This window comes from Pseudomonas sp. ES1, from assembly GCF_050586605.1.
GTDB classification, from domain to species: Bacteria; Pseudomonadota; Gammaproteobacteria; order Pseudomonadales; family Pseudomonadaceae; genus Aquipseudomonas; species Aquipseudomonas sichuanensis.
Genome location: NZ_JBOBDM010000019.1, coordinates 1 through 54,842, shown reverse-complemented (window position 1 = coordinate 54,842; position 54,842 = coordinate 1). Strand labels below are relative to the sequence as shown.

Genomic DNA, 54,842 nt, shown 5'->3' with positions numbered 1-54,842 from the left:
ACGATTATCACCTGGCTCCAGATGCAGTGCTTCGAGCACCTGACTGAGTGCCCGGTCTGTAGAGATCGGTAAATACGTATCTCGACGCGGCGCCAGGCTTATCTGGTCTACCAGCACCTGCATCAACCGTACGTCGTCATCGTTTCGAGGGTAATCAACCTGGCGCTCGACCAAATCCGCAAGGATTGCCTTGGTAATGGGGCCGACCGCCAGCGTGCAGACCTCGGTGGGCAGCCTGACACAGCGTTCCGGGGCAATGTCCAGCACGCAGTAACACACGTGGGGCCGAGTACTGGCGCCATGCTCCGCTCGGGGCGGAAGCCACAAGCCGTAATGCGGCGGTGTCAGGTACTCACGGTTGTCCACAGTCAACTCGATCACGCCGCTGAACGAGTAGACGAATTCGCCCCAGTCATGGCGCTCGGTCGGGTAGGACGTTACTTCCGTCAGACGCATGGTCCTTAACAGAACGGAATGCGGTAGCGGCGAGCTAATGGCAGGTGAGACAGGTGCAGCGGCCATGTTGTCGGGAACCTTGTATGCGTTGTCTGGTTTTCGTTATTTCAGCATATAGCGCCAACCTCATACTTGCACCGTCGACAGGAAGTATGGGCTTGGGTCGGGCGGCTCCTCCTCAGGCCATTCTCCTGTTACGTACGATGCTCATCACGAGGATAACCCCGATGAATGCTCTCGATACACTTGAAAAATTACCTCGGCTGAATCTGCGGGGCTTCACTTCACCGGTGCAATACCTGAAGCGGTTCAGTGCTGAAATTGGCGTCGAGGTCTGGTGCAAGCGCGACGATATCGGAACGGTCGGTCTTGCCGGTAACAAGGTGCGCAAGCTCGAAGTAGAACTGGCTTATGCGATCGCCCAGGGCGCCAAGCATCTGGTTGCCGAAGGCTCACGTCTTTCCAATGCCGCGCGGGCGGTGGCGGCGGCAGCGGCGCAGACAGGGCTGAAATGCACCCTGGTACTCTGCCATGACGCGCCACGGGAGCCGGTTGGCAACCTGCTATTGGACGGACTCTTTGGCGCCAACTTGCGCTTAGTGGGCAATGCAACCTGGGCTGAACTCGCCGATCATGCTCAGGCCGTGGTCAATGAGCTGGAAAATAATGGGGAGCGTGTCTATCGACTACCCATCGGCTGTGCCTCCGAGAGGAGCTCGCTCGGGTTTGCCCTGGCCTACTCCGAGCTTCACGGACAGATGGCCGCGCATGAGCGTTCGATCGGCACCATTGTGCATGCCAGCTCATCGGGAGGCACTCACTCCGGACTGGTGCTGGGCAATACCTTGCACGGTTCGCCAAGCAACATCCGCGGTATCGTCGTTGCCGAGGATGTCTATGATGACGTACCCGGCCAGTACCTCGCTTATGCCCAAGGTGGTGCCCACCTCATCGGCGCAGAAGTGGAACTGACACGCAACGACATCAACCTCACCGAGGACTATCTGGGCGACGGCTACGGCCTGCCTGCACCGGGCGTGATAGAAGCGATCGACCTGCTTGCCACCACCGAAGGGATACTCGTAGACCCCGTCTATAGCGCCAAGGCAGTCGCGGCGTTGATCGATCTCGCGAAAAAGGGGGAGTTGGAAGGCCCAGTGGTCTTCTGGCACACGGGGGGCTATCACTCACTCTTCGATCCTCACTACGCGCAACGCACTTGGTCCGAAATCAAGCGGCTTTCCACTGTGCAGCTGTAGGCCTCGCGAACTGGCTTTCATTGACGATGAAAACGCCGGTCCTATTCCCGCAGATTACTTGACCACTACAGGTGCCGATGGCCGGCCTGGGGACTTGTCTGGCCTGAAAACCAGACGCCCGCGCGACGCCTCGGCATTCAAACAAAAATAATGTGGAGACTACCTGGAATGAGCGATAACGCACCTTCCATGCGGCGAGGCCTGAGTGCTCGCCATATTCGCTTCATGGCGCTCGGTTCTGCTATTGGCACCGGATTGTTCTATGGGTCCGCCTCAGCAATCAAGCTGGCTGGCCCCTCGGTACTGCTGGCCTACATCATCGGTGGCATGGCCATCTACATGATGATGCGTGCCTTGGGTGAAATGGCCGTGCGCAATCCTGTATCGGGTTCTTTTGCCCACTACGCAACCCAGTACTTGGGGAGCTTTCCAGGTTTTCTGACTGGCTGGAGCTACGCATTTTCCATGCTGGTGGTATGTCTGGCAGATGTGACCGCCTTTGGTGTTTACATGAGTTACTGGTTTCCCGACACACCACGATGGATCTGGGTCCTGGGCATCGTATTTTTCATCGGGGCTCTGAACCTGTGCAGCGTCAAGGTATTTGGCGAGTTGGAGTTCTGGTTGTCGTTGCTGAAAGTCACGGCTATTGCGTCGATGATCGTTGCCGGGTTGGCAGTTCTAGTTTTCGGTATTAAGTTGGGCTCTGCCAATGAAGTAACGAGCGGCTTAAGCAATTTGTGGCAGCACGGTGGCTTTTTCCCCAATGGCGTGAGTGGAATGATCGCCTCTTTCGCCGTCGTAATGTTTGCCTTTGGCGGAATCGAAATGATTGGTATCACTGCGGGAGAAGCCAAAAACCCGCAACAGGTCCTGCCACGCGCGATCAACTCCGTGCCACTGCGAATATTGATGTTCTACGTGCTTACACTATTCGTTCTGATGGCCATCTATCCCTGGCCTAAGATTGGCAGTGAGGGCAGCCCTTTCGTACAGATATTCAGCGGCTTAGGTATAAAGTCGGCTGCTACAGTGCTGAACATCGTCGTCATTTCTGCCGCACTATCGGCCATTAACAGCGATATTTTCGCCGCAGGGAGAATCATGTACGGCATGGCTCAGAGCGGCCAGGCACCCGCCAGTTTTTCCCGCCTGTCCCGATTCGGTGTACCTTGGATGACTGTAATCGTTATGGCGACGGCCCTGCTTTTGGGTGTTCTGCTTAATTACCTGTTCCCGGACAATCTCTTCATGATTTTGGCGTCGGTGGTGACGTTTTCGATTGTATGGGTGTGGCTGATGATTCTTTTGTCCCAAGTCGCCATGCGCCGGCACATGACTCGAACTGAGGTTGAGGCCCTGCATTTCCCCGTGCCTTTCTGGCCTGTAGGCCCCGCCTGCGCAATTGTTTTCATGCTGTTCATTTTCTGCGTACTGGGTTGGTACTCAGAAACTCGCATGGCGCTCTATGTAGGTATCGGGTGGCTGGCATTGCTGTCGGTAGGCTATAAATTATGGATAGTCCGCCAGAAAGCAACGCTGTTTGAATCGTTCAAACTAAAGCGTTCTTGAGCCCTACGAGCCAGTAACTTGAATGCTCAGATACCAGTCATTAATGTCCAGAGTCTGAGCTTTTCTGCTTATTATCGGGATGGGTTGTGAGGTAATAGTGGGCCGCCCCGCCTTGAGGTGCCGCGCCAGGCGGGGAGCTATGGGTCGTTAGTCGCTGGTCGTGAATGGCTGCTTTCGACCCGAAGCGGACGCTGAGCCCATCAGCAATTTTTGTGGGAGCGGGTTTTTCGAGGCGTCGAACTGCCGCGAACACCGGCACCGCCGGTGCCATCCATTGCGGCGCTTGCTTCGCGGGTGAACCCGCTCCCACAGGATGCGCGTCGCGCTCACGAAGCCAGTTAACTTTCAGCGGCTGCTATGGGTCGCAAGCGCTCGCTCTCACACGCATGTCTTGAGCCATCAAGACTGGCCTGCCTCAGTGGAGATAGTGATCCTTGACGTAGCGCACCGTCTTTTCCAGAGCGCGCGCCATATCGGGATGTGTGAACTGATACTTGCGCTCTAATTGCTCGCTATTACTGATATCGAAGCGCTGCGTCTGGATAAAGTCCAATGACTCGGCGCTGATCGCAAATCGTGCTGCCAGCCCGGGAATCATCAAAAGCCACCTGAGCAACCTTATCGGTACATGCCGACGGGGCGCCTTGACCTCCAGCGGTTTTGCGATCTGCTCAAGCATGCCCTGCAGGCTCGATGTGTGCTCATAGAGCGCCAGAACCTGCCGGTTGGCCATTGAGGGATCGAACGCCACACAGGTCATCATCGCTACCAGGTAGTCGACGCTGACTAATGGCAACCAGTGCCTGGGGGAACCGGGGACCGCCTTGAACCGACCTTGTGCCAGATTTCGAATGAGTTCGGCCAGAGGCTGTCCTTCCAGAATGTGCCCACTCTCGCTGTGGCCACACACCGTAGCAGGATGAACGATGGTGTAGTCCGCGCCCGCATCCTGCATATAACGGATGACGGCAAAATGGGACTCGATCTTGCTGCCTTCGTAGCCACCTACACGGCGGTAGACTGCGGGCCAGTTTGTGTTTTCAGGGCACTCATCATCAACACCGATACTGGCCAGGTGGTTAAGGTTTTGCAGCATGAAGCCGCCCACCATCAGCATTCGGATACGCTGGCTCGCCGCAAGCTTGGCGACCCTCAGCGCCCCTTGCACATTGACTGCTCGGGCGCGCTCCATCGACAGCCCCCAGGAAAACTCCGCCGCGAGGTGGAAGATCACCGAGGCCGAAGACACGCACTGCATGTCCGCCTCGCTGAGCCCAAGCCCCTCTCTGCTGATATCGCCCTCAACGGCATGGATATACGCAGGATTACCGCCCAGTTGACCTACCTGTTTTCTGAGACGCTCAATGTTCCCTGGAGTGCGCATAAGCACCCGAGTCTTGTACCCTGTCGCAGTAAGTCGGGCCAATAAATGTTGCCCCACAAACCCACTGCCGCCGGTGACGAAGCATTCCACGCTCATGCCTGATTCCTGGTTTGGATAATGGGTGCAGGCTAAGGTGTAGAGTGCGCTCTACAGTCAAGGAGTTTTTAGTGTGAACGTTGGAGAGTTGGAGCGCCGCAGTGGCGTCGGCCGGCATGCATTGCGCTATTACGAACAGCTCGGGCTTATCGTGGCACAACGACAAGCCAACAATTACCGCAGTTACAGCGATCAAACGGTTGTTGACCTGGCCTTTATTCAGAGCGCCCAGAGTGGCGGTTTTTCCCTCGCTGAGATTGGAGAAATACTTGCAGCCAAGCGAGGCAACAAGATCGACTGCGCACAAGGCGCAGCCTTGGTCGCCAGCAAGATGGCCGAAATTCAAGCGAAGATCACCACGCTGCAGGCTGCTTATGTCCTGCTGAGCACGGAGCATGCGAAGCTTGAAGCCAGTGCCATTGCCAACGGCCTGATCACTCCCCACTTACCTGCCCATCTGCATGCCTCGACGCCCTAGCCTCCTGGCAAGGCCATTCGCGTGGCCTAGTGAACAGGGCCGAAGTCGAAGGGTTGGTTCGAGTAGCCTTCCCACGAGCGACCTTCCCGTAAATGGACTTGCTTGATTACGAAATCTTCAAGATGGCCTCAAAACGCGACTGATCTACGATGCTCAGCCGTTGCCACCACCTTGCCGCGCTTGAGCACCATCAGCCGTGTCGGCAGGTCGAGAATGACATCGGCCACAGCACGGCAATCGACCAGCACCAGGTCGGCATCATTGCCCACCGCCAAACCGTGGTGTTTCAACCCCAAGGCTTTGGCAGGGTTTGTCGTGAGCATCGACAACACGGTGGCCTGATCATCCGCGCCGCCCAAGTGGCACGCAGGAATGGCCAGTTGTGCAATGTGCAACAGGTCGCCAGTGCCATAGGGTGTGAATGCGTTTCGAATGTTGTTGGTGGCCAGGCAAACCGTGACACCGCCGTCGCGCAGCGCACGCACAGGTGTCAGGGTGCGTCTTACATTGTGACTGTCACCCCGAGCCCCCAGGTGCAGGTCGGTGGCGGGCAGGCACATCACGCTGATGTCGGCCTCACGTAGCAACGCGATGACCTGTGCCTGCCGCGCTGGCGAGACGGCGGCCAGGCTGGTCAGGTGCCCAACGCAGACCCGCCCTTGGTAGCCTTCGGCAATGGTTCGACGTGCCACGTACTCGATGGTCATGTGCTCGGCGTCATCGGCGAAGTCCTGGTGCAGGTCGATGTCTTTGTCGTAGCGCTTGGCCAGGTCAAAGACGAAATCAATGTGCTCCTGCGGCGACACATCGTTGTAGGGTATGCCGCCCACCACATCGGCCCCCATCTCCATTGCCTGGACCATCATGGCCTGCATGCCAGGCAGCTTGAGAATGCCTTCTTGCGGAAAGGCCACGACCTGGATGTCGATCACCTCGCGAAACTCCTCGCGCAACTCCAGCACCACTTCAAGCCCGGTGAAGCCTTGAGCGGGGTCGAACTCGGCATGGGCGCGCACATGCGTGGTACCGGCTTGTACCAATGCGCGCAGCACCTGGATCGAACGTTCGCGGATATCCTCACGGGTCAGTGTGGGCTTCAGTTCGGCGGTGACGGCGATCGCTTCCTTCAAGGTGCCGGAACGATTGGCCTTGCGCTGCATGACGTTGGCTTTTTCCAGGTGCAGGTGGCCTTCGACAAACCCAGCGACAAGCACATTGCCGTCGCCTTGGATTTCGCGCCCTGCCGTGGTGGCGATGTGTGGCGCGATTTCGGCGATTTTGCCTGCTCGCACAGCCACATCTACCCGTGGCTGGGCGTCGTCAATGCGTACATTTCGAAAGATTAGGTCCATCAACTTCAGTCCTCATGAAGAGTGCTGTAGCGCTGCGAAGGCCGGGCTCAGTTATTCGAGCAACCATTGCCCATCACGCGGTACTCAAGCACATGCTTATTGCCTTGGGAGTCTTCGTACGTCATGCGAGCGGGCACGACCTGACAGACATCGGGGACCTCGCTCATGGAAATGACGCGAGCAATATCGAGGTGCTGGGAGTAGCTGTACTGTTCAACCGGCGTCTGCTCGACCTGTTGCTCAACGTCAGCAGCCATCGCCACGTTGCACAGCGCGCCGAGTATCAATGCGAACAACGCTTTCAATTTTGATCACCTTCAGGTTGTGGCTGGGCCGCGAAGTTGCGGCCCAGCCCATGTGTTGCAGCCAAATCAGAACGGTTTGGTGGGCAGGTATTTGCCATCCAGGGTGATCACTGCGCGCGAGCCGCCCTCGGGGTCTTCGACTTTCTTGATGTCCAGCTTGAAATTGATGGCACTGATGATGCCGTCGCCGAACTTTTCATGAACCAGCGCCTTCAAGGTGGTGCCGTACACCTGCAACATCTCGTAAAAGCGGTAGATGGTCGGGTCGGTCGGGATACCATTTTGAATGCTGCCGCGCAGTGGCACGGTCTGCAGCAGTGCGATGCCGTCCGCGTCGAGGCCGAGCTTGTCACCCACGACCTGGGCGGCGCTCGCCGGCAATGGGTGCTGGCCCAGCAGTGCCGCGGTGACGAAGGCTTCGGACAAACCGGTGCCTTCGGTGATCTGCGAGAACGAGAGGTCTTTGCGGGCTTTGGCCAGAAGGATGACTTCGCTCAGGGCAAGGCGGGCGTTCTGGCTGATTTGCGATTGGATCATGGTGTTTCTCCTTGGTTGAAAGATGTTCAGGCAACGCGCTTGGGTTGATGGGAAACGGCGTGCACTTCGGGGTTGTGGGCGAGGGACACGAATGTGCCGGTGCTGCCATCGAAGGCCTCGATCAGCCCGCTTTCGATGTCGTAGATCCAGCCATGCAAGGTCACGCGGCCCTCTTCCAGGGCCAGGCGCACCGAGGGGTGGGTCTGGATGTTGGCAAGCTGGGCGATCACGTTTTCGCGCACCATGGCTTCGACCTTGGCCTGCGGGCCGAAATGGCTGCGGGCTTCGTTAACCACTCGGGCGGAATCGGCGTAGCGCAGCCAACCGGCCACTGCGGGCATGTGGTCCAGGCATTTGCAGGTGGCGATGGCCGTCATGGCGCCGCAATCGGAGTGGCCGCAGATGACGATGTCGGAAACCTGCAAGGCCGCCACGGCGTATTCGACCGAAGCCGATACGCCTCCAGGCTCGGGCCCGTAGGACGGCACGATGTTGCCTGCATTGCGAATGACGAACAGGTCCCCGGGTTCGCGCTGGGTGACCAGCTCCGGCACCAGGCGGCTGTCGGAGCATGAGATGAACAGGGCACGTGGGCTCTGCTGGCTGGCCAGATCCTTGAACAGTTTGACGCGCTCGGGATAGGCGTCTTTCTGGAACTTCAGAAACCCGTCGATGATGTCTTTCATGGCTGACTCCTTGAGTGACGCGATGTGTTGAAGCAAAGGTTACGCAGCACCTTCAATAAGGTAAAAGTCTGATTTATGATCAGGTAGATCAGATAATCTTATAGGTGCACCCATGCTTGCCCGGCACATCCAGTACTTCATCGCAGTGGCAAACCACCTCAGTTTCACGCGCGCCGCAGCGGCCTTGCATGTGTCGCAACCGGCCTTGTCGCAGCAGGTCCGGCAGCTGGAAGAGAGCCTCGGCACCCCGTTGTTCGATCGTTCCGGCCGGACCACGCGATTGACTGATGCCGGCGAGGTGTACCTGCGCTATGCCAAGCGAGCCGCGCAGGAACTGCAGGAGGCAAAACGAGCCATTGATGACCTCGGCGATCTGAGCCGCGGATCACTTCGGGTGGGGGTAACACCGACATTCACCAGCTACCTCGTTGGCCCGCTGGTTGAGGCGTTCCATAGCCGGTACCCGAACATCACGCTGGTGCTGCGAGAGATCGCTCAAGAAGCGCTGGAAGAACTGTTGTTGGCCGACGAGGTGGATGTGGGCATTGCGTTCGACAACGGCCATCATCTGGACCTGGAGGCCCAGGCGCTACTGGTCGAAACCCTCGCGCTGGTGGTGGGCAAGCATCATCCTCTCGCCACCACGGGCAGTATTGGCCTGGAGAGGTTGAACTCAGAATCGTTGATACTCTTGAGCGCCGAATTCGCCACGCGTGAGCAGATCGACAGCTACTGCCGCCAGCACGACATTCGCCCTCACGTACAAGTGGAGGCCAATACCATCAGTGCGCTTATCGAGGTGGTCAGCAGGACCACGCTCGCGACCTTGTTGCCGGCCAACATCGCCCTGGCTCACGAGCAGTTGGTTGCTATCGAGTTGGACCAGCAGCGCTTGCAACGCACTGCTGTTCTGATGCAACGGAAAGGGGTTTATCAAACGGCCGCAGCGAGGGCCTTCGTTGAACTGGCAATGAAAGTGGCCAAGCAACTTGAGGAGCCAGGCTGCTCCGATCGGCTGATTTAGAAGGGAGCCAAAATCATTAAGCCAGTTCAGTTGTGGCCTGCCGAAGAACATCCGAGCGCCGCCAGCAGGCAAGCATGCAAACTGTCCTTGCGCTGCGCTCGATGAAACGCGACCCAGCGCCTAGTTCGCGGGCAAGAGGATCACAAAGTTCTTTTTCATGTCTTCCAGCACGGTCCATTTGCCCTTGGCGCCCGGTTCGATAATGAAGGTGTCGCCAGCGGCCAGTGTGATGGGCGCGCAACCCTCAAGCTCAATGACGCAGCATCCACTCAGTACATGGCAGAACTCCCAAACTTTGTAGTCGATGCGCCACGCTCCGGTGCTGGCTTGCCATTCTCCGGAAATGCGACCCTGCTGTTCATCGTGATAGTACTTGGACGTCAGCGTATGAGGGGTGCCTTCCAAGACCTCTTCAAAAAAAGGAAGGTCGCGCACCGGTTGGATATCCAGTTCGCGGAACACGGTCAGTTTATTGTTCATGGCTTTTCTCGAGCACGTTGTGGGTAGGGCGATACATCAAATAGGCTTCACCGGTCACGGCCAGCATCGGATGCGGAACGATCTGGCAGGCTTTTACAATTTGAAAGCCGTGACGCTCGTAGAAGCGGCGTGCACCGTGGTTTTCTGCATAATCGATCAGGCATAGCCCATCCAGGCCAGAGTCCTCAGCGCGCTGCTGGGCGTGGCGAAGAAACTCGACACCCAGCCCCTGGCTGCGCCAGGCCTCATCCAGGGCCAGGCTGGATATGTACAAGGTGTCGGGTATTTCCATGTCGGCGTAAGGCGCGAGGACCGGGTCTGTCTCGACAGGCCTGTCAGGGGCCTCGCGCAAGGCATAGCTATGCATCATGCCGATGACGCGCCCTTCGAAAGTGGCCATAAGGCAGTTCTTGTAGGAGAAGTCGCCCTGCTCCCTGGCATAGCGAGACGCACCGACACTCAGCAACGCTTCTCCAGGTGCGGCAAGCTTGCTCCATATGTAATCGGCCATGCCCTCCGATGTCAGTTGAAAGAAGCGCGCAATATCATGCGCGTCCGAGGCTTGAGCAGGTCTGAAGTCGATAGACATGAACAGTGCTCCCATGGGATCGGGTGGTTGGCTTTCAAGGATTACGCCCTGGGCATGGTGGCAGGGTAGGCAGGTTGCACGGTTCCCATCATGCTCTGGGCGAACACCGTCAGCACGGCGTGCGACACTGCACCATGCACAAAGGCACGTGGCCGTCCAATGGCTCAGGCCTGGGGGGCGATCGGGCATCTGCCGGAGGTAGTGAGACGAGATGCGGGGCGACCTGTACTTCAATGGCGGGATGGCCAGAATCAGAGCAGGGTTGCCTGCGTAGGGAATCGTATTTCACGAAAAGCAACTACCGACCCTAAGCTGACAGTCATGCCAGAGGTGATCTCTGTGGGAGCAGGTTTATCGAGGCGTCGAACCGCCGCGAACACGGGCGAAGCCCGTGCCACCCTCCGCGTCGCCTGCTTCGCGGGTAAACCCGCTCCCACAAGGTTCGCGCCAGCCTCGAAAAATGAGCAAGAGCAGCACCATCGCAATGGCAGCTTTGGGTCGAAAGCTGCCATTCGAGCCATTCAGACCTGGTCTAGCCTGGCTGGCGTAAGGTGAATTGGGCAGGGAATCGCATAAGCGACACTAATCGGTAATGAGCAGTATTGATTAAACTAATGCCCCACTGAAATGCACACTGCCGTCTTTCAAACGGGAGTAACCCTATGTCAGGCGAAAAATCGATCTCAGCTCTGCTCCGCGGCATGAGCCCAGTCCTCAATGAAGGCGACTTTGTGTTCTGCACAGTGGCGCACGCTACCGCGCTCCAGGGTACCGATGTGCTGGGTACATTCCGCGAAAAAGAAGGCCTCACTGCAATCATTGAGCGCGAACGCGCTGATGCACTGGGCCTTGAGTACAGTTTTGTGGCAGCTTGGATCACGCTCACCATCCACTCCGCTCTTGATGCGGTAGGTTTGACGGCCGCATTCGCGACCGCGCTCGGCAAGGCTGGCATCAGTTGCAACGTGATCGCAGCCTTCTACCATGACCACATTTTCGTAGCCAAGGATGATGCCGCTAAAGCCATGGATGTCCTCCAAGCCTTATCTCGCACAGGCGAACCCAGTTAGCCCCCGGCCTTGATGATTGCGGTTTACCTGTTGGCATTGGCTGCCTGGTTTCTCACCTTCCCTGCCAAGCCATTGCGCATACGCCTGAAGGTGCCATAGGCTGCCACCTCATCAATCAATGCCACTGACGCTGGATAAACGATGATCGAACTACAAGGATGTACAGCGTTCTCCGGTCTGGTGTGCCAGCCCGTTGGCCCCTCTGACGCAGAAATGATCTGCGCCCATCGCCAGGACATGTTTCTTGAGGCAGGCGGGGATCCTAAACAACTACGGGTCATGACCCAGCACTTTCGCCCATGGCTGGAAGAGCGACTCGGTGACGGTCGGTATTACGGGTTCAAACTCCTGGATGGCGAGCAACCGGTCGCAGCCATTGGCCTGATGAGCATCGATTGGCCGCCGCATCCATCCCACCCAACCCTGGACAAGCGTGGCTACGTGTTGAACGTGTACGTCCAGCCGGCTTACCGCCGCCGCGGCCTGGCTTCGGCCTTGATGCAAGCTGCCGAAGCCGAGTTCGCTCGCCGAGGCATCAGCTTCGCAGTCCTGCACGCCACCGAGACGGGCAAACCGGTCTATGAGCAGATCGGTTGGGCTGGCACGTCGGAAATGGCCAAAGCCATTACTGGGTAGTGACTGCCCTCGACCCAAAGCCGCCCTTGGCGGCACCTGCACCTGTCACAACAGCTCGGGGAAGGCAGCGCCAAGCAGGCCGGGGTCCTTCAGGATCGATGCACTGCTGGCGATATCCGGGGCCAGCCAACGGTCCTGGGCATAGGCCGGGACCCGTTCGCGCAGCAACCGCCAGGCAACCTGGGTACCTGCGCCAAAGCGCTGCTCCTTGAGGAACTCGAATGCCTGAGCCGCCAACAGGTATTCGATGGCAAGGATCTGCGTACAGTTCTCCAGGGCGCGGTGCAGCTTCAACCCGGCATTGGTGCCCATGCTCAGATGATCCTCCTGCAGGCCGGAGGTGACGTAGTTGTCGATGACGGCCGGTTGGGCCAACTGACGGTTTTCGGCACAGAGTGATGCGGCCACGTACTGGACAATCATCATGCCCGAGTTCACACCCGGTTGACTGACCAGGAAGGCCGGCAAGCCGCTGACCAACGGGTTGATCAGGCGATCGAGACGACGCTCGGCAATCGCCCCGATTTCGGCCACCGCGATGGCCAGCAAGTCGGCCGCCATGGCCACGGACTGGCCGTGGGGATTGGCCTGGGAAACCACCCGATAGGACTCGGGCGTACCCAGCAACATCGGGTTGTCGGTGGTGGAGTTGAGTTCGGTTTCGATCTGCCTTGCGGCGTGTTCCAACTGATCGCGCGCGGCGCCATGAACCTGCGGGATCGAGCGAATGCTCAAGGCGTCCTGGGTGCGAATGCCATGGCTGCTGGCAATGATTTCGCTACCCTCGAGCAGGCGCCGCAAATTGCGGCCCACGCACTGCATGCCGGGGTGGGGTTTGAGCGCGATGATTTCAGGGTCGAAGGCATCGAGTTGGCCGCGCAGGGCCTCGAAGCTCATGGCGCCGATAACGTCCGCCCATTGGCTCAAACGCGTGGCGTCATCCAGAGACAGGCAGCTCAGGCCGGTCATGCACGGGGTACCGTTGACCAGGCACAGACCATCCTTGGCCCCCAGTTTGACCGGCGCCAGGCCGACCTCGGCCAAGGCCTGCTGCGCCGGCACGATCTGCCCGCGATAGCTGACCTGGCCGACGCCCAGCAAGCTGATGCTGATATGGGCCATGTGGGTCAGGTACCCCACCGACCCCTGTTTCGGCACCTGCGGGGTGATGTGCTGGTTGAGCAGGGTCAGCAACGCCTCGACCACCTTGCGCTGCAGGCCGGAACGGCCCTGGCAGAAGTTGATGATCGCCGCGCACATGATCGCCCGGGTCTGTTCGTCCGACAGCGCGCTACCCACGCCACAGGCATGGCTGAGCAAGGTGTTGTGCGACAGCTGGCTGAGCTGTTCGTCCTGCAACGAGACATTGCACAAGGCGCCAAGCCCGGTGTTGACGCCATAGGCGCGGTCACCGCTGGAAACGATGCGCTGGACAATCGCCTGGGCGTTGTCGATCCGCGCCCAGGCCGATGGGGCCAGCTCAAGCTGCGCTCCATGCCGGGCCACAGCCACCACGTCCTGCCAGCGAACGGGCGCTTCGGCGATGATGATTTTTTTGGCAAACGACATACACGCGGTTCCTTATAGCGAAGCTACGCGACGCTGCACGAAACGATCTACGTATTCGTCCGCAGGCTGGTAGAGGATTTCCTTCGGCGTGCCGACCTGGATCAGGCGGCCGTCCTTGAGAATGGCAATTCGGTTGCCGATGCGCACCGCTTCGTCCAGGTCATGGGTGATGAAGACGATGGTCTTGTGCAGGGTCTTTTGCAGTTCCAGCAACTGGTCCTGCATTTCGGCGCGAATCAGCGGGTCGAGCGCACTGAAGGCTTCGTCCATCAGGATGATGTCGGTGTCGGCAGCCAACGCACGCGCCAGGCCCACGCGCTGGCGCATGCCGCCCGACAACTGGTGCGGGTACGAGCGTTCGTAACCTTTGAGGCCCACGGTGTTGATCCAGTGCAGGGCGCGCTCTGTGCACAGGGCTTTGCTCTCGCCACGGACCTTCAGGCCGTAGGCGACGTTGTCCAGCACGGTGCGGTGCGGCAACAGGCCGAAGCTCTGGAACACCATGCTGATCTTGCGCCGGCGGAATTCGCGCAGGGCTTGCATGTCGTATTGCAGAATGTCCTCGCCGTCCACCAGGATCTGGCCGCTGGTGGGGTCGATCAGGCGGTTGAAGTGACGCACCAGGGTCGACTTGCCCGAGCCCGACAGCCCCATGATCACGAAGATCTCACCGCTGCCGATGGACAACGACAGATCGTTGACCCCGACCACGCAGCCGGTATCGGCCAGCACCTGCTCTTTGCTCTTGTTCTGGCGGATCAGTTTCAGGGCATCTTCGGCACGCGCACCGAAGATCTTGAAGACCTGTTTGACTTCGATCTTGTTCATCGTCTGCTTGGCGCTCATTTGCCCACCCCATGCCGTGGCCGGCCATAGGCCTGAGTAATGCGGTCGATCACGACCGCCAGGATCACAATGGCCAGGCCCGCTTCGAGGCCGCGGCCCACATTGAGGGTCTGGATGCCGACCAGGACGTCTTCACCCAAGCCACGGGCACCGATCATCGAGGCGATGACCACCATCGACAGGGCCATCATGGTGGTCTGGTTGATACCGGCCATGATGCTCGGCAACGCCAGTGGCAACTGCACGCCGAACAGTTGTTGCAGGCGATTGGCACCGAACGCGTTGATCGCCTCCGTGACCTCGCCGTCCACCTGGCGAATGCCCAGGTCGGTCAGGCGAATCAGCGGCGGGGCGGCATAGATGACGGTGGCAAAGATCGCCGGCACCTTGCCCAGGCCGAACAGCATCAATACCGGGATCAGGTACACGAAGCTGGGCATGGTTTGCATGATGTCGAGCAGCGGCATCAACACCGCCCGCAAGCGATCGTTGCGCGCCGACAGGATACCCAGCGGAATGCCGACCAGGACCGAGATCAGCGTTGCCACCAGCATCAGCGCCAGGGTCTGCATCAGCTTGTCCCAGAGGCCGACCGCACCGACCAGGAACAGCAAGCCGACGATCACCGCCGTGGGTAAGACTCTACGGGTGGCGTGCCAGGCAATAGCGCCGACGATGGCCAGCATCAGCCACCAGGGTGTTGCGCGCAGCAGGCCTTCGAGGTTGACGATGGCCCACAGCAGGGTGTCGGAAATGTGCCGGAACAGGTCACCGTAGTTGGTGACCAGCGCATCGACCCAGCCATTGACCCAGTCGGCAATGGAAAACGTGAAGTTCTTGGGGAACATGGATTTCTCTCGAGCAAATGCTTGAAGCGGACTGCTATGCGGCAAGCCCGGCAGGCGCCGGACCGGCCCACACCCTCAGAGTGCCGCATCTACCTTTTTGGCTGCGTCTTCGCTGACCCAGCTGTGCCAAACTTCGGGGTGCTCCTTGAGGAACGACTTGGCCAATTCCGCCGACTCGATGCGATCTCTGGTCATGCGCGCCAGGTTCTGGTTCAGCAGATCGATCGGCAGATTGACCTTTTCCAGCACAGCCACCAGTTCCGGCGCCTGTTCGTGGAAGGTCTTCGACACGCCCACCTTGATGGTCACGGATTTATCCACGCCTGGCTTCTCGTCCAGCTTGACCAAGTCGGCCTGGCCCATCAGCGGGGTGGGCGACCAGTAGTAGAAGAGGATCGGCTCGCCACGCTTGTAGCTCGACAGCACGGCGGCATCCAGTGCCGGGCCGGTGCCCGGGCGGAAGTTGGTGTAGGTGTTTTCCAGGCCGTAGCTCTTGAGCATTTGGCTGTTGTCCAGCTCGCAGGTCCAGCCGGCCGGGCAGTTGTAGAAGCGCCCCTTGTCCGGTTCTTCCGGATCCTTGAACACCTGGGCGTATTGCCCCAGATCGGCAATGCTCTTGAGGTTCGGGGCCTTGGCTTCGAGTTTGCGCTTGGCATCGCCTTCGATCACATAACGCGGCACATACCAGCCTTCGACCGCGCCCACCACCGGCGAGCCGACGCCGACGACCTTGCCGGCGGCCGCAGCCTTGTTCCAGACCTCGCTGCGCCCTACCCACTCCTCGGCGAACACCTGGATATCGTTGCTGCTCAGGGCGTTCTCCATGGAGATGGAATTACCCGGCAGGCTGTCGGTGTCACAGCCATAGCCATTTTTCAGCACGAACTGCATCACCTCAGTGAGCAGCATCCCGCTTTCCCAGTTCAAACCGGCGAATTTCACCGGCTTGCCGGACTCGCACCAGCCGGCCGCCTGGCTGGCGCCAGCGCACGCCAGGAGCCCTAAAGAAAGTGTCGTGGTCAGCAGAGCCTTTGTAATTGTCATTGTGACGCTCCCAAACAAGATGATCACTGCGCAGGAGAAATATTTCACAACATAAAAAAAGGATAAAATAATAAGTCCTGATGCATCACCAAGGAAAAACCTATGAAGTTCACACTCAGGCAGCTTCGCTACGCGCTCGCAGCGGCCAAGCACGGCAACCTCACCACTGCTGCCATGGAGCTTCATGTTTCACAACCTTCCATCTCGGCGGCCATCACCGAGCTGGAGGAGGTGCTGGGTCAAGCCATCTTCATACGCCAACGTGGCCTCGGGATATCGCTGACCCCATTCGGTCGTACCGTCATGGTCCAGGCCCGTCGCGTGCTGGCAGAGGCTCAGACCTTTGCCGAGATCAATGCCAATGCTGGCGAGTGTGTCGGCGAACTGGTGGTCGGCTGTTTCGAAGATCTGGCGCCCTATTGCCTGCCACAAATCGTGCGACGGATGCAGGAGTCCTGCCCAAGGGTCACGGTCGATATGCGCGATGGCAGCTTCGACTATGTTGGCAAGCGCCTCAGTGAGGGCGCGATAGAACTGGCCATCACCTATGACCTGGGTTTACCGCCGAACACTCATTGCACGCAGTTGTGCCAGCTGACCGCCCAGGTGCTGCTGTCGGCCGATCATCCGTTGGCCAAGCAGTCGCGCGTCAGTCTCAAAGCGCTAGCCGAATACACCCTGGTAGTCACCGATCAGGTTCACAGTTGGCAGCATGTGTTGGATCTGTTCAGCTTTTACGACCTCTCCCCCGCCGTTGTGCACCGTGTGCGCACCTTCGAGTTGCAGCGCAGCCTCGTCGCCAATGGCTTTGGCGTGGCGCTGATCTATACCCGGCCCTTTGGTGACCGTAGTTATGATGGTCAAGCGCTGGTCTGTCGGCCGACTCAGGAGAAACTGCCAACCCATAGCATCGTGCTGGCGCATGATCAGCGCTATCCATTGACGCCTTCGGCCGAGGCCTTCAAGGAGCTGGCGGTGGCATGGTTCGCGGAGCGACCGTCGTTTGCATCCGAATGAACAAGATGCACCGCGCCCTTCTTCGTTCTTGTCGGCACACAATCAGCCACATATGATACTAAGTCTCATTTGCACAAACCTGTGACAACTCATGGCATCCGTCGACACCGCTCAGCTGACTGCTCTCTACGAACAGCAACACCGCTGGTTGCGTAGCTGGCTGTATCGGCAACTGAGTTGCCCGCACCGCGCCGCAGACATGATGCAAGACACCTTCATGCGTCTGCTGGCCAGCAACGAGACGCTCGAAGTCCGCCAGCCTCGGCCGTTCCTGGCCAAGGTGGCACGCAGTGTCCTGTCCAACCACTTCCGTCGCGCACGCCTGGAAAAAGCCTATCTGGATGCGCTGCAGATGGAAGACCAGAGCGTACTGCCGGATCTGGCGACCCAATTGATTATTTTCGAGACCCTGGTTCGACTCGACGAAGCGCTCTGCGAACTGGATGTCGCCGTCAAGCAAGCCTTTCTCTGGTCGCAACTGGATGGGCTCAGCCACGGCGACATTGCCGAGCGGTTGGGCATTTCGATCGCCACGGTCAAGCGTCACATCATCAAGGCAGGTGCGAAATGCATGCTGGTGACGGAGTCCCTCTGATGACTGCCAGCACAAAAGCCGTTGCGCGAGAACCATCGCTCACACCGAAAATGTGTGAGGAGGCCATGGAATGGTGGCTCGATAGGCAGGAGGCCAATCTCGATTCAGCTGCACAGGCCGCGTTCATGGCATGGCGCAGTGCACACCCCTTGCATGAGATGGCCTGGGAAAAAGCCTTGGCGCTGGGCGAGCAACTCGACTCATTACGCAGCCGAGGCGACCCCGGCCTTGCCCGACGGGCCTTGTTGCTTCCCGCTCAGGAAGGGTTAAGCAGAAGACGGGCAATCAAGGGCCTGGCCTTGCTGCTGAGCGCAAGCGCTGGTGCATGGATGGCCCGGGACAGCGAAATGGTGTCGCGCTTCAACGCCGATTACACCACGGGTGTCGGTGAGCAGCGACGTGTCGCACTGACCTCCGAGCTGTCAGTTGAACTCAATACCCGCAGTGCGATGAATGCTCGCCAGGCAGATCAAGGTTGGCGCCTTCGATTGCTCAGCGGCGAGGTCCTGATCGACACGGCTTCGAACCAGACGCTGTTCATCGATACCGCTCAGATTCGGGCCCAGGCGTCCTCGGCGCGTTTCACCGTACGCCAGTTTGACAATGGCTCAACGCAATTGGCGGTCTATCGGGGCTCGCTTCAAGCAAGCCCGACACAAGCGGGCACCTGGTCTGCCCTGCAAGCCGGACAGGTGGCACGTTTTGGGCCACTCGGCATGCTCGATCAGCGTGCACTGCAAGCCTCCGCCCCGGCCTGGGCCGAAGGCATGATCGTCGCCAACGGCCAACCGCTGCAGGCGTTCCTCGCTGAACTGGGTCGGTATCGTCATGGCCATCTTGGCTGCGACCCTGCCCTGGCCAACCTGCGGGTATGGGGCACCTACCCGCTGGCAGACAGCGATCAAGTCATCGATGCCGTCGCCCACACACTGAAACTGGATGTGCAGCGTTTCACTCGCCTGTGGGTCAACTTGCGCCCCCTGCCGGCAACCGTTTGAAAAATTGTCGTCCGCGATGAGCCGTTTTGATTTCTGGCGAGACTCATAGGCCATACATCAAGATCATCGGGGACATCACATGCACCACCGCAGCATTTCGTCATCCCACACAACCGCACTCCTGACCGCCCTCGGCTGCGCCGCAGCGGTCATGGCCGGCGCGGCATCACCCGTGTGGGCCGCCGTCGACAGCAACGTGCAGCACTACGACATCCCTCCAGCACCTTTGGGTACTGCACTCAATCACCTGGGCCAGCAAGCTCACTTGTTGTTGTCGTTCCCCAACGACTTGATAGCCGGCCAAAGCAGCCAGGGGCTGCGCGGTGACTACACCGTCGACGAGGCCCTACAGGCGCTGCTTGCAGGCAGCCAGCTGGTTGCTGTTCGCCAGCCGGATGGGCGATACGTCATCGAGCGGGCGCAGGCCTCAGGCGCCCTGGAGCTGCAGAGTATTTCCATTTCCGGCAAGGCACCGGGCTCGACCACCGAGGGTACCGGGCTCTACACCACCTACTCGTCCAGCAGCTCGACGCGCCTGAACCTCACCCCCCAGGAAACACCGCAAACGCTGACCGTCATGACGCGCCAGCGCCTGGATGACCAACGCCTGACCAACCTCAGCGACACCCTCGATGCTACCCCCGGCATCATCGTGTTGCGCGACGGCCAGGGCGCAGAATCCGACGGCTATTTCTCGCGCGGCTTCGAGATTCAGAACTTCGAAATCGACGGCGTGCCCACCGTCAAACGCATGGACAACTACACCCAGAGCATGGCCATGTATGACCGTGTGGAAGTGGTCCGCGGGGCGACCGGCCTGATCAGCGGCCTGGGCAGCCCTTCAGCGACCATCAACCTGATCCGCAAGCGCCCCACTGCCGAGGCCCAGGCCAGCATCACCGCCGAAGCCGGCACCTGGGATCGCTATGGCACAGGTTTCGATGTATCCGGCCCGCTGACCGAAACCGGCAACGTGCGCGGCCGGCTGGTCGCCGACTTCAAGACCGAGCAGTCCTGGATCGACCGCTACAAGCAGGACTCGCAACTGATCTACGGCATCACCGAATTCGACCTGACGCAAGACACCCTGCTGACCATGGGCTTCAGTTACCAGCGCACCGACGTCGACTCGCCCATGCGCTCCGGCCTGCCCACCCGCTTCACCGACGGCTCGCGCGCCAAGCTCGAGCGCTCGCTCAATTCGGCGCAGTCCTGGTCCTACAACGACCATGTACAGACCAGCTTTTTCACCTCGATCGAACAGCAGTTCGCCAGTGGCTGGAGCGGCAAGATCGAGCTTACCCACACCGAGAACAAGTTCGACGAGGTCTTCAACTACGTCAACGGCGGCCTCAACCCGGACGGCAGTGGCACCACCCAGTTGCCGGTGCGTTTCTCTGGCATCCCGCGACAGAACAACATCGATGCCTACCTGACCGGCCCGTTCAGCCTGCTGGGCCGCGAACACGAAGTGATCGCTGGCGTGACCTTGTCCCACTACTACGAAAACGTGCCCAGTTACGGCGGCTGGAAATACGACTATTCGGGCTCGCCCGCTGGCGCAATCGACAACCTGCTGAACTGGAATGGCGACTCGCTGAAACCGCCGTTCAATGTCACTGGCAAATCCACCACCGACGAAACCCAGTACGCCGCCTACCTGGCCACACGCCTGCACGCCACCGATGACTTGAGCATCCTGCTGGGAAGCCGCGTGGTCGACTGGCATCGCGATATCGAAGACAAACCCTATGGCGCCGCGCACACCAAGACGGAGGAGTCGGAAACCGGCGTCTACATTCCGTATGCCGGCGTGGTGTACGACGTCAACGACACATGGTCGCTGTATGCCAGCTATACGAAAATCTTCAACCCGCAATCCTCCTGGGTTCGCGACATCGACAACAAGCCGCTGGATCCGATGGAAGGCACTGGCTTCGAAGTCGGCATCAAGGGCAGCCACTTCGACGGCAAGCTGAACTCCAGCGTCGCGCTGTTCAAGATCGAGCAGGACAACCTGGCGATCTGGATCGACACCCCGGGGGGCAACACCTACAAATCCGAACAAGGCACCACCACCAAAGGTGTCGAATTCACCCTGGACGGCGAACTTGCCGAAGGCTGGCAGGCCTCCGCTGGTTATGCCTACGCGGTCAGCACCGACGCTGATGATCAGCGCATCGTTACCACCTTGCCGCGCCACAGCCTCAAGACCTTCACCAGCTATCGCCTGCCGGGGATTCTGGACAAGGTCACCCTTGGCGGCGGCGTGAACTGGCAGAGCAAAACCGGTGCCGACCTGCACACCTTCACCCAGGGCAGCTACGCCGTTACCAACCTTTTGGCGCGCTACGACTTCAACCAGCACCTGAGTGCATCCATCAACCTGAACAACCTGTTCGACCGCGAATACCTCAGCTATGCCGGCGACCACGGCATGTACGGTGCGCCTCGCAACATCATGACGGGTATCAAATACAACTTCTGATGCGTGTACGCGTCGGTTGGATCGGGGCCATCGGTTTCAATCCAGTTCAACAACTGCAAAAGCCAAGGGGCGTTTGCATGACTGGAAACGATGTGCCCCATAGCGGCCGGTGAGGTCAGCAGACAACTTGTTGGATCAGGTTTCGCGGCAGTCTTTGATACTAGGCTCTGTACGAAAAGTTTTGTGGGAGCGGGCTTGCCCCGCGATGGAGCGCGAAGCGCTCCTGTACCCGATATCAAATAGTGTCAAAGACGCCGCGAACTCAGGCTTTGCTGCCGCGTCGCGGCAGATCGCGGGGCAAGTCGCATCGGCGCACCGCCGCTCCCACAACGTTGAATGACCACACTTTTCGTACAAAACCTAATGTTCCAAGTGACCGCCATGGATCGAAAGCGGTCGTCCGCGACCAACTGCCATCGACCTATTGCTGTCATTGGATTGGTTCGCTGGCGCACAGCTCAAACCGCCAGCCTGGCCAGAGGCGTTACTTGACCTTCACCACGTCATCCGGTTTCCAGGTCTGGTCGTAGAAAGCGTCTTCGCTGCCGTACAAACGCAGTGCTACCAGGAAGTTGCGGCCTGGGATTGTCTGGATGAATGCTGCATCGGCAACATCGGCCGGTTTCTCGGGGCCGGACCAGATTTCGATAGAACCATCCTGCTGCTTGGGGATGTCGTAGTAACCATTGGTGGATGGCAACAGCTGTTTCGTCTCGGGCATGGTGCCGTCAGTGATGTTGTAGGCGGTCACCGCCCAGAACAGCGCAGCAGGTGGATTCGGCGGCAGGCGCAGCTTGTAGGTACCCCCGCCCTCAAGGAACTTGCCATCCTTGTCACGCCCTGTGAACGGGTACTTCGAGCCAGCCCCCGTGGTGTGCATCACCATCGCCGGTGCCGAGGAATAGGCGAACTGGAAGAAGTTGGCGCGTTGGTTTACGTCTAGGTAGCTTTCTTGCATCCAGTCATTGGTGCCGCCGGCCCAGGTGTTCTCGTACTGACGGTCCTGATAGTAGAGATTGCGTTTGTCTTCGCGCCCCAGTTGGCGGTTGGCGAGGATCATTTTCGGTGCGGTTTCCACCGCCTTCTTCAGTAACTCCTGCTGCTTGTCCGTAGGCTTGAACGGCACGCCCTTGATGATGCCGATGGACGCCAGCACGCCGCGCAGTTCGGGATCAATGGCTTCGACCGGCTCATAGTCGACGAAGGCCTTGAGCTTGGCCCAGTAGTTGTTGTCCACCGGATACATCATGTTCAGCGCCTTGCCACTGGCGTCGGGGAACGCCATGGGCTTCACGTCTTTTTCCACCGTGAACAGCGGATAGACGCGGGTCAGTTCGGCGTTCTTGACCGCTGGTGCGGGGTCCGGTTTGCCTTCGCCTTTGGCCATGATCGTGCGGAAGAACAGGAAAACGTTGTAGGTTCGCGACTTGACCGCGAAGTAGCCACCAGGCACCGGCCCGTTGTAGTCCGGCGGCAGCAGCAGGTACAGACCGCCACGCGCACGGTCTGGCCCCACTGCACCCACGTCGGTGAGTGTTCTCTGGAAAAAATCGGTAAACATGCCAATCACATTCGCTGGCGCCTTCACCACCAACGGCCCCGTCTGCTTGAGATCCAGATAGCTCATGGAATAGATCACGTCAGCGTTGGGCGTGGGCACCATGGTTCGCGCGTCCATGCGCTGCTTCCAGATCGGCAGCACGTTGTAGCCGGCGCCGAATGCTTGCTCCGAGCCATCCTTCATGCCGATGGTATTGAGCGCCGGCAGCATCGTCATGTAAGCGAAGACCGCGTGCTGGTAATAGAGCTCATCACGAAGGCTCTCGGCCTCCTTGGGATCAAGCCAATTGCCGTTGTTGATCTGCTTGATCAGTGGCGAAGCCGGCGGCTGGTCGGCCGCCTGCACCATCGGCAGGGCCGTCAGCGAAGCTGCCAGTGCAGAAAGTGCGAACATGCGTTGCATCGAACCCATGAAAGTAATCTCCAGAACAAGGCGGCGACGCCCGATACGTCGCCACCGACGGGCTTATTTATCGGTTCAGTGGCTTACTTGATCTTCTTGATCACCGGCGGTTGCCAACTGCCATCGAGGATCGGTTCCTTGCCCCAGTAAGCGCGGATGTACAAAGAGACCGGCTCCTTCGGTGAAGGCAGCCAGTTGCTCTCCTTGCCCTTGCCGGGTGACGTGGGGGCGATATAAAGCGTGAGCGAGCCGTCGGCGTTGCGTTTGAGGTCCTTGTTCTTGGTGCCCAGGGAATAGCGGTTGAGCTGGTTGCTGCTGAACAGGTGTTTTTCGTTGTATAGCGTCAGCGACCAGAAACCGTTCACCGGCGGCTCCTGGCCGGCGGCAAAGTTCACTTCATAGCTGTGCGCGCCATTGAGCGGGGCGCCGCCATTATCGAAGTCGGTATAAAAGTATTGGGTTTCGCTCGGGCGGTTGTCGAACATGTTCGACTTGGCGGTGCCGGTACGGTTGAAGTAGTCGATGCCGAACTGGGCGTTGTTGGTGGAACGGTTCCAGCCGTTGCCCGCCGGGCGCCCGTTGTGCTTCCACTCGAAGAACGGCTTGATGATGTCCTTCTCGCTTTCCACTGCGGTCTGCACCAGCAGCTTCTTGAGCGCCGGATCCTTGGCTGCACTCTCCATCAGCAAGCGGAACTGACCGTAGAGCGCCTCTTCACCCGGCAGCGGCGGCACCATGTCCAGCACTTTGGGCAGTTGCTCGAAGAACTTCTCGGGAATCACCCATCTGGTTTCCCCGCCGCTGGCTTTGGCGGCGTTCGGGTTGGGAATGTCCGGGGTGTTCTTCCAGTCGATGCTCTTCATCTTCCCGTCGAAATCCTTCAGCGGGTAGAACGCAACCTGATTGAGTTTCTCCTGGATCGCGGCCCGATCTGCGGCAGTGTCATCCAGGAAGATGCGCGGAATGGCGTTGGCCAACGCCGTGGGGCTGCGGATGATCGCTTCCACCCCTTCGGGTTTTTCGCCTTTCCAGTTCGGCCCCACCAACAGGTAGAAGCCCGGTTTGCTGCCATAAGGCTTGCCCAGTTCGCCCACCTGGTCGGTGCGTTGGTCATAGATCGAATAGACCCAGAAGCGCTCCCCGAAATCCGGTACCTGGGCAATCACCGGTTGGTCATCAAGGGAGAAGAAGCCCAGCCCATACACCACGTCCTGGTTCGGGCAGGTGACGAAGGTTTCGGCCGGGGTGATGTAGTCATGCAGCATGGCCAGCCGGCCTTGCGGCGCCACTGGCAGGATGCCGCCCAGCAGGCCAGGATGCGGTGCCCTGGTGATGGTGTCGTTGCGGTTGAGCATGTTCACCATCGGCCATCCCCAGATATAAGCCATACGCGCTATCGCCTTTGCGTACTCTGGGTGCATTAGCACTCCAGTGGCTGGCTGGGTGATTGGCGATGCAGGGGTGGGTGCCTGCTCGGCAGCGTGAAGCACTGGCGCGCCCAAGGGAATGAACAAGACAGCGGCGCAAAGCAATTTCATCGAATGAGGCATCGTCGACATCCTTGCGTTAAAAATTTGCTAAGGAAGCGAACTTGCGAACTACGGTGGGCAGTTGTTAAACGCACACGCTCAACATTCCGGCTCCGTGACCTTGCCAGTCTAGATTGCATCGGCGGCTACGCAACGAAGCGCTTTCGATAGTCTGGGTCGATGCCTGGCGGTCCTGACGAGCGGCTACCCGCTGTGCCTCTATCGTGGTTCAAGCTGCGTGGGCCATGGCTGAGACAGACCCGATGAACGTCAGCTTTGGGTCGAAAACAGGCGCTCGCCAAGGGCGCCTTGGCCCTTCTTTTTCATTGATCACCTCAAGTAGCCCCGCTATGCCGAAGATGCTGATCATTCGTTTGAGGGCGTAGGCAAGCACATGGAGGCTCATCTCGGTGCTTACCCTCGGCAGGGTTTTGGTCAGGAAAGTGGGTACTTCCAGTCCTATGACGCGCTCTCCAGAACATCGGTGGTGATCAAGGTATCACTTGGCTATCATGGCGCACCTGTCGGCAACGCTAGGTATGAGCCCAATAACCATGGATGATAACAGTGTCAAAGACGTTACTACCCCTCGCTCTGGTCGTTGCTTTACTGGCCGGCTGCGCCACCCAGCAAAGCTCGCCACACCTGGAAAAAACCAACCTTGTCGGCATCTGGGCAATGTTTCCGTTAGCCAACGGCATTGCCAACGTCGCCGAGTACCAGGCCGATGGCAAGGTGCAGCTACACTCGTTTAACTGCGTCGAACAAGGCGATGCGGCGGTTGAAGTGTCTGACTATTCGCTGGCAGCCGATGGCAAAGCCATCCATATCAAATCGCCCGAACGGGCGTTCGACCTCAGGGTGGTGGCGTTCGCAGGCAAACTGATGGTCCTCGGCATGCCGGTCTCGGGCTCGGAGCTGAAATTTCTCTACGAAAAGGTCGATCAGGTTCAGCCGTTGTGCGATGCCTTCCCTAACGCCAAAGCCAAAGCCGAAGCCGCGCGCCGCACCGCCTACCAGCCGGCTGACTTCATTCCCGCCCCGGCGATCCCGGCGCATGCCGGCATGGAGCGCTACGTCGGCACCTGGCTGAATAAAAAGAAAAACGAAGAACTGCAAATTCTCCTCGATACTAAGGGCACGCCGTATCTGAGCTTGCCCAGCAGCGAAAACTGGTCGTACCTGTTCAACGACGTTCGCTGGGAAGGTGATGTGCTGCACTACCAAAGCTTTGCCTACTCGAAAAAGCCGGACCTGTTCCGCCACCCCTATCACAAGACCAACACCCCTATCACCGTAGAGCCCACGGCCGATGGCAAGCTGCTTAGGGCCTATGTGATCGGTGCCAAGCGCTTTGAATCAGTGCTTGAGCGCAAGGCGGATTGAGCCGCTTATGGCGTAAAAAACCTGCTGCCAGAGTGCGGTAGTTCCAAGCAGCAATCAGCCGATCCCCGCATAACTCTTAAGGTCAAAAAGCATCGTCGCGCGATGATCAGTCTCGATGTTTTTGTGATCCAGCCAATCACGCGCTTTTCGGCTTGTTTAAGACTTTCACGACCGCCAGCTATTGGCCCAAGCGGAGGTTTTTGTTGCGGAGAAACGCTCAGGCTCGAATCATATTTTTCGCGCCTGGTGAATCGCCTCTGATTTCCTGAACAAATTTGGAGGGTTGTTTATAGCCAATCTCGACCCTTCGCGAAGGGCTGCTTTGGGTCGATATCTGCCGTTCCCAACATCACGCCATCAACCCGTTGCAGCCGTTCACAGCAATCCAGGTTTCCCTGAATCTGGCATTCCGGAGTCAATGATTTTGGCGCACCAACTGGCAGCACCCCTTCAATCCACGATGAACAACTTGGCCCCGATCAAGGTGGATGAGCGATGCGCCTCGGCATTGTCGCCGACCTGATAGCTCATGCCGGCCTTCAACGTGAAGCGCCGGCCATCGTCCAGTTCGGTGTCCAGCTGGCCCTCCAGGCACAGCAGGATATGGCCCTTGCTGCACCAATGGTCGGCGACGTAGCCGGCGCTGTACTCCACCTGTCGCACACGGATGCTGCCGAACTGGCAGGTGCGCCAGTACGCGGCGCCCACCTCGCCGGGGTGCGCGACAGGCTCGATCTGCGACCAGTCGGTAGTGCCAAAGGGGATGGCGGTCAGTTGCATGTTCGACTCCTGTGAATGAGGGCCTCGAACTTACCGCTGCGCAGCACTCATCGATAGATACAGACCGGCTGCATTTGTTTCATACAGCACCCCATACGCGTGCCTTCAACGCGTGTCCTTCTCCAGCGACTTCCACAGGTCCAGCATTGTCTGGTTGGTATTGCCGATGGAGCGAAACGACCAGATCTCCAGCTGCGCAGACCATTCAGGCCCGCCTGCGCGCACCAGTTTGCCTGCGGCAATCTCCTCTTCCACCGCCGATTCGGGGACCCAGGTGATGCCGTAGCCTTCGCGCGCCATGCGCAACAGGTGCATAGCCATGTCGGCTTCGTAAAAACGGTTGAGTTCGGGCTGGCGTTGTTCAGCCTGGATAATCACATCGACCACCCGCCCGAGGAACGACGTTGCGGTGTATGCAAGATAAGGAATGGGCTGCTCGGGGATCCCTGGCAGTTCGAACAACGGCCGGCCTCCGGCGTCGGGGGCCGAGACCGGAAAGAACGCATCAAGGCCCAGGCGCAAGCCGATGAACTTGTCCGGGTCGAGCACGATCGGCGCGCGTGGGTGGCTGTAGCCGATCATCAGGTCGCAGCCCCCTTCCGCCAGGGCAATCACCGCTTCCTGCACATTGGCCGCCAGCACCCGGGCATTGAAATAGCCATAGCGGCGCTGAAAGCCGGCGAACCATTTCGGCACGAAGGTCATCGACAGGGTATGGCCGGCGATCACCTGGATCGACCGCCCGGGCATGCGCTCGCCGCGGCGCAAGGACGAGCGCAGGTCCATGAAGGCCGACAGGGCTTCGCGCCCTTCGCTGCAGAAGATCTGGCCAGCCTTGGTCAATTGCACAGGATAAGTACCGCGATCGACGAGGTCGACGCCCACCCACTCCTCGAGCGATTTGATCCGCCGTGACAACGCGGACTGGGTGATGCAGCGGATCTCGGCGGCACGGGAGAAGTTCTTGGTTTCGGCGACCGCTAGCAGGTCATCTATCCACTTGGTTTGCATGGCAGGCTCGGGCAAATGTTCGGCGCTGACTCGATCGGCAACGGCATGTCCCTGAAAGCTTTGCACTGTTCATGGCGCCACTCCAGGCCAGCGTTAAATAGCGAGGTGGAGCCAAGCCAGGAGATAAACAATCTTAACCGCCTGATGCGATTATTTAGACGACATTAGCCGCATTTCAAAAACTATGAAATTAACGCATCAAACTATCGCGCTTCCTCATCAACTCATCAAAGCACTGGGCGTAATCTGAGCGCGTTGGCTGGAACGAAGCAGCCATGAACACCCTTCGCAGCCCTTTGGATTGTCGGTTTCAGTATCCGCTGGACGCCGCCAAAGCCTGCCCGATCGCCAATCGCTGACTGACCCGACACCTGGCCCGGCGCTGTAGCTACAGCGCCGGACGAGCTTCGACGCGCCGCAAAAACAATGAGGTCGAGATGAACAACAAGAAACTACCCAAATACATCGCCGTGGCAATCCTGCTTGGCATCGTCGTCGGTTGGGGTTGCAACACATTTGCGCCCAGCCCTGATTCGGCAAAAGAGATTGCCGGCTACTTCAGCCTGGTCACCGACATCTTCCTGCGCATGATCAAGATGATCATCGCCCCCTTGGTGTTCGCCACCCTGGTGGCCGGCATCAGCAGCCTGGGCAACTCCGGCTCGGTAGGCCGCATTGGCCTGCGCTCGATGATCTGGTTCGTCAGTGCCTCGCTATTCTCGCTGGCCCTGGGCATGTTGCTGGTCAATGTCTTCCAGCCCGGGGCTGACCTCAACCTGAGTATCCAGCAGGCCCAGGCGGGCAGCGCGTTGACCGTCAACGCCGGTGATTTCAGCCTCAAGACGTTCATCAGCCATGTCTTCCCGCGCAGCATTGCAGAAGCCATGGCCAACAACGAGATCCTGCAGATCGTGGTGTTCTCGCTGTTCTTCGGCCTGGCACTGGCCTACGTGAAAAAACAGGGCAACGAGAAAATCGGCGACCTGGTCGACGACCTGGCCAAGGTGATGTTCCGTATTACCGACTACGTGATGATGTTTGCCCCCGTCGGTGTGTTTGCCGCCCTCGCCGCCGCGGTGACCACCCAAGGCATCGGCCTGCTGTTCGATTACGGCAAGCTGATCGGCCAGTTCTACATCGGCATCCTGCTGCTCTGGGTGGTGCTGTTCGCGGTCGGCTACGGCTTCCTCGGCCGCCCGGTGTTCACGCTCGGCAAGCTGATCCGTGAACCGGTGTTACTGGCGTTTTCCACCGCCAGCAGTGAGTCGGCCTACCCCAAGACCATCGATGCGCTGGAGAAATTCGGTGCTCCCAAGCGCGTATCCAGCTTCGTCCTGCCCCTGGGGTATTCCTTCAACCTGGACGGTTCGATGATGTATCAGGCCTTCGCGATCATGTTCATCGCCCAGGCCTACAACGTCGACCTGTCGTTTACCCAGCAACTGCTGATCCTGCTGACCCTGATGATCACCAGCAAAGGCATGGCCGGCGTTGCCCGTGCTTCGGTGGTGGTGGTCGCGGCTACCCTGCCCATGTTCCATCTGCCGGAAGCGGGCCTGCTGTTGATCCTGGCGATCGATCAGTTTCTGGACATGGGCCGCACCGCCACCAATGTAGTGGGTAACAGCATTGCCACGGCAGTGATTGCCAGCCTGGAGAGCAAGCACGGCGACACCCCTCAAGCGCACAGCACCGGCAGCCGCCCACAGAACGCCTGATCCACCCCCCGCCCACTCCCCTTACCGCCTGGATGAACCGAACATGAAACCGTCGAGAAAAAATCACTCCACCCGCACGCTTGGCATCATCGGCGGCCTGGGTTCGCTGGCGGGCGGGGACTTGTTCCTGAAGTTGCTCAAGAGTGAGCCGGTGCTGGCGGACCAGGGGCGCTACCACCTGCTGTTCGAGCAACATCCTTTCAAGGACCTGTCGCTGCCACTGTGCATCGACGCCAGCATGACCTCCCGCAAGCTGTATGTGTTTCAGGTCTGCCAGGGTTATACCGACAGCGAGGTGGATGCCGTACTGATTCCGTGCTTCGCCAGCCAGACCTTCATGGATGAGCTGAAAGCGGAACTGGACATCCCGATTGTCGACCTGATGGCTGCGCTGAAGCAGCACCTGGCCCAGGTGGCCGAACCGGGTGCCCGCCTCGGTGTGCTGGCCTCGGACTACGTCCGCGCTGCCGGTCTGTTCGAGCGGCACTTCGGCGCCGACTTTAAGCTGGTGTATCCGTCGCCTGCCAATCAGGCGGCGCTGATGGAGGCTGTATACGGTCCTGCGGGCATCAAGGCCGGCCACCTCGACGGGGTTGCGCTGGAGCGGCTTCACCAGGCTTGCCTGGACCTCAACAGCCAAGGGGCACAGCTGCTGCTGCCGGGCATGACGGAGATTTCCCTGGTGGCAGCCGACCTGCAACGACGCGGCATCCGCTGTATCGATGTGAACCAGGTGTATGCCGACTACGCCGCATCCAGTGAATCAGTGCGAACCGCCGCGCCGTTCAAACTGGGCATTGTTGGCGGGGTCGGCCCGGCAGCGACTGTCGACTTCATGGGCAAAGTGGTCAAGAACACGCCAGCTGGCAGGGACCAGGACCACATCAGGATGGTGGTCGAGCACAACCCTCAGATTCCAGACCGAACGGCCAATCTGCTGCACCAGGAGATGGATCCGACAGTGGCCATGTACGCGACCTGCAAGCGCCTGGAATGCGAAGGCGCCAAGGCCATCGCCATTCCCTGCAACACCGCGCATGCCTATGTCGAGCGCATCCAGGGGCACCTGCACATCCCGATCATCAACATGCTGACGCAAACCATCGCGTTCATTGGGCAGGCGTATGGAGACACCTGCAAGGTCGGCTTGCTGGCAACCTCCGGCACCCTGCAAAGCCGGGTTTACCACGCGGCTGCAGAGCGGGTCGGCTTGAACCTGATGGTGCCTGATGAGGCCGCGCAGGTGCTGGTCATGCGCGCTATCTACGGTAAGCAAGGCGTCAAGGCGGGGCACACCACTGGCCAGTGCAAGGACGACCTGCTCACGGCTGCAGCACAGCTGGTGGAGCAAGGTGCGACCGTTTTGATCCTTGGCTGTACCGAGCTGCCGCTGATCCTGCCAATGGCCGATGACTTTCCCATCGGCACGGCCCGGGTAGCCCTGGTCGACCCCACGAATGTGCTCGCGCAACGCTGCGTCGCACTGGCCCAGGGGGACTTCACCAGCCTGACCTGACCGCCTGGCCTTTGCGGCCAGTCACTTGCATTGGGGCTTGCGGTTGATGCGCAACTGACAGCCGGGCTTCCCGGCCGTTCTTGCCACTTTCAGCTTGGCCCGGTTGCAAGCTGCCCCTCGATCCAGTCTATGAAAGCCCGCACCTGCGGGCGTTTCAGGGTCTCCTTGCGCGCGACCAGGTAGTAGGCGAACCGTGACGGCCAGGGCCGCTCCACGGCCACCGCCAGCCTGCCGCTGCGCAGGTCCTCTTCGGCGAGCTGCGCCTGCACCAGGGCGATACCCTGGCCGCTGGCGGCGGCGCGCAGCAACAGCAGGTCCTCGTCAAAGCTAGGCCCGCGGCGGCTGCGGTGGTCGGGCTCGATGCCGTGGGCCTGCAACCACAGCGCCCAGTCTGCGCGCTCGGCATCCTGCAACAGCGGGTACTGCAGGCAATCTTCAGGGGCGTGCAGTGCCGGCCCGCTGGCGAGCAGAGCGGGGCTGGCAACTGGCAGTAACGCGGGCGACAGCAGTGTTTTCGACACAAGCCCTGGGTAATCGCCCAAACCATGGCGCAATGCGATGTCTATGCGCTCGCGCTGCAGGTCGACCAGCCGCGCCGTCGCCTCCACGCGCACCTCGATGCCGGGGTGCTGCGCGCTGAAACTGGCCAGGCGTGGCACCAGCCAACTGGCGGCGAACGAGGGCTGTGTGCTGATGGTCAGGGTGTTGGCGTTGGTCTGGATCTCGAGGTCGAGCAGCGCACGCTCGATCTGGCCGAAACCGCGTGAAAGGCCGGGGTACAGGCTCGCCCCCGCCTCGGTCAGCTGCAGGCCATGGCGGCTGCGGGTCAGCAGGGTGACGCCGAGGCGGTCCTCCAACTGGCGGATTTGCTGGCTGATGGCCCCAGGGGTGACGCCCATGTGCTCGGCGGCAGCTTTCAGGCTGCCCAGGCGGGTGGCTTCGGTGAAAGCGCGCAAAGCGAGCAGTGGCAGAACGGCCCCCATGGGATTCCTCTATTTAGAAAATCTAATGCTAGATGCTAAAGCTATCGTTTCTGTATTCACGCCAGCATGCATAGGATAGCGCTCAGGCCAAACAACTTACGTTAGTTTCCCTGAGGTATCCAGCATGCACGACCCCACCCTCGTCCTCTACACAGACAGCTCGCCAAACGGCTTCAAGATAACCATCGCCCTCGAAGAAATGGGCCTGCCCTACCGTCTGGAGCACGTCAACATCGAGCACGGCGAGCACCTGCAACCGGGCTTTCTCGCGCTCAACCCGGCAGGCCGTATCCCGGTACTGGTCGACCGCAGCGCCGATATCGTGCTGTTCGAGTCTGCCGCCATTCTGCTGTACCTGGCGCAGCTCAGTGGCCAGCTGCTTGCCCCACAGCCGCAGCCACGCTGGGCAGCGATCACCTGGCTGATGTACCACAGCGCCAGCATGGGGCCTTTGCTTGGCCAGCGCGTGCACTTCGAATGCTTCGAGGCCACGCCCTGCCCTGCGGCAATCCAGCGCTATCGCCACCTTACCGAGAGCACCTTCGCCACGCTCGACCAGCACCTTGCCAGCCGACCGTGGCTGGCTGGCGAAGCCTATTCGATCGCCGACATCGCCACCTTCGCCTGGCTGCATATCGCAGCGTTGGTGGGCTTCGATTTCAGCAGCCACTCGCACCTCAACCGCTGGTACCGGCAGGTCGACCAGCGCCCCGCCGTGCAGCGCGGCCTGCGCCTGCCCGCCCCGGCCACCGGCCCATGAAGCCCCTAATCAACCAAGGAACGGTCATGCACACCACCCCCTGCGGCGCGAATGCCGCCGCCTTCGCCCATCACCCCGGCTACCGGCGCATGTTCGCCCCCGACCAACTGACCCTGGGCATCTTCCTGCCGCTGCGCTTCTATGACGGCGACATGGCGGTACTCCAAGGGCAGGCGCAACTGGTCAGCGAGATCGACCGGCTGGGCTTCGCCGCAGCCTGGGTGCGCGACGTGCCGCTGTTCGACCCGGCCTTCGGCGACGCCGGGCAGGTGTTCGACCCCTTCACCTACCTGGCCTACCTGGCCGCCCACACCCGGCGCATCGCCCTGGTGACCGGCAGCGCGATCTTCGCCTTGCGCCACCCCATCGACCTGGCCAAGGGCGCCGCCACCCTCGACTGCCTTTCAGGCGGGCGCCTGGTGCTGGGCATCGCCTCGGGTGACCGACCGGTAGAGTTCCCCGCCTACGGGATTGACCATCACAGCCGTGGCGAACGCTTCGCGCAGAGCGTGGACTACTTCCGCCGGCTGCTGGCCGAGCACCCCGGGCCGATCGACTCACCGTTGGGGCAACTCAGCGCTGCCCGGCTGCTGCCCAGGCCCGTCAGCGGGCGCATCCCACTGGTGGTGACCGGCTCGTCGCGCCAGAGCCTGCAATGGCTGGGCGAGCATGCCGACGGCTGGCTTACCTACCCCGACGCCACCCACAACAGCCTCGGCCCACGCCGCCTGGCCGAAAAGATCCGCGCCTGGCGCGCGGCGATCCCCGGCGGCGGCTTCCGTCCGCACATGACCAATGAGTGGATCGACCTGGACGACGACCCGCACTACCCGCGTACGCCGCAGCAAGGCGGCTATGTGTTGCGCACCGGGCGCCACGGGCTGGTCGATTTGCTGAGGGAATGGCGCGGGGCCGGGGTCAACCATGCGGCACTGGGCGTGCAGATGGCCCGGCGCCCGGCGCAGGAGGTGATTCAGGAGCTGGCCGAAGAGGTGCTGCCGCTGTTTCCGGCATTGGCGGGGCCAGGGCCGCATGCGCAAGGCTGGTAGCTTCTGAGTTTGTAACAGCGTCCTGACGCTATTAAAATCGCGTCCTTTCACGCCACCAGGAATCTCCAAGCAATGGACATGCGTCGCCTTTTATCCTTCTCCTGCAGCAAAGCGCTCCTGCCCCTTTTCCTCGCAATGTGTTCCGGTAATGCACTGGCCAGCGGCCTCAGCGAAAGCCTGGTCTCGTGTGAGCCGTCATTCTTCAAGCACCTGTACGCTCAGCGCGCCGACCTGGGCAAGACCGTCAAGCTGGCCCGCGACGATCAGCGCGGCCTGGCCTGGCTGCCGGTGGCGGACCGCCGCGACTTCGACACCGCGTTCCAGCACTTCACCACCGCTGTCGACGACCAGGGCCTGCGCCTGACCAGCTACTACGACCGGGTCATGGACCTGGGCGCGCAAGGCACTTACTACTTCTGGGGCTTCGAAATCGATGCCAGCCGCGAGCAAGTCATGGCCAAGTTGCCGCAGGCCAACTGGCAGGAGGCCGGTGAGTACTTCATTTCCAGGCCGCGGATCAAGCTGAACGCCGATTCCGCCTGGCAGGACAATAATTCCGCTGCCGAGGGGATCGCTCCGGCGGCGGGCTCTGCGGAAAAGCTGCTGATGCTCAGCGTCGAGGACGGCAAGACCCGCTTGCTCTGTTCGTTGCAGGGCAGCGTCGATGAGCGTCTGTTGCAGCAGGAACGCCCGGATGTGGCGCAAGGAACCCCACGATGAAGCGCCTGCCATGCCTGGCTGCAGTATTGCTGCTGGGCGGATGCGCCCACGACACCGTGCAGCAGAAAGCCGTGGCCGAAGCACCGGCCAAGCCCCCGGCAGGCATGTTCAAACTGCTAGCGGACGCCGAACTTGCAACCTACTTCGACGCCCATTCCGTCGCCCTGTACAAGGGCAATCGGAATTTGCGCCAGTTCTACCTGATCAACAACTACCTCGCACCCGCCCCCAGCGATAAACCTCCAGTAATCCGCAGTTCACGGGCGACCCGGGTGATCAACTGCGAGCGGGACGAAATGGCAGAATTCGGCCGGGTGTATTTCTCCCAGTCCTTTGCCCAGGGGAATGAAGTGGCACGCAAGAGCGATGTTGCACAATGGGAGCCGTTGGAGCGGCAGTCATTGATTGGGATATTGCGCGATGCGGTGTGCAAGGTCGATGCGGCGCAACTTCGGGCGGGTAATCCGGAGTAGCCGGATCTGTGAAACAGGGTTGATAACCTTTGTTGGCGAACCGCCATCATCAGATGGGCATAATGCAGCTATTTTCTAGCCACTTGGATCAGTCGCTGCCCGATGATTAGCCTGTTCGTCATCCTGCTCGCCACCCTGCCCAGCCTGGCGCTGCTGTGGCTGCTGCATCGCCAGCGCCAGCAGCACCGCACCCTGCTGGCAGGGTTGGACGTGGGCATGGTGCAGCTGGCCCGTGATGGCCGGGTGTGCTGGCACAACCCGGCCGCGGCCGAACTGCTTGGCTGTGCCAACACACCGCTGCTGGGCCTGCGCCTGCAAGAACGTCTACCGCAGTTGGCCACGCCAGCCGGCTCGGTGCAGGTCACAGGTGACGATGGCCAACCGCGCGCGCTATACATCAGCCAGCAAGGCACGGCCAATGCCAGGCAATGGCTGCTGATCCGTCCGATCCTGGCCGAAGCCGAACGCTTCCAGCGCAGCCAGTATTTCGCCCGTATCGGTACCTGGGACTGGGACATCGACACCAACCATCTGTACTGGTCTGACGCCATCTACGCCATGTTCGGCTATTCGGCCAACGAAGTGACACCGAGCTACGAACTGTTCTGCAACGCGGTTCACCCGGACGATCGCGCCCATGTGCGCGCCGGCGAATTGCGCTGCATCGAAACCGGCGAGAACCACGACGAGGAATACCGGGTGGTCTGGCCGGACGGTACGCTGCACTGGCTGCGCGAGACCGGCAACGTGGTCAAGGACGAACGTGGCACGCCCATAAAGATGATGGGCGTGGTGCGTGATATCACCGAGGAGAAAGCCTGGGCCAACCAGTTGCACCGCCTGGCACACCATGACCCGCTGACCGGCCTGCCCAACCGCCTGGTGTTCGAGGAGCGCCTGGAGGGTGCCCTGGCCTTGGCCCGGCGCAGCCACAGCCGCGTTGCACTGGTATTTATTGACCTCAACGGTTTCAAGGCGATCAACGACAGCCTTGGCCACGCAGCGGGCGATCAGGTGCTGCAGGCCACCGCGGCCCGCCTGCACGAGGCACTGCGCAACTCGGACAGCGTGGCGCGCCTGGGTGGCGACGAGTTCGTCACCGTGCTGGAAGGCCTATCGGCCGAGCGCGCCCCCGAGGACGAGGCTCGGGTGATCGCGCAGCGGTTGCTGTTGCCGCTGGAGGCCCCCATCCGCCTGGGCGAAAGGTTGCAGCGGGTCGGCGTCAGCCTGGGCATCGCCCTGTTCCCCGATCACGGGCAGACCCGCGACCAACTGATCCATGTTGCCGATCTGGCGATGTACGAAGCCAAGCGCAGCGGCGACAACCAGTACCGCCTGGGCCAGGCGCAGGCGCTGCGCGCCCGTAATGGCTGAAAAACAATGCAGCACCCTTGCGCTGCATTTTCTATCATGGCGGCCTCTGATTCTTTACCCGAGACCGCCATGCCCCTCCCCGCCTTCCGCACCGCCACCCCTGTCGACGTCGACCGTTGCTTCGAAATCGAAATCAGCGCCTATGAAGGCGACGAAGCCGCCACCCGCGAGAAGATCGCCACCCGCATCGCCCAGTACCCACAAGGCTTCCTGATCATGGAACTGGCGGGGCGAGTGATCGGCTTCATCAACTGTGGCTGCGCCCACCAGGTGGTGATGTCCGACGAGGCGTTCAAAGAGCTGGTGGGCCATGACAGCGCGGCGCCCAACGCCGTGATCATGTCGGTGGTGATCGACCCGGCCCACCAGGGCAAAGGCTACGCCAGCCTGATGATGCGCACCTTCGTCGAGCGCATGCAGGCGATGGGCAAGCGCACCCTTCACCTGATGTGCAAGGAGCGCCATGTCGAGCTGTATGCGCGCATGGGCTATCAATACGTCAAGCCTTCGGCTTCCGACCATGGCGGCATGGCCTGGCACGAGATGGTGATGGTGCTGCCGGGCTGAGGCCCATCAGCGGGCCTGCGTCAGCCGGATGATCTGCCGCGCAGGGGCAGGATCAGCTCTCGGCGCTGGCATCAGCCAGGGCGCCGGCTTCAGCCGCCAGCTTTGCCCGGTCGGCTTTGCAGATGTATTTGGGCTTGCGCGGCGCCAACTTGGCACTGGCCTTTTTCGCGTGGGCTTTAAGGAGCTGCTTGATCTTTTTCTGGCGGTTCATTGGGTTGTCCGGGTAGGTCGGGCTTGATGCACAGGCGCCATCATACCGGCCTGCAGCACCGTCGGCGACGGCAAGCGCTGCACGGCACTGCTGCTTGTTTGTCGGCAACGCGCTACCCTCGCCCACCACACAGAAGTCTTGAAGACTCGATGCCAGGAGTATGGGATGCAAAAGCTGTTGTTACCGATCGCCATTTTCGTGAGCGTGATTGCCGTGGGCAAAGTGTGCGAACACTACGCCATGGACCCGACGCTGAAAATCGGCCTGCTGTGCCTGGTGGCAGCAGCGATACAGATCGGCTTTAACCGATATCAACGTTCGCGTCAGCGCAAGTCCACCTGAGCATTACCCTCGGCTTTCCCATCGGTCAGGCGGTCATGGCAGATCGCCTTGAGAGGGCTATCGTTGCTGTCTGGGCAACCACTACCAACCGAGGGCGGCGCCATGAACACCAGTGATCTGCTCGAGCAGTTACTCCGGGCCGGGCAAAGCTCGCGAGCGCAACAAGGGAACGCCGGCAGTTCAGCGCAAGACAGCCTGGGCGGTTTGGGTGGCTTGCTTGGCGGCCTGCTTGGCGGCGGCAGCAGTTCGGCTGGCGACGGCCTGGGTGGTTTGTTGGGCGGCCTGTTGGGTGGCGGCGGCAGCGCTGGCCAGGGGCGCTCTGCAGGTGGCCCCAATTACGCGGCCCTGGCGTCGTTGGGCATGATGGCGTTCCAGGCCTATCAAAGCTGGCAACGCAGCCAGGCGGCAGCCCCGCAACAGGCGCTGCGTACTGTCGATCAATTGTCCGGCCCCGAGGCCGAGGACCACAGCCATGCCATCCTGCGCGCGCTGATTGCGGCCGCCAAGGCGGACGGCCGCATCGACGAACAGGAAGAACAGCTGATCTACGCCGAAATCAAACGTCAGACCAGCGACCCGCAACTTCAGCAATGGCTGGATGAGGAAGTCAGCAGGCCGCTCGATGCCATGCAGGTGGCCCAGTCCGCCCGGGACCCGGCCATGGCCGCGGAGATGTACCTGGCCAGCGTGATGCTGGTGGATGACCAACAGGACGCAGAGCGGGCCTACCTCGACGAACTGGCCAGCGCACTGCAACTCGATCCGACCTTGCAGTTGCACCTGGAACAGCAGGCCAAGGGCGGCGCCTGAGCGGGCTGCGATGCGTTCACCTGCTTACATCGCTTTCATTTCTGCAATGTCGCGCATCACCTGGTCGGCTGAGTGATCGAACATCGCCTGCTCCTGCGCATCCAGGGGCAGCTCGATCACGCGCTTGATCCCTGACTCTGCCAGCACACAGGGCACACCCATCGCGATATCCTTTCGCCCGTACTCGCCGTCGAGGATCGCCACCGTCGGCAAAATGCGGTTGCGCCCATTGGCGATGGCATCGACCATCTGCGCGATGGCCACACCGGGAGCATCGCAGGCGCTTCCCAGCTTCTTCAAGCCCAGAATCTCGCCGCCACCCTGGCGAGTACGCTGCACGATCCGCTCGATCTGTTCGGTTGACAGGAACTGGGACAAAGGCACCGAACCGACCGCGCAGTAGCGCATCAGCGGCACCATGCTGTCGCCATGGCCGCCCAGTACCAGCGCCGTGATGTCGCGAGCACAAAACCCGGTTTGCTCGGCGATGAAACACTTCATGCGCGCGGTATCCAGCACCCCCGCCTGCCCGAACACCTTGTCGCGCCCCAGCCCACTGCGGGACCAGGCCCGATAGGTCAGCACGTCGACCGGGTTCGACACCACCAGCAAGGTCGCCGCCGGTGCATGGTGCCTGATATCCAGCAGGATGCTGTCGAGGATGGGCAGGTTGATGCTCAGCACATCCTGACGCGATTGCCCTGGTTTGCGCGGCACGCCCGCAGTAATCACCACCAGCTCGGAACCTTGCAGCATTTCGGCATCGGCTCCGCCAAGCAGCCGGGTATCGGACCCCGACTCGATGGCCGCCTGCCACACATCCAGCGCCTTGCCCTGCGCCAACTCGCCCTGCACATCGATCAACATCAACTCGCGGCACAACTCTTCCCGGGCGATGACCTGGGCCGCCGCCTCGCCCACCATGCCGGCACCTACAATCGATAACTTGTTCATCTACCACCTCCCGCAGTGCGCGAAACCCGCAGCGCGCACGCCTGTACAGAGAAGTATCGACCCCTTGCGCCAGAAGGCCACTGGAAGCTGCGTTATCGACCCAAAGCCGCCTTTCACTGCATCGCCCCATGCTGTTCTGCCTTGCTGGTCGTATTGAGCAGCGCAGCAGTCATGAGCGCGACTAAAGGGCTTGTGAAATCAATTCAGTTCCACTCGCTCAGTACCGCCACATAAAATGCATGCCAATTGCACTGTTTATGAATATTTGAGTGGGACCCCGATCATGGTGAAAACGGATTTTGAATTTTCCATCAAGCGCATTCGCTTCGACGAAAATTATCAGCCCTCCGAAAATACCCGCCTCACGACCAATTTCGCCAACTTGGCGAGGGGTGCGAGTCGTCAGCAAAACTTGCGCAACACCCTGCGGATGATTGACAACCGCTTCAATGCCTTGGCGCACTGGGACAATCCAAATGGGGATCGTTACAGCGTCGAGCTTGAAATCATTTCCGTCGAAATGAATATCGATGCCGAAAGCGCCGACAACGGCCTGCCGCTGATCGAACTGTTGAAAACACAGATAGTCGATCGAAAAACCGGCGAACGTACGGCCGGCATGGTGGGGAACAACTTTTCGTCTTACGTGCGCGATTACGACTTTAGCGTGCTGCTCCTGGGGCACAATAAAAACCAGCCAGCGTTCAGCACCCCAGCGCACTTCGGAGAACTGCACGGAAAGCTATTCAAGTACTTCGTCAGCTCAACAACCTATAAAGAGCACTTTGCCAAGCAGCCTGTCATCTGCCTAAGCGTTTCCAGCAGCAAGACCTACCATCGCACTGAAAACCAGCACCCGGTACTGGGTTATGAATATCAGCAAGATGAACACTCGTTGACCGATGACTACTTCGCCAAAATGGGCATGAAGGTGCGTTACTTCATGCCGCCGAACAGTGTGGCACCACTGGCCTTCTATTTCTCCGGCGACCTGCTCGGTGACTACAGCAACCTTGAGCTGATTAGCACCATCAGCACCATGGATACCTTCCAGAAGATCTACCGTCCCGAAATCTACAATGCCAATTCTGCGGCTGGGAAATCCTACCAGCCCAGCTTGAAGCATGAAGATTATTCGCTGACGCGTATTGTCTACGACCGAGAGGAACGTAGCCGGCTGGCTATCGAGCAAGGGCGCTTTGTCGAGGAACACTTCATCAAACCTTATCACTCGATACTTGAGCAGTGGTCCGCCAACTACGCTGCCTGACTTTTCAGAAATACAAGGTCATCCTTCATGAAAAAGCTGTTACCCACCTCGACGGCAGGTAGTTTGCCCAAGCCCTCCTGGCTGGCACAACCCGAGACACTCTGGTCACCCTGGAAACTGCAAGATCAGGCATTGATCGAAGGCAAACAGGATGCCTTGCGTTTGTCATTGCAGGAGCAGCAACACGCCGGCATCGATATCGTCAGTGACGGCGAGCAAACCCGCCAGCACTTTGTAACTACCTTCATCGAGCACCTGAGCGGCGTTGATTTCGAAAAGCGTGAAACCGTGCGCATCCGTGATCGCTATGACGCCAGCGTACCGACAGTGGTGGGTGCTGTAGCGCGGCAAAAGCCAGTGTTTGTCGAAGATGCCAAGTTCCTGCGTCAGCAAACCGGGCAACCGATCAAATGGGCGCTGCCAGGCCCCATGACCATGATCGATACGCTGTATGACAACCACTACAAAAGCCGCGAAAAACTGGCCTGGGAATTCGCCAAGATCCTCAACCAGGAAGCCAGAGAGCTGGAAGCTGCCGGTGTTGACATCATCCAGTTCGATGAACCGGCATTCAATGTGTTCTTCGACGAGGTAAACGACTGGGGGGTTGCCACCCTGGAACGGGCCATTGAAGGCCTCAAGTGCGAAACCGCCGTCCATATTTGCTACGGCTATGGCATCAAGGCCAACACCGACTGGAAAAAGACCCTGGGATCAGAGTGGCGGCAATATGAAGAGGCCTTCCCCAAGCTGCAAAAATCCAGCATCGATATCATCTCGCTGGAATGCCACAACTCTCATGTCCCCATGGACCTGATCGAGCTCATCCGCGGCAAGAAAGTGATGGTCGGCGCCATTGACGTGGCCAACCACGCCATTGAAACACCTGAGGAAGTGGCCAATACCCTGCGCAAGGCACTGCAGTTCGTCGATGCCGACAAGCTCTACCCGTGCACCAACTGCGGCATGGCCCCTCTGCCTCGTCAGGTCGCCCGCGGCAAGCTGGGTGCCTTGAGCGCAGGCGCAGAAATCGTCCGCAGAGAACTCCTGGCCAATTGAAGGCAGGTAAACGTCAGGTCCTACCATGTCACTTTCCACCACTGCCATCGAGCCCTCGCGCTTTCGCGAAGCGCTCGGGCACTACGCCTCCGGTATCACGGTCATCACCTCGCACATCGATGGCGAGCCGCTCGGCTTCACCTGTCAGTCGTTCTATAGCGTGTCGATGAGCCCGCCGCTGGTGTCATTCAGCGTGATGGCCAGCTCGGCCAGCTACCCCGGCATGCGCCAGGCGGGTCGCTTTGCGGTGAACATCCTGTCGGGTGAGCAGGTTGGGATTTCCAACCGGTTCGCCCGCAAAGGCACGGACAAGTGGCATGGCGTCCAATGGCAGGCGTCGCCTTTGGGCAACCCGGTCATCGCCGGCAGCCTGCACTGGCTCGATTGCCAAATTCACGCCGAGCACGCGGCCGGCGATCACCTGATCGTCATCGGCGAAGTGAAAGCGTTGAAGCTGCATGAAGCCTCGGCTACGCAACCCTTGCTGTATTTCAAAGGAAACTATTGCAACCTCGCCGCGCCTGGCGCGGCTTGAGGCTTTGCCTTCTGCTCATGATCGATTTGAGACACCTTCGTACACTGCATGCCTTGCGCGAAACGGACAGCCTGCCGGACGCCGCCGAGCGCCTGCACCTCACGCAGTCGGCGCTGTCGCACCAGTTCCGCGAGCTGGAAAACCGCCTCGGCATGCCCGTGTTCGTGCGCAAGTCCAAGCCGGTGCGCTTTACCACCGCCGGCCTCAAGCTGCTGCAACTGGCCGACCAGGTACTGCCCCTGATCCGCACCACGGAACGCAACCTGGGCAAACTGGCTGGCGGCACGGCCGACCGGCTGCACATCGCGATCGAGTGCCACAGCTGCTACCAATGGCTGATGCCCTCGCTGGATGAATTTCGCAGCGCCTGGCCAGAGGTTGAACTGGACCTGGCATCGGGGCTGTCGTTCGCGCCGCTGCCGGCCCTGGAACGCGGGGACCTCGACCTCGTGGTGACCTCCGACCCCATCCCCCTGCCCGGCATTACCTACGTGCCGCTATTCGGCTACGAAGCCATGCTGGCCATCGACAAGCACCATGCCCTGCGTGAAAAGCCCTATGTGGAACCTGCCGATATCGCCAGCCAAACCCTGATCACCTACCCGATCGAGCGCAACCGCCTGGACATCTTCACCCGCTTCATCGAACCGGCCGAGATCGAGCCGGCCCAGGTGCGCACCGCAGAAATGACGATCATGATGATGCAGTTGGTGGCCAGCGGCCGTGGGGTTTGCTGCCTGCCGAACTGGGCGGTGCATGAGTACACCTTGCGCGGTTATGTGATTGCCAAACGCCTGGGCGAGCAAGGCCTGCACGCCACGCTGTACGCGGCGGTTCGCAGCGACATGCTCGAAGTGCCCTACATGAGTGATTTCCTGCTCACGGCCAAGGACATTTCCTTTGCCACGCTGGAGGGCGTCAATACGGTGTCGACGCCCGTGGCCTGAGCTTTACAGCAGCCCCTGCTTCACACTCCCTGCCGGCGCATGGTCAAAATCGCCGCGCCAAAACCAATGAAGGTGGTCCCCACCACCCGGCTCACCCAGCGCGACAGCGCCGGCCGGGTCAGCACGCCCTTGGCCCGGGTGGCGAGCGCGGCATACAGGCTCAGCGACGCCAGCGACAACGCCATGAAGATGCTGGTGAGGATCAGGAACTGCGGCAGCAACGCGGCGCCCTGGTCGATGAACTGCGGGAACAGCGCAGTGAAGAACATGGTCGCCTTGGGGTTGGTCACCGCCGTGAGGAACGCCGACTTGTACAGTTTGCTGGGCGTGGGGCTGGCCTTCTTCGCGCCCTCCTCGAGGCCGTCCACCAGCATCGGGCTTTTCTTCAGCAACTGCTTGGCGCCCAGGTAGAACAGGTAGCCGGCACCGAGGATCTTCACCGCGTTGAACAGCCATTCGGAGCTGGCCAGCAAGGCGCCGAGGCCCAGCATCGCCGCCGCCGACAGGCAGAACAGCCCGCTGGCGTTGCCCAGCGACGACCACACCGCGCTGCGTTGCCCGTGGGCCAGGCTGTTATTGATCGCCATCAGCGTTGCGGGGCCAGGGCTGGCAATGGCGATCGCGGCGACCAGGGTGAAGGCAAGGATCGAGTGGGCATCCATTTTCAAGGGCTCTGCGGGGCTGGAGCCAGCAGCTCACAGAAGCTTTCGGGTAAAGGCTCGGCCCGCGTACTAGAGCGGGCCAGGCCGGGTGTGCTCGAGTTGCGTCTGAAACCACTGCAGCACCGCCTTGCAAGCCGGGTGCGCCACCCCGCTGTCGCGCAACCACAGGGCATACACACCACCGGTGCGTAGCGGCTCACCAAACGGCACGATCAAGTCGCCCCGGGCCAGGGCATCGTGCGCCAGCATCCGGTCACTCATGGCCACGCCAAGGCCACGGGCTGCTGCATCCAACGCCAAGTCATCGAGGTTGAACATCAGGTGCTGATAGGCCCGCTCGGGCTGGCCCTGGTGCGCCTGCAACCACAGGTTCCATTCGTGGCGCGCGGTCGAGCCGTGGATCAGTGCATGGCCTTCCAGCGCGTCCAATGACCCGGGTGGTGGCTGGCCGTCACCCAGCACAGGCGCGCAGACCGGCAGCAGATACTCGTCGAACAACAGCGTCAACGGACGCTCGTCCAGCCCCTCGCGCAGGTACAGCACATAGGCATCGCAGTCGCCGCTGGTGTCCACCACCTCGCCGCTCACGGTCTCGATGGACAAACTCAGCGCCGGGTTGAGCGCATAGAAACTGCTCAGCCGTGGCAGCAGCCAGCGCACGGCCAGCGAGACGAAGATGCGAATGCGAAACGGGCGGTCCATCGGCGGTGGCGACAGGCGTTGCGCCAGGGCGCGCAGCGCGGCCATCGACTCGCTCGCCACCGCATACACATCGCGCCCCTGGTCGGTGAGCGCCACCTTGCGGCTGGTACGGTCGAACAGCGCCACGCCGTAGTGCTCCTCCAGCTGCTGGATCTGCCGGCTGATCGCGCTCTGGGTCAGGTGCAGCTGCCGGGCGGCCTCGGTAAAACTGCTGCAATCCGCCACCTGGATCAGCGCCTGAAGCGCTTGCAGCGAGGGCACACGAAAAATTTTATCCATGCGTTTTGAGAATGGCTGAATGAATTATTTGCGTTAGAAACATACCCACAGCCCTCGTAGATTAGGCCCAACAGGCGCACCCAGGCACAACACCGATAAACCGTGCGCATTGATTGTGGAGGAGCTGATGGCAATCGACAACCGCTGTGGATGGATCGCGCTGGCCGGCGAATCCGCCGCGCATCCACGCCTGAACGGCAACCGCACCGCCGACTGGCTGATCATCGGTGGCGGCATCACCGGCCTGGCTGCGGCGCACACCCTGGCCGCCCGCTTCCCCGGGCAACGCATCGTGCTGCTCGACCGGCAGCGGGTTGCCCAAGGCGCCTCGGCGCGCAACTCGGGGTTCGCCGTCAGCCATGAAAAGCCGGCATCCAGCGAGCTGCTGGGCAAGCCCGGTTTCGCCGATTTCGCCGTGGCCTCGCGCATCGGTGTGGCGGCAGGCCAGGAAGTGCGCCAGCGCATCAGTGAACTGGGCATTGCCTGCGAATACGATGACGCCGGCTACCACTTCGCGGTAAGCCAACCGGCGCACCTGCAACAGGTCGACGCCATGCTCAAGACCCTCGAAGCGGTCGGTGCCAGCGCCCACTACCTGGAAGGTGACGCCCTGCGCCAACGCCTGGGCAGCAGCTTCTACACCCGCGCCATCCACTGCGCCGGCGGCAACGCCCTGCTGCAACCGGCCAAGTATGTGCGGGGGCTGGCAGACCAGCTGCCCGAGGCCGTGCAGGTGTACGAAAACAGCGCGGTGCTCAGCCTGCGCCGGGGCGAGCACGGCTGGCAGGCCCGCACCGAGGCCGGCCAGGTCAGCGCCACCCGAGTACTGGCTTGTGTCGGCGCCTTCCTGCCCCGCGTGGGGGTGCACCACAGCGGCACCTTCCCCCTGGAACTGAGCGCCAGCATCACCCGCCCCCTGACCGAGGAACACTGGCAACAACAGTTCGGCGAACGTACCTGGGGCGTGCTGTCGAGCCTGCCGGGCGGCGCCACCCTGCGCCTGCTGCCGGGCCGGCGCCTGCTGATCCGCAACACCGTCGAATACCGCTGCCGCGACCTCAGCCCGGCACAGCTGCAGGCCCGCCGGCACGAACACCTGGACGGGCTGCAAAAGCGCTTCCCAGGGCTAAACGCCCAGGACCTCGAATACACCTGGACCGGCCATCTGAGCGGCACCCGCTCCGGCGAACCCTGCTTCGCCAGGGTCGATGAAGGCCTGTACGCGGTCGCCGGCTGCAATGGCTCGGGGGTCGCCCGCGGCACCCTGTGGGGCCGGCTGCTGGTCGAGATGGCCACGGGCGAAACCTCGCCGCTGCTGACCGATGTGCTGGCCCAGGCCCGCCCCGGCTACCTGCCGCCACGGCCGCTGTTCGACATCGGTGCTTCCCTGCGCATGGCCTGGGAAGTGCGTCGGGCTCGTCTGGAACGTTGATAAACCCAAGCGCTTGCGCACAATCACAACAAGAGAGGGCAAGATGATCAGACCCACCTGCATGGCCATCGCTTCCACCGCGCTGCTGAGCCTCGCCGCCCAGGCAGCCGAGTCGGTCAATATCGCCAACTGGAGCAGCTATATCGCCGACGACACCCTGGCGGTGTTCACCCAGCGCACCGGCATCCAGACCACCTACGACCTGATCGACAGCAACGAAACCACCGAAGCCAAGCTGATGACCGGCGGCAGTGGCTACGACCTGGTCAGCCCGTCCAACCATTTCCTGCCACGGCTGATCAAGGCCGGCGCCATCCAGGAGCTGGACCGCAGCAAGCTGCCCAACTGGAACAACCTCGACCCCAAGCTGATGAAGCTGCTCGAGGCCAGCGACCCCGGCAATCGCCACGCGATCCCGTACATGTGGGTGACCACCGGCATCGGCTACAACGTGGACAAGATCAAGGCGATCTTCGGCAGCACCGACGTCACCGACTCCTGGCAACTGCTGTTCAACCCAGAGAACATCAAGAAGCTCAGCGCCTGCGGCGTGGCCTTCCTCGACAACCCCACGCAGATCCTGCCGATCACCCTCAAGGTGCTGGGCCTGGACCCGCACAGCCAAAGCCCTGAAGACTTCAAGAAGGCCGAGGCGGCGCTGCTGGCGATCCGCCCGTCGATCAGCTATTTCCACCAGTCCAAGTACGTCAGCGACCTGGCCAACGGCAATATCTGCGTGGCCATCGGCTTCAGCGGCGATGTGCTGCAGGCCATGAGCAGCGCGCAGCAGGCCAACAATGGCGTGCACCTGGGCTACAGCATCCCGCGCGAAGGCTCGACGGTCGCCGTCGACATGGTGGTGATCCCCAAGGCCGCGCCGCACCTGGATGCCGCATACGCCTACCTGAACTACCTGCTCGACCCGCAGGTGATGGCGCATATCAGCAACGCGGTGAAGTACCCCAACGGCAACGCGGCCTCGCTGCCCTACGTGGACCCGGCGCTGCGCGACAACCCGGCGGTGTACCTACCGCAGGCAGTGCTCGATACGCTGTTCCCGATCCAGACCCTGTCACCGGCGGGCATGCGCTTGAGCACACGGCTGTGGACGCGGATGGTCAGCGGCAAGTGAGGGTTGCGACTCAGGCACAGGCCGCACGATTGCGGCCCGTACCCTTGGCGCCGTACAGCGCCTGGTCAGCCCCGTCGATCAAGGCCTGGCCGCTGTGCAGTTGCGCCCCCGGCACCGAGGCAATGCCGACGCTCACGGTAACCTGCCCAAAGGGGCTGGTGCGATGCTCGATGTTGCGCTGGCTCAGCCGCTCGAGTACATGCCGTGCCACCGCCTCTGCCCCATCACGCTCGGTGTTGGGCAGGATGACGCCGATTTCCTCACCGCCATAGCGCGCCACCAGGTCACCGGCGCGCCGGACACAGGCCTGCAGCACGTGGCTGACTTCGCGCAGGCAGGCGTCGCCGGCAACATGCCCGTAGGTGTCGTTGTACAACTTGAAGTAATCGATATCGATCATCAGCAACGCCAGGCTCGTGCCCTGGCGCTGGGCGCGCTGTACTTCCAGCGCCAGGGTTTCATCGAAACAGCGGCGGTTGGCAAGGCCCGTCAGGGCATCGTTCATCGCCAGGCGTTCGAGCTGCTGGTTGGAGTCCAGCAACTGTTGCTGGGTGACCCGCAGCTCACCCTCCACGGCGGTCCTGCGGCGGATATCGCGGATCAGCATCCAGCCGATGACGCCCGTCAGGCCCAACAGGCCGGCCACCACCAGCAGCGACACCAGCGCCTCGAGCTTCCATGCCGCCAGCACTTCGTGCTTGCCCACCGCGACCGTGGTCACCAGCCCCAGCCGGTCGTTCTTGCGAAAGGCATACAACCGCTCGACGCCATCGAGGCTTGAGGTGAACGATGCAGTCCCCACGGATTGCTCCACCAGGTACTTGGCATAGATCGGCGACTTGGCGAAGTTGCGCCCCATGTCCTGCTCACGGAAGGGATAGCGCACCAGCATCGAGCCGTCGGTATAGGACAGGCCGATCGCGCCTTCCTGCCCGACATCGATCTGGCCGAACAGGCTCAGGAAGTTCTGCACCCCCAGCGTCACGGCCACCACCCCGGCAAACGCGCCATCGGCGTCATTGAAACGGCGGCTGATGGTGATCACCCACTCCTGGTTGGAGCGGCTGCGGATCGGCAGGCCGATGAAAGGCTCGCGCGAAGGATCGTCGCGGTGATGGATGAAATAGGCCCGGTCACTGCTGTTGGCACCCGACGGGATCGGCCGGTTGGACGACATCAGCCAGCGGCCTTGGTTGTCGTAGATGGTGACGCCGCTGAGCTGCGGCATCAGCGGCTGCTGACGGCTCACCAGGGTTCTGAGCCGCTCGATCTGCGCCGGGCCGCTGCCTTCGGTCTCCAGGCGCTCGACCAGGCCAAGCAGCAACAACGAGCTCTGGCGCACGATGCCTTCGGAATAGGTCGACAGGGCCTGGGTCAGGTTCAGCCCGTGGACGTTCACCTCCTCCAGCGCACGCTCCCGGGAAGCCATGACTTTCCACAGGGTCAGCGATGCCAGCGAACAACCAATAACCAGTAGCAAGAGCACAACGAGGTGGATGTCACGCTTCACGTCAGTACCTGATGGAGATTCCGAATTCTCAAGCTGGCTGCCATTACCTGCAGGCAACGGCACAAGGCGCATTCCTGGCCATGGGCAAGGATACAAGGAGTCGCGTAGCGGCGCAGTAACCACAACCGCTGCAAGGGGAAAACGTTTGCTGCTCGCGACGCATTTTGCCGCGGTGTCGACGCTTGAAAAGCGACGACGCGCGGCGTTGCGAACTCAAGTGTTCATCGCTGCCACACCTGCCCTGCCTCATTCACTACCCAGGGCGCCTGGCCAGCAGCGATCCGCACCCCGCCCACCCAGCGCTCGGCCGGCTGTTGGTCGAGCCAGTTGGCCTGCCGGCCCAGCACCTGCTCACCCAGCGCCGTAAGGCGTAACGGACGTTGTTGCCAGCTGGCGCCCTCGCCTTCGAGCAGCAATGGCCGTGGGCTGTCGATCAACGGGCGCAGCAGCACGCCGAACATCATGTCACCCAGGTAAGGCAGCGGTTCCTCGTGCGCCATCAGTTCGGCAAACACCCGCGCCGCCGGCTGCTCGCCCAGGCGCGCAAGGATGCGCAGGGTCAAGCGCTCGGTCAGGCTCAGGCCATCCTCGGCACCGGGCAGTTCCTGCAGCTGGCGCGCCAGCGCTCCCTGCAGCAGCGGCAGGACCGCATGCGGGCGGCCAGCAAGCTGCGCCCAGGCGCGCGGGTCTGGTGCGGTGTAGGCGGCCCAGGCCTGCCGCGCCAGGGCCAAGGCGTCCTCGCCGAGGGTGCGCCGTTGTGGCCACAGCCAGGCCAGCACATCAGGGGCCAGTTGGCCGATACCGATGAAGCGCTGCACACCGGGGACCTGGCAGGTTTCGATCAGTTCCAGGCGGCGCGGCAGGCACGGCAGGCTGGCCAGTACACGAATCAGGAACAACTGGTCGTAGGCGTCCGCCTCGCACCAGAGGACCATTTCGCTGTCGCTGTTCAACTGCGCCAATGCTGCGCGCTGCCTGGCCTGGCGCTGTTCGATATCCTGCGCCGGGAGCTTGAACGCCCGCAGTACATACTCGGTACGTACCTGCCAGTAAGCCGCCTCCGGCAACGCCGGCACCGGCCCCATGACCATGGGGTCGTCGAACATGTGGAAGGCACCGGTAAACCCGGCGATGCGCAGGCTGTGCTCGATATCGTTGCCGCAGCGCCAATGCTGCACCTGCGCTTCGCCGTCGGCGGCAAAACCAGGGTGGCGGGCAGCGAAATCGACTGCATCGGCATGGGCCTTGAGCTTTGGCCAACTGGGGAAGCCGGCTTCGCGGGCGACCAGCCACTGGGTGTCGGCCAGCCGGTACTCGGGCCCGGGCAAGCCAAGGGCGCGCAGTTGGGCGCGGGTTTCGTCGTCCAGGGTTTTCAGCAGACGCTTGGCGCGCTTGCGCAAGGCGGGCAGGTCGATCAGGCCGTGATGGCGGGATGCATGAATGGCGGGCATGCCAACTCCTTGTGGGGCTCGGTCCGCCGACAAGCCGGGAGCTGGAATGTAAAGAAACCGTGCTGTGCCTGGGCAACCCCTTCGCGCGGACCGCGGGCGCAGCGAACGCCTGGGGCGAGACTTTAGCGGCTGGCGGCGCTTGACGCAATCGATGTGCTCCGAAGCCGCTGGCCTGCGTCTATCAGGACTTCCCGCAAGCGCTGCCCTTTCGCCCCAGGTCCCCCGATGCAAGCACTTCTGCAAGAGATCCTCGACCACGTCCGCCCCCTGCTCGAACAAGGCCAGGTGGCGCAATACATCCCCGCCCTCGCCCAGGTCGAACCGCGCCAGCTGGGCATCGCCGTGCAGGGCCTGGACGGCCAGTTGCACTGCGCGGGTGACGCGCAAACGCCGTTCTCGATCCAGAGCATCTCCAAGGTGTTCAGCCTGGTCCAGGCGATCAACCACAGCGGCGAAGGCATCTGGTCGCGGCTGGGCTACGAGCCATCGGGGCAGGCGTTCAACTCGCTGGTGCAGCTGGAGGTGGAAAAGGGCCGCCCGCGCAACCCGTTCATCAACGCCGGCGCCCTGGTGATCTGCGACATCAACCAGTCACGCTACGCCACCCCGACCCTGTCGATGCGCGACTTCGTCCGCCGCCTGGCCGCCAACCCGAAGATCGTCAGCGACAGCGTGGTGGCCGAGTCGGAATACCAGCACCGCGCGCGCAACGCGGCCATGGCCTACCTGATGCAGGCCTTCGGCAACTTCCACAACGATGTCGACGCGGTGCTGCGCAGTTACTTCCACCATTGCGCGCTGTCGATGAGCTGCGTCGACGTGGCGCGTGGTTTCGCCTTCCTGGCCAACAACGGCTTGTGCCCCAACAGCGGCGAGCAAGTGCTGAGCGCGCGCCAGGCGCAGCAGGTGAACGCGATCATGGCCACCAGCGGGCTGTATGACGAGGCCGGCAACTTTGCCTACCGGGTGGGCTTGCCCGGCAAGAGCGGCGTGGGCGGCGGCATCGTCGCGGTGGTGCCGGGGCGCTACAGCATCTGCGTGTGGTCACCGGCGCTCAATGCCGCGGGCAATTCGCTGGCGGGGCTGCGGGCACTGGAGCTGTTGAGCGAGCGGATTACCGGCTCGGTGTTTGCGGCGCTGTCGTAAGTTCCGGCGCCGGAGCAAACACGCCCTCTTCCTCCAGTTTGCCAACCAACCATTGCGGCCACACGGTGTCGGTGGTCGCCCGCAGCTCCTCGGCCGACCACCAGCGATGGTCAGCGATCACCGCGCATTCGTTTGCAGTCCACTCGGCGTTGGACAGCGCGCATTGCACCACCTGCACGATGAAATAGCGCTCCACCGACAGCACCTCTTCGCCGCTGGGCAGCACCAGCGGGAAGCGGCGTTCGGCGATAGACTCACCCACCGCATCGATGACGATGCCGGTCTCTTCACGCAACTCGCGAATGGCCGCTGCCTCGAAGCTCTCGCCGGCCTCCAGCCCGCCGCCCGGTGTAGCCCAGTAATCGTCACCGGCCAACGCGCCTTGCGTGTGCACGAACCTGAACAACAGCACCCGTTGCTGCGGGTTGATGACCAGCAGCCGTGCCGATTTGCGCTCGCGCATAGAGGTGTCCTTACTCGCGTGGGGGAACAGGCCTGGCATTGGCGCCCGGGCCAAAAAGTGCGCCATCATACGCGAGCGCCCCAGCGCCGGTACCCCTGGCCTGCAACAAGGCCTCACTTGAAAGGAATGCCCATGCTCCGCCTGGATTGGCTCGAAAACCACATGCAGCACAGCGACACCCTGGCGCTATGGCTGCACCAGCAGTTCCACTACGAATTCGCCGACATGCCCCTGCCCGACTGGCAAAAGGCATTCTCCGATGGCCAGTACAATGGCCAGTGGCGCTGCCTGATCGCCCTCGACGGCGACCAGCTGCTGGGCAGCGCCGCGCTGGCCACTGACGACCTGCCCGAGCGCCCCGACCTCGGCCCTTGGCTGGCCTGCGTATTCGTCACCCCGCAGGCGCGTGGCCAGGGCCTGGCCGAGCAACTGATCGACGGCATCTGCGAACAGGCGCGCGCAACCGGCATCACGACCCTTTACCTGCATACCCACGATCAGCAGGCGTATTACCAAAAGCGCGGTTGGCGCCTGCTGGAGCGCTTCGAGGCCTGGGGCGAGGAACACGGGTTGATGTCACGCGAGCTGGGTTGAAACGCCAAGGCACTGGCCCGCGTGATCCCACAGGGAATTTTTTGCCACATCAGGGGATCGGATGTCGCAGCCCCCTTTTTTGCAGGTGCAGGTGTTGCGCTGATCCCGGCAAGGCCGAGGCGCAGCGGCTAATCTGAACATTCGATCACTAGGCGCGCACACCTGAGGAGCCCGCCAGACGCACTCGACTTCAGGACCCCTACAGATGCCCAACAGCCGACCAGAACCCCCGGCAGTTCCCACATTGGGCCGCGCGCTGCTGGACAGCGAGCTGCGCTTGCGCTTGCTGGCGACCGCGAGCAGCACCGCGATCTATCGCATGAGCCCTGACTGGCAGGCCATGCATCAACTCAGCGGCGAGGGGTTTCTGCAAGACGCCACACAACCCGACCCGCAGTGGATCGAAACCTACATACCCCCGCAAGACCGGCCCAAAGTGCTCGCCGCCATCGCCAAGGCCATAGCCGAGCGGGCCATCTTCGAACTGGAACACCGCGTATGGTTGCCAGACGGTCGCTTCGGCTGGACCCTCTCGCGGGCCGTGCCGATTTTCGACGAGCACGGCGAGATCAGCGAATGGTTCGGCGCTGCGGTGGACGTCACCCAGCAGCACGAAATGATGGCCCGCCTGCGCGAGAGCGAATCGGCATTCAAGACCATCGCCGACACCGTGCCGCAATTGGTCTGGGTGGCCGACCAGAACGGCCGCTTCGAATTCTTCAACCAGCGCTGGCACGACTATTTCGGCGAAACCGGCCAGCAAGAGGCTTTCCACTGGTATGCCGAAACCTGCGTGCACCCCGACGACATTGCCGCCGCCGAGCAGGGTTTTGCCCAGGCCCGCGCCAGCGGCCAGGTGTTCGAGAGCGAGCACCGCCTGCGCCACCACGATGGCAGCTACCGCTGGTTCATGGTGCGCGCCCAGCCCTACCGCGACCCTGAGAGCGGCGCCCTGCTGCGCTGGTACGGCACCGCGGTGGACGTGCACGACCGCCATGGCGCCGAGCAGCAACTGCGCACCTTCAACCAAGCACTGGAAGTCCAGGTGCAAACCGGCTCTCGCGACCTGCAGGCGGCCGAAGCGCAGATGCGCCAGATGCAGAAGCTCGAAGCCATCGGCCTGCTCACCGGCGGGGTGGCCCACGACTTCAACAACCTGCTGACGGTGATCCGCAACGCCGCAGAGCTGATGCGCCGCAAGCCGCTGCCCGCAGAGCGCCAGCAGCGTTACCTGGACGCCATCCTCGACACCACCGACCGCGCCGCCAAGCTCACCAGCCAACTGCTGGCCTTCGCCCGCCGCCAGGCACTGCGCCCGGAAGTGTTCCCGGTGCTGCATCAGGTCGAACAGATCGCCGAAATGCTGCGCAGCATCGTCGGCGCGCATATGCAGGTCCTGGTGCAGGGCCCCGCGCAGCCCTGCTACATCGAGGCGGACCTGAACCAGTTCGAAACCGCCCTGGTCAACCTGGTGGTCAATGCCCGCGATGCCATGCAGGGGCAAGGCACCATCACCCTCACCATCGAAACCACCGATGACCAGGTCACCATCGCCGTGACCGACGACGGCCATGGCATCGCCGCCGCCGACCTGGAGCGGATTTTCGACCCGTTCTACACCACCAAGGAAGTCGGCAAGGGCACCGGGCTGGGGCTGTCCCAGGTGTACGGTTTCGTCCATCAGTCCGGTGGTGCGATCAGCGTGCAGAGCACCCCCGGCCAGGGCACCACCTTCACCGTGTCGTTGCCGGCGGTGGCCGCCCCCGCCCCCGACCGGGCAGCGGCGCCCGAGGCCCCCCTGGTTAAGCCCAAGGGCCGCATCCTGGTGGTCGAGGACAACCTGCAGGTGCGTGAATTCACCGCCAACCTGCTGGCCGACATGGGTTACGCCACCTGCCTGGCCCACGACAGCATCAGCGCCCTGGCGCTGTTGGAAGCCGGCCAGCCGCGCATCGACCTGGTGCTGTCGGATGTGGTCATGCCCGGGGTCAGCGGCATGGAACTGGCCCGCACCATCAAGCGCCGCTGGCCCGACATCGCGCTGGTGCTGACCAGCGGCTACAGCCAGGTGCTGGCCGACGATGCGCAGCCCGGCGTAGAGCTGTTGAACAAGCCGTACTCGGCCGAGCAGTTGTTGCGTGCGTTCGAGGCTGCAATCAAGCCGTCCTGAACGGGTGCTGCCTGC

Annotated in this window: 55 protein-coding genes and 1 pseudogene (1 of these 56 running past the window's edge); 31 read left to right on the top strand and 25 right to left on the bottom strand. The window is 61.4% G+C overall.

Annotated features, from left to right (window positions below; all coding sequences use genetic code 11):
• Window positions 1-456, bottom strand: the 5' portion of a protein-coding gene (locus ACQ4N9_RS10430; protein ID WP_125858235.1) for an AraC family transcriptional regulator. 264 nt of this gene lie to the left of the window's left edge; only the first 456 of its 720 coding nucleotides appear in the window; the start codon lies at window positions 454-456; its stop codon lies beyond the left edge, outside the window.
• 227 nt (window positions 457-683) lie between these two features.
• Here ACQ4N9_RS10430 and ACQ4N9_RS10425 point away from each other — a divergent pair, with 227 nt between their 5' ends.
• Window positions 684-1,715 (top strand): 1-aminocyclopropane-1-carboxylate deaminase/D-cysteine desulfhydrase, encoded by a 1,032-nt coding sequence (locus ACQ4N9_RS10425; protein ID WP_125858234.1) that lies wholly within the window; start codon window positions 684-686, stop codon window positions 1,713-1,715.
• A 168-nt stretch (window positions 1,716-1,883) separates the two neighbouring features.
• On the top strand, window positions 1,884-3,287 hold the full coding sequence (locus ACQ4N9_RS10420) for an amino acid permease (protein WP_125858233.1): 1,404 nt from the start codon (window positions 1,884-1,886) through the stop codon (window positions 3,285-3,287).
• A 415-nt stretch (window positions 3,288-3,702) separates the two neighbouring features.
• Here the strand turns inward: ACQ4N9_RS10420 and ACQ4N9_RS10415 are convergent, their stop codons facing one another.
• Complete coding sequence (locus ACQ4N9_RS10415; protein WP_390967883.1) at window positions 3,703-4,767, bottom strand: SDR family oxidoreductase; 1,065 nt, start codon at window positions 4,765-4,767, stop codon at window positions 3,703-3,705.
• Between the two features lie 73 nt (window positions 4,768-4,840).
• Here ACQ4N9_RS10415 and ACQ4N9_RS10410 point away from each other — a divergent pair, with 73 nt between their 5' ends.
• Window positions 4,841-5,245 (top strand): MerR family transcriptional regulator, encoded by a 405-nt coding sequence (locus ACQ4N9_RS10410; protein WP_347150277.1) that lies wholly within the window; start codon window positions 4,841-4,843, stop codon window positions 5,243-5,245.
• 128 nt (window positions 5,246-5,373) lie between these two features.
• On the opposite strand, the gene ACQ4N9_RS10405 is transcribed toward ACQ4N9_RS10410, so the two are convergent.
• Complete coding sequence (locus ACQ4N9_RS10405) at window positions 5,374-6,405, bottom strand: amidohydrolase family protein (protein WP_390967882.1); 1,032 nt, start codon at window positions 6,403-6,405, stop codon at window positions 5,374-5,376.
• Between the two features lie 24 nt (window positions 6,406-6,429).
• Here ACQ4N9_RS10405 and ACQ4N9_RS10400 point away from each other — a divergent pair, with 24 nt between their 5' ends.
• Window positions 6,430-6,591 (top strand): hypothetical protein, encoded by a 162-nt coding sequence (locus tag ACQ4N9_RS10400; RefSeq protein WP_390967881.1) that lies wholly within the window; start codon window positions 6,430-6,432, stop codon window positions 6,589-6,591.
• Window positions 6,592-6,644: 53 nt separating this feature from the next.
• Here ACQ4N9_RS10400 and ACQ4N9_RS10395 read toward each other — a convergent pair whose 3' ends face one another.
• From ACQ4N9_RS10395 to ACQ4N9_RS10385, 3 genes are all read right to left on the bottom strand, one after another.
• Window positions 6,645-6,902 carry a DUF2790 domain-containing protein gene (locus ACQ4N9_RS10395; RefSeq protein WP_390967880.1) on the bottom strand — a complete coding sequence of 86 codons (258 nt, stop codon included), beginning with the start codon at window positions 6,900-6,902 and terminating at the stop codon, window positions 6,645-6,647.
• Window positions 6,903-6,968: 66 nt separating this feature from the next.
• Window positions 6,969-7,439 carry a cyanase gene (gene cynS, locus ACQ4N9_RS10390; protein WP_110993677.1) on the bottom strand — a complete coding sequence of 157 codons (471 nt, stop codon included), beginning with the start codon at window positions 7,437-7,439 and terminating at the stop codon, window positions 6,969-6,971.
• 26 nt (window positions 7,440-7,465) lie between these two features.
• Window positions 7,466-8,125, bottom strand: a complete 660-nt coding sequence (locus ACQ4N9_RS10385) for a carbonic anhydrase (RefSeq protein ID WP_390967879.1) — start codon at window positions 8,123-8,125, stop codon at window positions 7,466-7,468.
• A gap of 112 nt (window positions 8,126-8,237) precedes the next feature.
• On the opposite strand from ACQ4N9_RS10385, the gene cynR reads away from it, so the two are divergent.
• Window positions 8,238-9,149: a transcriptional regulator CynR gene (cynR, locus tag ACQ4N9_RS10380; protein ID WP_390967878.1), complete on the top strand. Its 912-nt coding sequence runs from the start codon at window positions 8,238-8,240 to the stop codon at window positions 9,147-9,149.
• A gap of 120 nt (window positions 9,150-9,269) precedes the next feature.
• On the opposite strand, the gene ACQ4N9_RS10375 is transcribed toward cynR, so the two are convergent.
• Together ACQ4N9_RS10375 and ACQ4N9_RS10370 are read right to left on the bottom strand one after the other, a co-directional pair.
• The gene (locus ACQ4N9_RS10375) at window positions 9,270-9,629 is read right to left on the bottom strand and encodes a cupin domain-containing protein (protein ID WP_125463599.1); all 360 of its coding nucleotides are present in this window, start codon (window positions 9,627-9,629) and stop codon (window positions 9,270-9,272) included.
• Window positions 9,619-10,218 carry a GNAT family N-acetyltransferase gene (locus ACQ4N9_RS10370; protein ID WP_390967877.1) on the bottom strand — a complete coding sequence of 200 codons (600 nt, stop codon included), beginning with the start codon at window positions 10,216-10,218 and terminating at the stop codon, window positions 9,619-9,621. The genes ACQ4N9_RS10375 and ACQ4N9_RS10370 overlap by 11 nt, the downstream gene beginning before the upstream one ends.
• A gap of 662 nt (window positions 10,219-10,880) precedes the next feature.
• On the opposite strand from ACQ4N9_RS10370, the gene ACQ4N9_RS10365 reads away from it, so the two are divergent.
• A complete protein-coding gene (locus tag ACQ4N9_RS10365) occupies window positions 10,881-11,288 on the top strand; it encodes an ACT domain-containing protein (protein ID WP_390967876.1) in 408 nt (135 codons plus the stop codon).
• 141 nt (window positions 11,289-11,429) lie between these two features.
• Window positions 11,430-11,924 carry a GNAT family N-acetyltransferase gene (locus ACQ4N9_RS10360; RefSeq protein WP_390967875.1) on the top strand — a complete coding sequence of 165 codons (495 nt, stop codon included), beginning with the start codon at window positions 11,430-11,432 and terminating at the stop codon, window positions 11,922-11,924.
• Between the two features lie 45 nt (window positions 11,925-11,969).
• Here the strand turns inward: ACQ4N9_RS10360 and hutH are convergent, their stop codons facing one another.
• The 4 genes from hutH to ACQ4N9_RS10340 all read right to left on the bottom strand — a co-directional run bounded on the left by hutH (window position 11,970) and on the right by ACQ4N9_RS10340 (window position 16,231).
• Window positions 11,970-13,493 carry a histidine ammonia-lyase gene (gene hutH, locus ACQ4N9_RS10355; RefSeq protein WP_390967874.1) on the bottom strand — a complete coding sequence of 508 codons (1,524 nt, stop codon included), beginning with the start codon at window positions 13,491-13,493 and terminating at the stop codon, window positions 11,970-11,972.
• A 12-nt stretch (window positions 13,494-13,505) separates the two neighbouring features.
• Window positions 13,506-14,339: a quaternary amine ABC transporter ATP-binding protein gene (locus ACQ4N9_RS10350; RefSeq protein ID WP_125858216.1), complete on the bottom strand. Its 834-nt coding sequence runs from the start codon at window positions 14,337-14,339 to the stop codon at window positions 13,506-13,508.
• The gene (locus ACQ4N9_RS10345; RefSeq protein ID WP_390967873.1) at window positions 14,336-15,187 is read right to left on the bottom strand and encodes an ABC transporter permease; all 852 of its coding nucleotides are present in this window, start codon (window positions 15,185-15,187) and stop codon (window positions 14,336-14,338) included. Before ACQ4N9_RS10345 ends, ACQ4N9_RS10350 begins: the two co-directional genes overlap by 4 nt.
• Window positions 15,188-15,262: 75 nt before the next feature.
• On the bottom strand, window positions 15,263-16,231 hold the full coding sequence (locus tag ACQ4N9_RS10340; RefSeq protein ID WP_258646096.1) for an ABC transporter substrate-binding protein: 969 nt from the start codon (window positions 16,229-16,231) through the stop codon (window positions 15,263-15,265).
• 102 nt (window positions 16,232-16,333) lie between these two features.
• Between ACQ4N9_RS10340 and ACQ4N9_RS10335 the strand changes: the two genes are divergently transcribed.
• From ACQ4N9_RS10335 to ACQ4N9_RS10320, 4 genes are all read left to right on the top strand, one after another.
• A complete protein-coding gene (locus ACQ4N9_RS10335) occupies window positions 16,334-17,248 on the top strand; it encodes a LysR family transcriptional regulator (protein WP_232884588.1) in 915 nt (304 codons plus the stop codon).
• 91 nt (window positions 17,249-17,339) lie between these two features.
• Entirely contained in the window at window positions 17,340-17,843 is a 504-nt protein-coding gene (locus ACQ4N9_RS10330) for a sigma-70 family RNA polymerase sigma factor (RefSeq protein WP_390967872.1), read from the top strand.
• Window positions 17,843-18,841, top strand: coding sequence for a FecR domain-containing protein (locus ACQ4N9_RS10325; protein WP_390967871.1), 999 nt, complete (start codon window positions 17,843-17,845; stop codon window positions 18,839-18,841). Before ACQ4N9_RS10330 ends, ACQ4N9_RS10325 begins: the two co-directional genes overlap by 1 nt.
• A 79-nt stretch (window positions 18,842-18,920) precedes the next feature.
• Window positions 18,921-21,329 carry a TonB-dependent siderophore receptor gene (locus ACQ4N9_RS10320; RefSeq protein WP_390967870.1) on the top strand — a complete coding sequence of 803 codons (2,409 nt, stop codon included), beginning with the start codon at window positions 18,921-18,923 and terminating at the stop codon, window positions 21,327-21,329.
• 484 nt (window positions 21,330-21,813) lie between these two features.
• On the opposite strand, the gene ACQ4N9_RS10315 is transcribed toward ACQ4N9_RS10320, so the two are convergent.
• The 3 genes and pseudogenes from ACQ4N9_RS10315 to ACQ4N9_RS10305 all read right to left on the bottom strand — a co-directional run.
• Window positions 21,814-23,301, bottom strand: a complete 1,488-nt coding sequence (locus ACQ4N9_RS10315) for a DUF1254 domain-containing protein (protein WP_390967869.1) — start codon at window positions 23,299-23,301, stop codon at window positions 21,814-21,816.
• 74 nt (window positions 23,302-23,375) lie between these two features.
• Window positions 23,376-24,680: a DUF1254 domain-containing protein gene (locus ACQ4N9_RS10310; RefSeq protein WP_390967868.1), complete on the bottom strand. Its 1,305-nt coding sequence runs from the start codon at window positions 24,678-24,680 to the stop codon at window positions 23,376-23,378.
• Window positions 24,681-25,158: 478 nt separating this feature from the next.
• Window positions 25,159-25,263 (bottom strand): annotated as a pseudogene (locus ACQ4N9_RS10305) (hypothetical protein); the annotation flags it as partial.
• A gap of 125 nt (window positions 25,264-25,388) precedes the next feature.
• On the opposite strand from ACQ4N9_RS10305, the gene ACQ4N9_RS10300 reads away from it, so the two are divergent.
• Entirely contained in the window at window positions 25,389-26,207 is an 819-nt protein-coding gene (locus tag ACQ4N9_RS10300) for a hypothetical protein (RefSeq protein ID WP_390967867.1), read from the top strand.
• Between the two features lie 450 nt (window positions 26,208-26,657).
• Here the strand turns inward: ACQ4N9_RS10300 and ACQ4N9_RS10295 are convergent, their stop codons facing one another.
• Together ACQ4N9_RS10295 and ACQ4N9_RS10290 are read right to left on the bottom strand one after the other, a co-directional pair.
• Window positions 26,658-26,987, bottom strand: a complete 330-nt coding sequence (locus ACQ4N9_RS10295; protein WP_390967866.1) for a DHCW motif cupin fold protein — start codon at window positions 26,985-26,987, stop codon at window positions 26,658-26,660.
• A 105-nt stretch (window positions 26,988-27,092) separates the two neighbouring features.
• Complete coding sequence (locus ACQ4N9_RS10290) at window positions 27,093-27,998, bottom strand: LysR substrate-binding domain-containing protein (RefSeq protein WP_390967865.1); 906 nt, start codon at window positions 27,996-27,998, stop codon at window positions 27,093-27,095.
• A gap of 437 nt (window positions 27,999-28,435) precedes the next feature.
• On the opposite strand from ACQ4N9_RS10290, the gene ACQ4N9_RS10285 reads away from it, so the two are divergent.
• Window positions 28,436-29,716, top strand: a complete 1,281-nt coding sequence (locus tag ACQ4N9_RS10285) for a dicarboxylate/amino acid:cation symporter (protein WP_390967864.1) — start codon at window positions 28,436-28,438, stop codon at window positions 29,714-29,716.
• Between the two features lie 43 nt (window positions 29,717-29,759).
• Complete coding sequence (locus ACQ4N9_RS10280; RefSeq protein ID WP_390967863.1) at window positions 29,760-31,232, top strand: aspartate/glutamate racemase family protein; 1,473 nt, start codon at window positions 29,760-29,762, stop codon at window positions 31,230-31,232.
• Between the two features lie 89 nt (window positions 31,233-31,321).
• Here the strand turns inward: ACQ4N9_RS10280 and ACQ4N9_RS10275 are convergent, their stop codons facing one another.
• Window positions 31,322-32,215: a LysR substrate-binding domain-containing protein gene (locus ACQ4N9_RS10275; protein ID WP_390967862.1), complete on the bottom strand. Its 894-nt coding sequence runs from the start codon at window positions 32,213-32,215 to the stop codon at window positions 31,322-31,324.
• A gap of 124 nt (window positions 32,216-32,339) precedes the next feature.
• On the opposite strand from ACQ4N9_RS10275, the gene ACQ4N9_RS10270 reads away from it, so the two are divergent.
• The 6 genes from ACQ4N9_RS10270 (at window position 32,340) to ACQ4N9_RS10245 (ending at window position 37,158) form a co-directional block, all read left to right on the top strand.
• Window positions 32,340-32,975 (top strand): glutathione S-transferase family protein, encoded by a 636-nt coding sequence (locus ACQ4N9_RS10270; protein ID WP_390967861.1) that lies wholly within the window; start codon window positions 32,340-32,342, stop codon window positions 32,973-32,975.
• Between the two features lie 26 nt (window positions 32,976-33,001).
• Window positions 33,002-34,024, top strand: coding sequence for an LLM class oxidoreductase (locus tag ACQ4N9_RS10265; protein ID WP_390967860.1), 1,023 nt, complete (start codon window positions 33,002-33,004; stop codon window positions 34,022-34,024).
• Between the two features lie 72 nt (window positions 34,025-34,096).
• Window positions 34,097-34,744: a hypothetical protein gene (locus ACQ4N9_RS10260; protein ID WP_390967859.1), complete on the top strand. Its 648-nt coding sequence runs from the start codon at window positions 34,097-34,099 to the stop codon at window positions 34,742-34,744.
• Window positions 34,741-35,217 (top strand): surface-adhesin E family protein, encoded by a 477-nt coding sequence (locus tag ACQ4N9_RS10255; protein WP_390967858.1) that lies wholly within the window; start codon window positions 34,741-34,743, stop codon window positions 35,215-35,217. Before ACQ4N9_RS10260 ends, ACQ4N9_RS10255 begins: the two co-directional genes overlap by 4 nt.
• A 102-nt stretch (window positions 35,218-35,319) precedes the next feature.
• On the top strand, window positions 35,320-36,591 hold the full coding sequence (locus tag ACQ4N9_RS10250; RefSeq protein WP_390967857.1) for a diguanylate cyclase domain-containing protein: 1,272 nt from the start codon (window positions 35,320-35,322) through the stop codon (window positions 36,589-36,591).
• A gap of 69 nt (window positions 36,592-36,660) precedes the next feature.
• A complete protein-coding gene (locus ACQ4N9_RS10245) occupies window positions 36,661-37,158 on the top strand; it encodes a GNAT family N-acetyltransferase (RefSeq protein ID WP_390967856.1) in 498 nt (165 codons plus the stop codon).
• Window positions 37,159-37,210: 52 nt separating this feature from the next.
• Here ACQ4N9_RS10245 and ACQ4N9_RS10240 read toward each other — a convergent pair whose 3' ends face one another.
• Window positions 37,211-37,369, bottom strand: a complete 159-nt coding sequence (locus ACQ4N9_RS10240; protein ID WP_125463570.1) for a DUF2986 domain-containing protein — start codon at window positions 37,367-37,369, stop codon at window positions 37,211-37,213.
• Window positions 37,370-37,534: 165 nt separating this feature from the next.
• Between ACQ4N9_RS10240 and ACQ4N9_RS10235 the strand changes: the two genes are divergently transcribed.
• Window positions 37,535-37,711, top strand: coding sequence for a hypothetical protein (locus ACQ4N9_RS10235; RefSeq protein ID WP_190306049.1), 177 nt, complete (start codon window positions 37,535-37,537; stop codon window positions 37,709-37,711).
• A 102-nt stretch (window positions 37,712-37,813) separates the two neighbouring features.
• Window positions 37,814-38,521, top strand: coding sequence for a tellurite resistance TerB family protein (locus ACQ4N9_RS10230; RefSeq protein WP_390967855.1), 708 nt, complete (start codon window positions 37,814-37,816; stop codon window positions 38,519-38,521).
• A 24-nt stretch (window positions 38,522-38,545) separates the two neighbouring features.
• On the opposite strand, the gene ACQ4N9_RS10225 is transcribed toward ACQ4N9_RS10230, so the two are convergent.
• Window positions 38,546-39,475: a malate dehydrogenase gene (locus ACQ4N9_RS10225; RefSeq protein WP_390967854.1), complete on the bottom strand. Its 930-nt coding sequence runs from the start codon at window positions 39,473-39,475 to the stop codon at window positions 38,546-38,548.
• A 283-nt stretch (window positions 39,476-39,758) separates the two neighbouring features.
• Here ACQ4N9_RS10225 and ACQ4N9_RS10220 point away from each other — a divergent pair, with 283 nt between their 5' ends.
• The 4 genes from ACQ4N9_RS10220 to ACQ4N9_RS10205 are packed head-to-tail and all read left to right on the top strand — an operon-like array spanning window position 39,759 to window position 43,286.
• Window positions 39,759-40,745 (top strand): DUF1852 domain-containing protein, encoded by a 987-nt coding sequence (locus ACQ4N9_RS10220; RefSeq protein ID WP_390967853.1) that lies wholly within the window; start codon window positions 39,759-39,761, stop codon window positions 40,743-40,745.
• Window positions 40,746-40,772: 27 nt separating this feature from the next.
• Window positions 40,773-41,804: a methionine synthase gene (locus tag ACQ4N9_RS10215; RefSeq protein WP_390967852.1), complete on the top strand. Its 1,032-nt coding sequence runs from the start codon at window positions 40,773-40,775 to the stop codon at window positions 41,802-41,804.
• Between the two features lie 25 nt (window positions 41,805-41,829).
• Window positions 41,830-42,339 (top strand): flavin reductase family protein, encoded by a 510-nt coding sequence (locus ACQ4N9_RS10210; protein ID WP_390967851.1) that lies wholly within the window; start codon window positions 41,830-41,832, stop codon window positions 42,337-42,339.
• Window positions 42,340-42,356: 17 nt separating this feature from the next.
• On the top strand, window positions 42,357-43,286 hold the full coding sequence (locus ACQ4N9_RS10205) for a LysR family transcriptional regulator (protein ID WP_110993640.1): 930 nt from the start codon (window positions 42,357-42,359) through the stop codon (window positions 43,284-43,286).
• A gap of 20 nt (window positions 43,287-43,306) precedes the next feature.
• Here the strand turns inward: ACQ4N9_RS10205 and ACQ4N9_RS10200 are convergent, their stop codons facing one another.
• Both ACQ4N9_RS10200 and ACQ4N9_RS10195 read right to left on the bottom strand, forming a co-directional pair.
• Window positions 43,307-43,948 carry a LysE family translocator gene (locus ACQ4N9_RS10200; protein WP_390967850.1) on the bottom strand — a complete coding sequence of 214 codons (642 nt, stop codon included), beginning with the start codon at window positions 43,946-43,948 and terminating at the stop codon, window positions 43,307-43,309.
• A 69-nt stretch (window positions 43,949-44,017) separates the two neighbouring features.
• Window positions 44,018-44,929, bottom strand: coding sequence for a LysR substrate-binding domain-containing protein (locus tag ACQ4N9_RS10195; RefSeq protein WP_390967849.1), 912 nt, complete (start codon window positions 44,927-44,929; stop codon window positions 44,018-44,020).
• A 133-nt stretch (window positions 44,930-45,062) separates the two neighbouring features.
• Here ACQ4N9_RS10195 and ACQ4N9_RS10190 point away from each other — a divergent pair, with 133 nt between their 5' ends.
• Both ACQ4N9_RS10190 and ACQ4N9_RS10185 read left to right on the top strand, forming a co-directional pair.
• Window positions 45,063-46,361 (top strand): NAD(P)/FAD-dependent oxidoreductase, encoded by a 1,299-nt coding sequence (locus tag ACQ4N9_RS10190; RefSeq protein WP_390967937.1) that lies wholly within the window; start codon window positions 45,063-45,065, stop codon window positions 46,359-46,361.
• Between the two features lie 43 nt (window positions 46,362-46,404).
• Entirely contained in the window at window positions 46,405-47,493 is a 1,089-nt protein-coding gene (locus ACQ4N9_RS10185; protein ID WP_390967848.1) for a polyamine ABC transporter substrate-binding protein, read from the top strand.
• Between the two features lie 10 nt (window positions 47,494-47,503).
• Here the strand turns inward: ACQ4N9_RS10185 and ACQ4N9_RS10180 are convergent, their stop codons facing one another.
• Both ACQ4N9_RS10180 and ACQ4N9_RS10175 read right to left on the bottom strand, forming a co-directional pair.
• Window positions 47,504-49,003 (bottom strand): sensor domain-containing diguanylate cyclase, encoded by a 1,500-nt coding sequence (locus tag ACQ4N9_RS10180; RefSeq protein WP_390967847.1) that lies wholly within the window; start codon window positions 49,001-49,003, stop codon window positions 47,504-47,506.
• 221 nt (window positions 49,004-49,224) lie between these two features.
• The gene (locus tag ACQ4N9_RS10175; RefSeq protein WP_390967846.1) at window positions 49,225-50,454 is read right to left on the bottom strand and encodes a DUF1835 domain-containing protein; all 1,230 of its coding nucleotides are present in this window, start codon (window positions 50,452-50,454) and stop codon (window positions 49,225-49,227) included.
• 225 nt (window positions 50,455-50,679) lie between these two features.
• On the opposite strand from ACQ4N9_RS10175, the gene glsB reads away from it, so the two are divergent.
• Window positions 50,680-51,600: a glutaminase B gene (gene glsB, locus ACQ4N9_RS10170; RefSeq protein WP_347150245.1), complete on the top strand. Its 921-nt coding sequence runs from the start codon at window positions 50,680-50,682 to the stop codon at window positions 51,598-51,600.
• Here glsB and ACQ4N9_RS10165 read toward each other — a convergent pair.
• Window positions 51,569-52,063, bottom strand: coding sequence for an NUDIX hydrolase (locus ACQ4N9_RS10165; protein WP_390967845.1), 495 nt, complete (start codon window positions 52,061-52,063; stop codon window positions 51,569-51,571). The genes glsB and ACQ4N9_RS10165 overlap by 32 nt on opposite strands.
• A 132-nt stretch (window positions 52,064-52,195) precedes the next feature.
• Here ACQ4N9_RS10165 and ACQ4N9_RS10160 point away from each other — a divergent pair, with 132 nt between their 5' ends.
• The gene (locus ACQ4N9_RS10160; RefSeq protein ID WP_390967844.1) at window positions 52,196-52,657 is read left to right on the top strand and encodes a GNAT family N-acetyltransferase; all 462 of its coding nucleotides are present in this window, start codon (window positions 52,196-52,198) and stop codon (window positions 52,655-52,657) included.
• Window positions 52,658-52,862: 205 nt separating this feature from the next.
• Window positions 52,863-54,827, top strand: coding sequence for a hybrid sensor histidine kinase/response regulator (locus tag ACQ4N9_RS10155; protein WP_390967843.1), 1,965 nt, complete (start codon window positions 52,863-52,865; stop codon window positions 54,825-54,827).
• Window positions 54,828-54,842 lie beyond the last annotated feature (15 nt).

Coding starts and splice junctions, on each gene's coding strand:
- ACQ4N9_RS10425 (WP_125858234.1), top strand. CDS start 684: ATGAATGCTCTCGATACACTTGAAAAATTACCTCGGCTGAATCTGCGG.
- ACQ4N9_RS10420 (WP_125858233.1), top strand. CDS start 1,884: ATGAGCGATAACGCACCTTCCATGCGGCGAGGCCTGAGTGCTCGCCAT.
- ACQ4N9_RS10415 (WP_390967883.1), bottom strand. CDS start 4,767: ATGAGCGTGGAATGCTTCGTCACCGGCGGCAGTGGGTTTGTGGGGCAA.
- ACQ4N9_RS10405 (WP_390967882.1), bottom strand. CDS start 6,405: ATGCAGCGCAAGGCCAATCGTTCCGGCACCTTGAAGGAAGCGATCGCC.
- cynS (WP_110993677.1), bottom strand. CDS start 7,439: ATGATCCAATCGCAAATCAGCCAGAACGCCCGCCTTGCCCTGAGCGAA.
- ACQ4N9_RS10385 (WP_390967879.1), bottom strand. CDS start 8,125: ATGAAAGACATCATCGACGGGTTTCTGAAGTTCCAGAAAGACGCCTAT.
- cynR (WP_390967878.1), top strand. CDS start 8,238: ATGCTTGCCCGGCACATCCAGTACTTCATCGCAGTGGCAAACCACCTC.
- ACQ4N9_RS10375 (WP_125463599.1), bottom strand. CDS start 9,629: ATGAACAATAAACTGACCGTGTTCCGCGAACTGGATATCCAACCGGTG.
- ACQ4N9_RS10370 (WP_390967877.1), bottom strand. CDS start 10,218: ATGTCTATCGACTTCAGACCTGCTCAAGCCTCGGACGCGCATGATATT.
- ACQ4N9_RS10365 (WP_390967876.1), top strand. CDS start 10,881: ATGTCAGGCGAAAAATCGATCTCAGCTCTGCTCCGCGGCATGAGCCCA.
- ACQ4N9_RS10360 (WP_390967875.1), top strand. CDS start 11,430: ATGATCGAACTACAAGGATGTACAGCGTTCTCCGGTCTGGTGTGCCAG.
- hutH (WP_390967874.1), bottom strand. CDS start 13,493: ATGTCGTTTGCCAAAAAAATCATCATCGCCGAAGCGCCCGTTCGCTGG.
- ACQ4N9_RS10350 (WP_125858216.1), bottom strand. CDS start 14,339: ATGAGCGCCAAGCAGACGATGAACAAGATCGAAGTCAAACAGGTCTTC.
- ACQ4N9_RS10345 (WP_390967873.1), bottom strand. CDS start 15,187: ATGTTCCCCAAGAACTTCACGTTTTCCATTGCCGACTGGGTCAATGGC.
- ACQ4N9_RS10340 (WP_258646096.1), bottom strand. CDS start 16,231: ATGACAATTACAAAGGCTCTGCTGACCACGACACTTTCTTTAGGGCTC.
- ACQ4N9_RS10335 (WP_232884588.1), top strand. CDS start 16,334: ATGAAGTTCACACTCAGGCAGCTTCGCTACGCGCTCGCAGCGGCCAAG.
- ACQ4N9_RS10330 (WP_390967872.1), top strand. CDS start 17,340: ATGGCATCCGTCGACACCGCTCAGCTGACTGCTCTCTACGAACAGCAA.
- ACQ4N9_RS10325 (WP_390967871.1), top strand. CDS start 17,843: ATGACTGCCAGCACAAAAGCCGTTGCGCGAGAACCATCGCTCACACCG.
- ACQ4N9_RS10320 (WP_390967870.1), top strand. CDS start 18,921: ATGCACCACCGCAGCATTTCGTCATCCCACACAACCGCACTCCTGACC.
- ACQ4N9_RS10315 (WP_390967869.1), bottom strand. CDS start 23,301: ATGGGTTCGATGCAACGCATGTTCGCACTTTCTGCACTGGCAGCTTCG.
- ACQ4N9_RS10310 (WP_390967868.1), bottom strand. CDS start 24,680: ATGGCTTATATCTGGGGATGGCCGATGGTGAACATGCTCAACCGCAAC.
- ACQ4N9_RS10295 (WP_390967866.1), bottom strand. CDS start 26,987: ATGCAACTGACCGCCATCCCCTTTGGCACTACCGACTGGTCGCAGATC.
- ACQ4N9_RS10290 (WP_390967865.1), bottom strand. CDS start 27,998: ATGCAAACCAAGTGGATAGATGACCTGCTAGCGGTCGCCGAAACCAAG.
- ACQ4N9_RS10285 (WP_390967864.1), top strand. CDS start 28,436: ATGAACAACAAGAAACTACCCAAATACATCGCCGTGGCAATCCTGCTT.
- ACQ4N9_RS10280 (WP_390967863.1), top strand. CDS start 29,760: ATGAAACCGTCGAGAAAAAATCACTCCACCCGCACGCTTGGCATCATC.
- ACQ4N9_RS10275 (WP_390967862.1), bottom strand. CDS start 32,215: ATGGGGGCCGTTCTGCCACTGCTCGCTTTGCGCGCTTTCACCGAAGCC.
- ACQ4N9_RS10270 (WP_390967861.1), top strand. CDS start 32,340: ATGCACGACCCCACCCTCGTCCTCTACACAGACAGCTCGCCAAACGGC.
- ACQ4N9_RS10265 (WP_390967860.1), top strand. CDS start 33,002: ATGCACACCACCCCCTGCGGCGCGAATGCCGCCGCCTTCGCCCATCAC.
- ACQ4N9_RS10260 (WP_390967859.1), top strand. CDS start 34,097: ATGGACATGCGTCGCCTTTTATCCTTCTCCTGCAGCAAAGCGCTCCTG.
- ACQ4N9_RS10255 (WP_390967858.1), top strand. CDS start 34,741: ATGAAGCGCCTGCCATGCCTGGCTGCAGTATTGCTGCTGGGCGGATGC.
- ACQ4N9_RS10250 (WP_390967857.1), top strand. CDS start 35,320: ATGATTAGCCTGTTCGTCATCCTGCTCGCCACCCTGCCCAGCCTGGCG.
- ACQ4N9_RS10245 (WP_390967856.1), top strand. CDS start 36,661: ATGCCCCTCCCCGCCTTCCGCACCGCCACCCCTGTCGACGTCGACCGT.
- ACQ4N9_RS10240 (WP_125463570.1), bottom strand. CDS start 37,369: ATGAACCGCCAGAAAAAGATCAAGCAGCTCCTTAAAGCCCACGCGAAA.
- ACQ4N9_RS10235 (WP_190306049.1), top strand. CDS start 37,535: ATGCAAAAGCTGTTGTTACCGATCGCCATTTTCGTGAGCGTGATTGCC.
- ACQ4N9_RS10230 (WP_390967855.1), top strand. CDS start 37,814: ATGAACACCAGTGATCTGCTCGAGCAGTTACTCCGGGCCGGGCAAAGC.
- ACQ4N9_RS10225 (WP_390967854.1), bottom strand. CDS start 39,475: ATGAACAAGTTATCGATTGTAGGTGCCGGCATGGTGGGCGAGGCGGCG.
- ACQ4N9_RS10220 (WP_390967853.1), top strand. CDS start 39,759: ATGGTGAAAACGGATTTTGAATTTTCCATCAAGCGCATTCGCTTCGAC.
- ACQ4N9_RS10215 (WP_390967852.1), top strand. CDS start 40,773: ATGAAAAAGCTGTTACCCACCTCGACGGCAGGTAGTTTGCCCAAGCCC.
- ACQ4N9_RS10210 (WP_390967851.1), top strand. CDS start 41,830: ATGTCACTTTCCACCACTGCCATCGAGCCCTCGCGCTTTCGCGAAGCG.
- ACQ4N9_RS10205 (WP_110993640.1), top strand. CDS start 42,357: ATGATCGATTTGAGACACCTTCGTACACTGCATGCCTTGCGCGAAACG.
- ACQ4N9_RS10200 (WP_390967850.1), bottom strand. CDS start 43,948: ATGGATGCCCACTCGATCCTTGCCTTCACCCTGGTCGCCGCGATCGCC.
- ACQ4N9_RS10195 (WP_390967849.1), bottom strand. CDS start 44,929: ATGGATAAAATTTTTCGTGTGCCCTCGCTGCAAGCGCTTCAGGCGCTG.
- ACQ4N9_RS10185 (WP_390967848.1), top strand. CDS start 46,405: ATGATCAGACCCACCTGCATGGCCATCGCTTCCACCGCGCTGCTGAGC.
- ACQ4N9_RS10175 (WP_390967846.1), bottom strand. CDS start 50,454: ATGCCCGCCATTCATGCATCCCGCCATCACGGCCTGATCGACCTGCCC.
- glsB (WP_347150245.1), top strand. CDS start 50,680: ATGCAAGCACTTCTGCAAGAGATCCTCGACCACGTCCGCCCCCTGCTC.
- ACQ4N9_RS10165 (WP_390967845.1), bottom strand. CDS start 52,063: ATGCGCGAGCGCAAATCGGCACGGCTGCTGGTCATCAACCCGCAGCAA.
- ACQ4N9_RS10160 (WP_390967844.1), top strand. CDS start 52,196: ATGCTCCGCCTGGATTGGCTCGAAAACCACATGCAGCACAGCGACACC.
- ACQ4N9_RS10155 (WP_390967843.1), top strand. CDS start 52,863: ATGCCCAACAGCCGACCAGAACCCCCGGCAGTTCCCACATTGGGCCGC.